We start from the raw sequence: 56,840 nt of genomic DNA on the forward strand, positions 1-56,840 counted from the left end.
CGCCTCACGTTCAGGGGCAGCGTGGAGGCGGACCGCTTCTACAGCCAGGCGCGCACGTATCTGGGCAGCGGCGTGCTGTCGACGGGCGAGGTGAGTTACCGGATCCGCACGCAGTACCCGGATTACACGCTGCGCGCGCTCATTACGCACGGCGGCTACGGCGCGAGCGGCCAGGCCGACGCGCTGATCACGCGGCTGTTGCCCGTCGCCTTGCAACCGGCGACGCCGCGCGACTTCATGCCCGATACCTACACGCAATACGGCTTCTTCCTCGGCGCGGGCAACGATCTGCTCGAACAGTACACGCACCGCTGGCGGCCTTTCTTCGACGTCGGCCTGCTGCACGACTCGATACAGGGCTGGGGGCCGCAGTTCAACGTGGGTATCGCGGGCACCGTGTTCGGCGGCGATCACCTGGCCGTGTTCCTGCAACACCAGCGCGTGTCGAAGATCGGCACGCCGGTCACGGTGCTGGGCGCGCGCTATAGCTGGTACTACTGATTCCGTTCGATTTTCCGTTCTATTGGCGACGCAGGCGGACCGCGCCTGCGATGAATAACGACGTTACTGAGGAGTGGTTCGATGAACAACATGAAAAGATGGCGCGGCCTCGTCAAGTGGTCCGCGGTGGTGGCGGCGTCCGCGCTCGTGCTCGGCGCGTGCGGTTCGATTCGTCAAACGGGTTCGCCGGCGCTCGGCGTGAAGGACTCGGTGGCGATCGTGTCGATGGCGAACTTCACCGAAACGCCGGCCGCGGGCAGCAGCGCCGCCGCGATCGCGGCGAACACGCTGCGCGCGAACGGCTTGACGGACGTGCGGATCGCGCCCGTCGATGCGTCGGCGAACGCGATGTTCGACACCGCGCAGCGCGAGCTCGGCGAGAAGAAACTCGCCTGGGCGCGCGAGCAGCACGTCAAATACGTGCTGACCGGCGCGGTGGAAGAGTGGCGCTACAAGGTCGGCGTGGACGGCGAGCCGGTGGCGGGCGTCACCTTCGAACTGATCGACGTCGCCTCGGGCCAGGTCGTGTGGAGCGCCACGGGCTCGAAGAGCGGCTGGACGCGTTCGAGTCTCGCGAGCGTCGCTTCGTCGCTGATCGGCAGCCTGTTGTCGCCGCTGCGCTCGCGCGGTTGATGCGCGGGTTGCTTCAGATTTTGCTTCACATCTTGCGTCACGTCCCGCGTCGCGCAAGCACGCTGTCATCCGTATCTCGACACGTCATGAGGAGTCGGCTGTGAATACCGTCACCGCGCAATCCGCCGCCAGTGCGGCAAAGCCGCGCCATTCGAATCCGCTCGGCAATCTGAGCGCGTTGCGGCGTTTCGTTGCGCCCGCGGTGGCGCGGCCGTTTTCCATCGTCGAGACGATCGCGTTCGTCGCGGTCATCGGCGTGTTGAGCTGGGCGCTCGACCGCAACGATCCGTTCCTGCTGCACGCGGGTTTTCCGTGGCTGTGGTTCGCGCCGCTGATCGTCGCGCTGCGCTACGGCACGCTGCTCGGTCTGCTGGCGTGCGCGATGCTGATCGGCGCATGGCAGGTGCTGATGCGCGGCAGCGCCGACGCATGGCCGACGCTGTTCTTCACCGGCGGCCTGTTGCAGACCATCGTCGCGGGGCATTTCGGCGATACGTGGGGCAACCGCGCGCAGCGCGCGAACGCGTTGAACGATTACCTGAACGACCGGCTCGTCGCGATCACGAACAGCCATTACCTGATGCGCCTGTCGCATGAGCGGCTCGAAAAGGATCTGTTGTCGAAGCCGACCACGCTGCGCGATTCGATCACCGAGTTGCGCCGCCTGTCGGTCGCGCACGGGCTCGACACCGTGCCGATGACGCCGGCGCGGACCCTGCCGGGCGCGCAGGCGTTGCTCGAATTCGTCGCCCAGGCGTGTCAGATCGAAGTAGCCGCGCTGTATGCGGTGCACGAGGGCAAGCTCGCGCATGAAGCGCTCGCGCGCATCGGCGATGCGTTCGAACTGGAACCGCGCGACGAACTCGTCGCCCGCGCGCTCGAAACGCAAGCGGTCGCGCATATCAGGAGCGGCGGGCATCCGGCCACGCACACGAGCCTGCTGGTGTGCGCGCCGGTGATCTCGGCGGACGGGCGCCTGCTCGCCGTGCTGGCGATCAGGCGCATGCCGTTCCTGTCGCTGAACTTCGACAACCTGCAATTGCTGCTGGTCCTGCTCGGCTACTACGCCGACGGCGTCGAACACTCGCGGCAGGTGCGCACGATCCTGCATGCGGTGCCCGACTGCCCGTATGAATTCGCGCTCGACGTAAGCCGCCTCACGCGTCTCGAAGGCACGGCGGGCATTACCTCGTCGCTGGTCGCGCTGGTGTTTCCGCACGACGACGAAGGCGATTCGTTCTTCGAGCATGTGATGCGTCGCCGCCGCGCGCTCGATCTGATGTGGCCGGTGAAGGCGGCGGGGCGCTCGGTGCTGATCAACCTGATGCCCGCCACCGATGCGACCGGCGTGGACGGCTATCTCGCGCGGATCGAAGCGAGCCTGCGCGCGCAGTTCAATCTCGATCTGGAAGGCGCGCGCATCGGCGTGCATACGCTGCATCTCGGCGGCGGCGAGCCGGGCGCGGCGCTGAAGCGCCTTCTCGTGCGCAGCGGTCTCGAGGTCTGACGCCATGCGCTCCGAATCCGTCCGCCGCGCGTCGAGCGTGCTCCGCGCCAGCGCCGCTTTCGCCGGCATCGTGCTCATCGCGCTCGTGCAGTTTGCGCTGATCTGGCGCATCGCGAACCGGCACACCGCGTTCGATCCGCTGCTGCCCGTCGTCGCGATCGACGTGCTCGGCGGCGCGCTCCAGGCGCTGCTGGTGCGTGCGCTGCTGCCGGTGCGCTATCGTGAGCCGCGCGGCTGGAGCGTGCTGCTGCTGTGGCTCGGCTGCGCGTTCGTGCCGCTGTTCGGCGGGCTCGTGGTGCTCGCGAGCTGCGTGTGGGCCGCCTGCTATCCGCGCTCGCACAGCGGCGAGGAACTGGACGACGTGCCGGCGCCCGAGTTCGTCACGCATCTGATGTCGCGCGTCTCGCACGGCGGCGGCGCCCGCTTGCAGGCGCGCATCGTGAATACGCAGGTGAATGCGTCGGATCGTCTGTCGGCGCTCGTCGCGATTCAAACCATGCCGACGCGCACCACCGGCACGTTGCTGCGCGAATTGCTTGCCGACCCGGTCGAGGACGTGCGCCTGATCGCCTACGGCACGCTGGATCAGGCGGAAAACGAGGTGACGCAGCGCATCTTCCAGACCGCGCAAAGCCTGGAAACGGCGAGCACCGATGCGCGGCGTCACGCGATCAATCGTCAGCTTGCCGAGTTGTATTTCGAGCTGATCTATCAGAACCTGGTGCAAGGCGCGGTCTACCGGCACACGCTGGAGCAGGCCGATCGCCACGCCCGCGCGGCGCTCGATATCGACGACGCCGACGCCGCGCTGTGGATGATCCGCGGCCGCCTCGCGCTCGCGAACGGCGCCGCCGACGAAGCCGCCACCTACATGGCGCGTGCCCAGGCGCTCGGCTTTCCGCGCGAGCGCCTCGTGCCCTGGCTGGCCGAAGTCGAATTCCTGCGCGGCGATTTTCCGCGCGTGTCCGAACTGCTGGCGTCGCTCGGCAATGCCGCGACGCTGCCGATGCTCAAACCTGTCGCGCGTTACTGGTCAACATGAAACCATCACTGCTGCGCCGCGCCGCGGACGCCGATGTCTGCCTGCTGCTCGAAGGCACGTTCCCCTATGTGCGCGGCGGCGTGTCGAGCTGGGTCAACGACATGATCCGCTCGTATCCCGAACTGCGCTTTTCGATCGTGTTCGTCGGCAGCCGCCAGGAGGACTACGAAGGCGCCGCTTATGCGCTGCCGGATAACGTCGTGCATTTCGAGGCGCACTACCTGTACGAAGCGGCGCTCGCCGACAAGGAGGCTTCGCGTGAAATTCCCGGCGATGCGCAAGCGTTTGCACGCTCGGCCGCCTTGCACGACGCGTGGCGCAACGGCGGCTCGAATCCAGCCTCAAGCCCCGGCGCGCTGATGGCCGACATGGTGCAACTGATCGGCGACCACGGCCCGCTCAACGAGGAACAGTTTCTCTCCAGCCGCGCGGCATGGGATTTCATCGTCGACCAGTACCATCGCTATTGCACGGACCCTTCGTTTACCGACTACTTCTGGACCGTGCGCATCATGCACAAACCGCTGTGGCAGCTTGCGCGCGTGGCCGAACAGTTGCCGCCGGCGAAGATGTATCACACGGTGTCGACGGGCTATGCGGGCTTTCTCGGCGCGCTGCTGCACTATCGGAGCGGTCGGCCGCTGCTCGTCTCCGAGCACGGCATCTACACGAAGGAACGCAAGATCGACCTGCTGCAAAGCCAGTGGATCCGCGACAACCGCGGCGCGTTCGAGCGCGACATCTCCAGGATCAGCTATTTCCGCGAACTGTGGGTGCGTTTCTTCGAAGCGCTCGGCAAGCTCGCCTACGACGCCGCCGACGACATCGTCGCGCTCTACGAGACCAATCGCCAGCGGCAGATCGCCGACGGCGCGCAGGCCTCGCGCACGCGCAACATTCCGAACGGCGTGGACGTGGACGCGCTCGCGCCGCTCGTCGCGCAACGCGTGGCGCGTGCGCGCAAGGTGGTCGCGCTGATCGGCCGCGTGGTGCCGATCAAGGACATCAAGACCTTCATTCGCGCGCTCTTCATCGCGTCGCGGACGATGCCCGATATCGAAGGCTGGATCGTCGGCCCGCAAGAAGAAGACCCGGCCTATGCGCTGGAGTGCCGCGCGCTGGTGCAAAGTCTCGGGCTCGCGGCGAACGTGAAGTTCCTCGGCTTTCAGCGCATCGACGAGATCCTGCCGCAAGTGGACGTGATCGCGCTGACCTCGATCAGCGAGGCCTTGCCGCTCGTCGTGCTGGAAGGCTTCGCGGCCGGCGTGCCGGCGATCACGACCGACGTGGGCTCATGCCGCCAGTTGATCGAAGGCTACGGCGACGACGATCGCGCGTTGGGTTCGGCCGGCAGCGTCGTGCCGATCGCGAATCCGGCCGCGTTCGCCCAAGCCGTGCTCGACCTGCTCGGCGACGAACCGCGCTGGCTCGCGGCGCAACAGGCCGGCCTCGCGCGCGTGCGGCGTTTCTATACGAAGAAGCAGATGATCGATCAATACCGTGTGCTGTATGAACGTTTGACGGCCGCGCCCACGCGGGCCGATCGCGCGAGCGGCCAGGCCGCCGCCGCGCGCGGCGGCTGTCCGATGCATCATGGCGCGCCGGACGGCGGCGCACGGCTTCAACCGCAAGAGGTGCGCTGATGGCCGGCATCGGTTTCGAACTCCGCAAGATACTCAAGCACCAGACGCTGTTCGGCGTCGCGCGCGCCTACGCCTATGCGGGGCTGATCAGCTCCGGGCCGCTGATTCTGTCGATCTTCGGCATTCTGATCATCGGCCTGTTGAGCCTCGCGTTCGTGATACCGAAGTACGCGATCGTGCAGTTCCAGGTGTCGGTGACGTATCTGATCGCCTGCAGCCTGATCCTGACCGGGCCGCTGCAACTGTCGTTTACGCGCTTCATTTCCGACCGCCTGTTCGAGAAGCGCGACGACCTGGTGCTGTCCAACTACAACGGCGTCGTGCTGATCTCGACGGCGGCCTCGGGCGTACTCGGCGTGCTCGCGGTGGCGTTCGGCTTTCGCGGCGAGCCGCTCGTCTATCGGCTGCTGATGGTGGCGGGCTTCGTCGTCGTCAGCAATATCTGGATCGCGGTGATCTTTCTGTCGAGCGTCAAACAATATCGGCAGATTCTCTATGTATTCGCGCTCGGCTACGGCTGCACCGTCGCGTTCGCATTGATGCTGAATCGTCATGGATTGCCGGGCCTGCTCGGCGGCTTCGTGGCGGGCCATATCGTGCTGCTCGCGGGCCTCTCGGGGCTGATCTACCGCAACTACCAAAGCGAGCGCTTCATCTCGTTCGAGGTGCTGGAAAAGCGCTTCGCGTATCCGAGCCTCGCGCTCGTCGGGCTGCTGTTCAACCTCGGCGTGTGGATCGACAAGTTCATGTTCTGGTACGCGCCGCAAACGGGCGCGCGCGTGATCGGACCGCTGCATGCATCGGTGATCTACGACCTTCCCGTGTTCATCGCCTACGTGTGCGTGATGCCCGGCATGGCGACCTTCCTCGTGCGGATCGAGGCGGATTTCGTCGAGTATTACGACCGCTTCTACGACGCCGTGCGCAGCGGCGCGACGCTGCGCCACATCAACGACATGCGCGACATGATGGTCGGCAGCGTGCGCGCGGGGCTCTTCGAGATCGTGAAAATTCAGGCTGTCGTGCTGCTGCTGATTCTCGCGTTCGGCCACCTCGTGCTCGAAGCGCTGGGCATTTCCACCTTGTATTTGCCGCTGCTCATCGTGGATGTGATCTCGGCCAGTCTGCAAGTGTTGCTGCTCGGTTTGCTGAACGTGTTCTTCTATCTCGACGGACGCCGCGCCGTGCTCAGGCTCACGGCGGCCTTCGTCGTGCTGAACGGGCTGTTCACCGGCATGACGCTGTGGCTCGGGCCGGACTGGTACGGCTATGGTTTCGCGCTCGCGCTGCTCGTCGTCGTGATGGCCGCGGTGATGATGCTAGACCGCAAATTCGCGTCGCTCGAGTACGAGACTTACATGCTGCGCAACTAGGCGGGAGAATTTCAGATGAGCAATGCGCTGCGCGGGCGTGCTTCGATGCGCGGGTTTTATCGGCGTGTCGTGTGCGCGGCGCGTCTCGTGATCGTCGGTTTGCTGTCGTCGGTCGCGCATGAACGCGCGTCGGCCGACGCGGGCGTCGCGCCGTCCATTGCGCTCTTTTACGGCGCGCAGCCGCCGGTCAGTCGGCTGCGCGAATTCGATGTCGCGGTGATCGAACCGGACAGCGGCTTCGAGCCGCTCAGGCACAAAAGCGCGCGTACCGCGTGGTTCGCCTATGTGAGCGTGGGGGAGGTGACGCCGCAGCGTTCGTATTACGCGGCGATTCCAAAGGCGTGGCTAGTCGGCGACAACGCGGTGTGGGGCGCGACGGTGATCGATCAGGACGCGGCGGACTGGCCCGCGTTCTACGTCGAGCATGTGATCGCGCCGCTGTGGAAGAAGGGCTATCGCGGTTTCTTTCTCGACACGCTCGATTCCTACCAGCTCGTCGCCAAAACGGATGCAACGAGGGCGCGGCAGGAACGCGGTCTGGTCGCGGTCGTTCGCGCGATCAAGGCGCGCTTTCCGCGTGCGCGGCTGATTTTCAATCGCGGCTTCGAGATCCTGCCGCAGGTTCATTCGCTGGTGTCCGCAGTGGCATTCGAATCGCTGTATCGCGGCTGGGACCAGGCGGGGCAGCGCTACACGGAGATCGCGCCGGCCGATCGCGAATGGCTGCTGGGGCAGGCGAAAACGATTCGCGAGCAATACCGGCTGCCGGTACTCGCAATCGACTATTGCGCGCCCGCGGACGACGCCTGCGCGACCCAGACCGCGAGCCGGATCAGCGCGGCGGGCATCGTTCCGTATGTCACGGATGGCGGTCTGCAAACGGTCGGCACGGGGCCGGCTCGCGCGATGAAGCAGTAGCCGTGGCGCAGGCACGCGACGAACGCAGACCCGGCCCGTCGCGGGCCGTAGCGGGTCATGGCGGGCCGAAGCGGCGGCGCGACTCGCACCTTGCCGCGTCGAGCGGCCTTGAATACGGCCTCGAAAGACACAATTCCAAACACGGACCTGAGCGCCTATGAGCGAACCGGCCTTGCCCGCGAGGCGTCCGGTTCACTCACCTGGAGCGTACAATCGTGCGGCCGTACCGGGCGCCACGTCCATTTCTGGCAGAGTCGTCAATGGCGGCTGGCGACGATACACGCTCTGTCGAAACCGCCGCCCACAGGCCCGATTGCCCGATTGTTCCGGGCCGGCAGCGCAGCGGAGAACGAGCCACATGCCCGCTCATATAACGCCCAATCAACTGATTCAACTCATCATCCCAGGCATTACCGCCGTCTTTGCGCTCAGCTTCGCCTGGGCGTGGGTCTACGACAAACGGCTGCGCTATCTGCGCTTTCTGGCCGCTTCCTTTGGTGCTTTCGCACTCGGCTCGGCGGTGCAGATATGTCACTTGCCGGATGAATGGCGAGCGAACGCGCTGCTATCGGCCGCGTTTTACGTGCCCAGTATTCAACTGCTGGCCGAAGGCGTCTTGCGCAGGGCCGGGCTTCGGTTGCGGTTCGCCGCGCATGCGTCGATGTTCACGCTGGTGATGGGCGGCATGTACTACTTCTCCTACGTCGCCTCGAACCTGCTGGTGCGGATCTACATTCTGAATCTCAGCGCCGGGCTGTTGATGGTGTTCACCGCGCTCCGTTTCAGGAAACGCTGCCGTGGCCGCACCATCAATCACATTCTTCTCTGGGTGCTGCTGATTTTCGGCGCAAGTTTTTTCATCAGGACGCCGCTCACCGTCATTCAACCCTTGCCGCATAGCACCGCGCCCTTCGCGCAGAGCATGTTCTGGGTTCTGCTGCAACTGTCGCTCGCATTGATGGGCGCCGTGTTGGGACTCGTGCTGCTGGCCGCGGCGATGTCGGACGTGATCGACCGGCTCGTTCTCGAACGCGATCTCGACTCGCTCACCGAGACCCTGAACCGGCGCGCGTTCGAACGCCTCGCGGGCCGCCGCGTCGCGGACAAGCGAAGCCAGTCGCTCGCGCTGATCGCGTTCGATATCGACAACTTCAAGTCCATCAACGACCGTTACGGCCATGCGGCCGGCGATGCGGTGCTGCGCCAGTTCGGCGCGATCCTGCGCGGCGCGGTGCGCGAGAAAGACGTGGTGGGGCGGATCGGCGGCGAGGAGTTCGTGCTTCTGCTGCCGGGCGCCGACGGCAAGTTCGCGTACCGGATCGCCGAGCGCTTGCGCACCGTGCTGGAGTCGTCGCGCTTCGACGAAATCGACGCAACGCTGCGCGTCACGACGAGTGCCGGCATTGCCCGCTATCGCCCTGGCGAGGCGGTCGCGGCGTTGCTGGCGCGCGCCGATCAATTGCTCTACGCCGCGAAACGTGCCGGACGCAATCGGGTTCTCACCGAGTTGTCGGATCAGACGCTGGACGCGTCGACGCTCGACATGGCCTGAGCGCGCGCGAAGCTGGCAGCGGTGTCCAGCCGGAATTAAAGGTCGGCGCATCCCGGTCGTTAACGAGTCATACGATAACCAACGGACTCTGGCTCGATGCGCAATTTGACAATAAGACATAGCCTCCTCGCGGTGCTGGTGGTTTTTGCAGGGATGATCCTGTTCGGCGGCGTAGTGGGCGTGCTCACGCTCGGCCGGTCCAATGACAACGCCCGGCTTCTGCACGAGATCGCGAGCCAGGAAGTGCTCGTCAACGACGCCTATAAAGACACGACCCGCACCCGCGCGGCGCTCACGCGCGCCTACTCGGCATTGAAGGAGCGCAATGACGAACAGACGCGCGACTCCGCGCTCAAAAGCGCGCAGACCACGCTGGACCGAGCGGATCGCGAAACCAGGGCGTTCCGCGCGGCAGCGCTCTTTCCCGGCCAGGACGAAGCGTTGAAGCAACAGCTTCTCGATTCGTCGACCTCGTTGGCCGCGCTCCTGAACACCGCATTCGACGCGCTGCGGCGCGGCGACACCAACGCCTACGTCGCGATCAACGACAAGGACATCACGGCCTCGGGCGCGGCGTATTCGGCCAACGTCGAGAAGTTTCAGAAGCTCGCCGATGCGCTCTCCACGGAATCCGCCGCCCAGGGCGACCGCGAATACGCGTGGGTCGTCGGCATGGTGGTGACGGGCGTGGCGCTCGCGCTCGCCTTGATCGTGGCGACGCATTTCGCGCTGCGCGGGATCGTGATCCGTCCGTTGCAGCAGGCCTCCGCGCTGCTCGACCGGATAGCGGGTAACGATCTGACCACGTCGATCCCGGAAGGCGGGAAGAACGAGGTCGGCCAGCTATTCAACGCCATGTCGAGGATGCAGTCGGGACTCGCGCGGACCGTCTCGAACGTGCGCGTGAATTGCGAGGCGATCCACGGCGGCGCGCGCGAGATCGCCGCCGGCAACGTCGATCTGTCGAGCCGGACCGAGCAGCAGTCGGCTTCGCTGGAGGAAACCGCGGCAAGCATGGAAGAACTCACCTCGACGGTGAAGCAGAACGCCGACAACGCGCGTCAGGCCAGCACGCTGGCCGCCAACGCGGCCGACGTCGCGCAGCGCGGCGGCGACGTGGTGCAGCGCGCGGTGCAGACGATGACGGCCATCACGGCCAGTTCGCACAAGATCGCCGAGATCACCGGCATGATCAACAGCATCGCGTTTCAGACCAACATCCTCGCGTTGAACGCGGCCGTGGAGTCGGCGCGGGCGGGCGAGCAGGGCCGCGGCTTCGCGGTGGTGGCGGGCGAAGTGCGCACGCTCGCGCAGCGCAGCGCGAACGCCGCCGAGGAAATCAAGGCGCTGATCGCCGCGTCGGTCGACGATATCCGCAGCGGCAACGAACTCGTCGTGCAGGCGGGGCAGACCATGAACGAGATCGTCGGCGCGGTGCAGGGCGTCGCGACGATCATGGCCGAGATCACCTCGGCGACCGTCGAGCAGAGCGCCGGCATCGAGCAGGTGGGGCAGGCGGTCAGCCAGATGGACCAGGTGACCCAGCAGAACGCCGCGCTGGTCGAACAGGCGGCCGCCGCCGCGAGCGCGCTCGAACAGCAGGCGCAGTCGATGACGCATGCCGTGTCCGCATTCCGACTCGCCGCGAACTAGCCACGAATTAACCGCGCGTTAGCCGTGCATTAATCGCGACGCGCGGCCGTGCCGGATCAGGCACGCGCCGCACGATGAGATAAGCTGCGAGCCGGGTCGGTTGTCCGGTGAGTCTTCACCCGCCGGCGCGGGTCGTTCCGATCATTCCAACGATTCCAATCTTTCCAACGGGAGTATGAGCATGAGCGTTAAACGCGCCCTGGGTGTAGCCGCCCTCGTGCTGGGCACCGCTGTCGTGTCCGGCGTCTCGCAGGCCGCGACCTATGCGTATGTATCGAATGCCGACAGCCAGGATATCTCGGTGTTCAGCCTCGACGAATCGAACGGCGCGCTCGCGCCGGTACAGACCGTCGCGGTCGCGGGCACGGTCATGCCCCTCGCGTTGTCGCCCGATCATCTGCGGCTGTACGCGGGGCTGCGTTCCAAGCCGTATCGCGTGGTGAGCTTCGCGGTCAATCCGCTCGACGGCCGGCTGATCGAACTCGCGCGAGCGCCGCTCGCGGACAGCATGGCCTACGTCTCGACGGACGCGACGGGCCGCTACCTGCTGTCGGCCTCCTACGGCGGCAACCTGCTGGCGGTGAACCCGATCGGCCGCGACGGCGTGGCCGGCGACGTGCAGCAGACCGTCAAGACCGGACCGATGGCGCACGCGATCCGCACCACGTCCGACAACCGCTTCGCGTTCGCCTCGGTGCTCGGCGCGGATGCGTGGCTGCGTCTGAAGTTCGACGCCGCCAACGGCCGCCTCGCCGACGACGCCGCGCCCGCCTATTCGCTGCCGCCGAAATCGGGCCCGCGCCACTTCGTGTTTTCGCCGGATCAGCGCTTCACGTATCTGATCGATGAACTCGACGGCAAACTGCACGTGCTCGCGTTCAATCGCGCCGGCGACAACGTCAAGCCGATTCAGACCATCTCGATCCTGCCGCCCGACTTTTCGGGCGACAAGCCGTGGGGCGCCGATATCCACCTGACGCCCGACGGACGCTTTCTGTATGCGTCGGAGCGCACCTCCAGCACGCTGGCGGCCTACAAGGTGGACACGGCCTCGGGCAAGCTGACGCGCATCGGCACGTATCCGACCGAGAAGCAGCCGCGCGGATTCAACATCGATCCGTCGGGCCGTTACCTGCTGGCGGCCGGGCAGTTGTCGACGAGCCTGAGCGCTTACCGCATCGACCGTAAGAGCGGCGCGTTGAGCGCAATCGGTCAGTATCCGGTCGGCAAGGGCGCGAACTGGATCGAGATCGTCCGGTTCGACGGCACGAATGGCAATTGAGTGCTGGCGCGGCGCCCGCGGGCGCCGCGCATGAAGCTGCCAACGTGCGTGCCGTGACACGCGGCACGCACACCGTCTCGCTTCGATTCATTCACGACATCGACGACATCAACGACATCGACGACATCAAGGATCGAGCAGCGCCGCGTTACGGCGCGACGCGAATCACCACCTTGCCGAAGTGCTGGCCCGACTCGAGATGCCGATACGCGGCCGGCGCATCCTCGAAACCGAACACGCGATCCACGACCGGCCTGATTCGATGCGCGTCGACGAGCTTGACGACGTCGTCGAGCATCGAGCGGCTGCCCACCATGATGCCGTGCAGCCGCTTGATGCCGCCGATCACGGCGAGCAGTCCGAGCTCCGGTCCCGCGAAGCCGCTCACGCCGCCGATGATCGACACGAGCCCGCCCATTTTGGTCGCGGCCACCGAGCGCGGCAGCGTGTCGCGGCCGCCCACCTCCACGACGATGTCGGCGCCCACGCCATCGGTCAGCCTCGACACTTCGTCCTGCCATTCGGGCGTGCGCCGGTAGTTGATGGTTTCATTCGCGCCGAGCTTGCGCGCGCGCTCCAGTTTCTCGTCGCTCGACGACGTGATGATCGTGCGCAGCCCCGCCGCGTGCGCCAGTTGCAACGCGCAGATCGACATGCCGCCCGTGCCGAGCAGCACGACCGTCGCGCCGGGTTTGGCGTCGCCGTCCGCGAACAGCGCGTTCCATGCGGTCACGCCGACACACGACAGCGTCGCGGCCTCCTCATAGCCGAGATGCGCCGGGATCGGCGCGAGGCTCGTTTCCCCGGCGACGTGCTCGCGGCCGTTCGATCCAGCGAGGCGGCCTGTTCCTCGGTCCGCCGCGAGAGGTCCAGATCGCCTTGGGCGAGTTCGCCTGCGGCCACCGGGATCGATTCGGCAAAGCTCCTGAGATCATGTCGACATGCTGAAGTCGTGATTCGACGCCGCCATGCGGCTGCCGCATGGCGAGCTTCATTGCGGCGTGCCGGCCTGATAGCAGGCCTGCGTGCCCGTGGTCTGATAGACGAGCCGGTAGCCGCTGGCGGCCGTCGCGTTGGCCTGTTTCGACGCGAGCGTGAGCCAGCCCTTGCGCGTCGGCGGCAGCGGCCGGATCACGAGCGCGGCGAGTTGCGGATCGGCCGCGGCCGCGTCCGCGCCGATGATGCGCCGCACGTGCGAGAGGCTGCCCGCGTACCAGCCGAGGAACGGACGGTAGGCGGGGCCGGCATAGTGGCTGTCGATGATCATCCACGGATCGTGTCCGGGCTGGCCGAGATTCGCGAGCGTATCGGTCGGACCGAGCAGCGCCTGAAAGTCGCCGCCCAGCCGCGAGTCCGGCTGGCCGATGCGGTTCACGTCGTATTTCGCGCGATCGGCGCCGGCCTGCAAATCGCTGAAGCGCTTGCCGGTCCACGTAATCACGTGCGCGAGCTTGTAGTCGTCGGCGAAGGTGCCGCTGCCGACCTTGTCTTTCTGCGTGATGTACAGCAGGTCGCCGGGCAACAGGTATTGCTCCATCGCGCCGATGTTGCCGCGGTTGATGTCGAGCAGCACGCCCGTCAACGGATCGACTCCGCTGGCGGGCGTCGCGCAGGCCTGCGCGCCGATGGCGCCCGACAACTGATTGCTGGCGAGCCCCGCGAAGTTATAGACCCACGACGTGAAATTCGAGCAGTCCGCGCCGTTCCACATCAGCGCTTGCGACGTGATCGGAGCGGGCGTTTGCGACGCCGAGGTCTGAATGGTCTGCGCGCCGTCGGCGCCGCGCTGCGCGGTGCAGGTCATGCTGGCCGAATGCGCGTCGGCCGAACCGCCGCTGGTGCTGCCGGCCGACGAATCGCGATAGTCGATCGACCCGGTGTTCTCGGGCGGCGTCCAGCCCGGAATGTGATGGTGGCAGTAGTTCAGGTTCTGATCGACCCAGTAGTTCTCGATCGCCATCACGAGTTCGCGCCTGAACGTGTCGACGTCGGCGCACGACGCGGGCGGCGCGATCCTGCCGTAGCTCGCGGCGTGCGGGCCCCACGTGCTGGCGGTCGGATAGGTCGACCAGTTGCTGCTCGTCATGCCCGGCGCGAGCGACGCCTGCACGTCGTTCTTGCGGCCCTGGAACAGCCACAGGTTTTCAGCGAGCAAGGCCACGCGGTCGCCGCACGCGGCGGCCGACGCCGTGGCGGTCTGATTCTCCGATGCCTGGGTGGCGTTCAGCATCGCCAACGACGTGATGCCCGAGCGGTTCAGCGGATTCACGCTGAAGTTCGCCGCGCCGGTCGTGACCGGGCAGGCCTCGTCGGCGGGCGCGGCGAGCGTGCCGTCCGCGGCGAGGTTGCCCGCGCCCGCGTGGCAAGCGGCCAGCGTGTCGCCCCTGGCCGACTGCGCGACGATGTTTTGCACGCTGGCCGCGAGCGTCGCGCCGGTGTCGCCGCGGCTTTGCGATTCCGCGCCGAGCGCGAGCGCCATGCGGTTGCCGTCCGTGATCGTGCCGGTCGGCGTGTGCGCGGCGACGAACGCGGGCGGTGTTTGCTGCGGGTCGATGCCGCCGAGAAACGCGGCGACGCGCGCGGCGGCCGCCGTGATATTCGCGGGCGTCAAGCCGCCCGCGGCCTGCGCATCGGCGACCACCGCGCTCGAAAACGCGGACACCAGCATCGCCGAGGGCCGCGCCACATACACCGCGGACAACGTGCCGCCGTCGACCGACGCGCTCGTGCCGGTGGCTTCCTCCAGATACGACCCGCCGCTCGCGCGCAGCAGCAGCGGCCAATGCAGATCGCCGGGCAAGGCGAAGCGGCCGTTTTCATCGCTGACGGTGCGCGCGACCGGGGTCGCGCCGATCTTGCCGTCGCTGTCGATCGCATACGCGCTGACGGTCGCGCCCGCGACCGGGCCGAGATACACGCTGCCGTCCACCATGCGCGGCGACGCGGCGCTGCCGCCGCAAGCGGCGAGCAACACGGACATGAAGGGGAGGCAGGCGAGCAGGGCGGTGGAGACGATCAATCGGCGCATGGGTAATTCCAGGTCGAGGAGGAATGGCATTGACGCGATTAACGGCACCTTACTGTACAACTTGATTGGAAGTTTTACGTAAGCCTCGTCGCCGTGGGCTTGCCACTATGCGCGATGAATCGAGGTCTTGCGTGATGGTGTTTTCGAGCGCTCAAAAGCGAACCGGCCCGCGACATGCGGGCCGGCTGTTTTACGGCATCGGCGTTCGATCAAGCCATCACCACGTTCGCGAGCCGGAACTGATACGGCACCGCCGTCGTGCCGCCGCCGCCGCCCGTCATCACGATGTCGCAGCGCGCGATGCCGAGCAGCGAGAGTTCGGTGTTGATATCGGAGAGCACCGCCGAATTCATCACCGCGCCTTGCTCGATCTGCGACGCCGTGCCGATCCACAGCGTCGGCTTGAATTCGAACACGGCCTTCTGTCCCGGCACGATGCCCGTCTTGTGCGCGAGCAGCCGGTTGTCCTTGAACACGCCGGCGGTGATCGCGCCGCTGCGCAAGTCGTTGCGCAACTGGATCTCGCGCGAGCTCGACGCTGCGCCCGCCACGCCCAGCACATTGCCGGAAGCCGCGCGCGTGACGCTGAACATCTGGCCGTTTTGCGCGGGCCGCTGCGGCATGTAGTTGCCGTCGGCGTCGCTGGCGGTGAGGGTGGTTTGCATCGGAAACACGAACGGATGATTGTCTCCCCGCCCGCAGTTGCTGATCACCTTCCACGCAATCGCGAGTTCGTCGAAATCCGTCGAGACGTTCTTCTGGAAAATCACGACCTGACTGTTGTTGACGTCGTTGGAGAGGTTGATGAAGTTGAGCTGGATGTCCATGACTGACCTTTTCCGAATGGAGTGAGACGGCGCTGGACCATGCGAGGTCCGGCGCCGTCTGGGTATTGCCTGGGTGTTGCCGCGTGTGGGACGCCGCGACCTCGTCAGGCCATGACGACGTGTTCGAGCCGGAACGTGAACGGCAGCGAACGCGGGCCGGGACCGCCGCCCGTCATGACGATGTCGGCGCTGGCAATGCCGAGCAGCGAGAGCTCGGTATTGATGTCGGAGATCACCGCCGAATTGAGCAACGCGCCCTGTTCGATCTGCGACGCCACGCCGATCCACAGCGTCGGCTTGAACTGGAACACGGCTTTTTGCCCCGGCGCGATCGACGTCTTGGTCGCGAGCGGACTGCCGTCCTTGTAGATGGTCGCGTTCGCCGCGCCGTTCGGCAGATCGTTGCGGACCTGCACCTCGGAGCTGTTGCCCGGCTCGGTGCCGAGCGTGAGCACGTCGCCCGAGGTGGAGCGCACGATCTGGAACACCTGGCCGTTGCTCGCGGGCTGCTGCGGCATGTAATTGCCGTAGCTGTCGCTCGCGCTCACGTTCATCGTCATCGGAAACTTGAACGGATGATTGTCGCCCTGGCCGCAGTTGCGGATGACCTTCCACGCGATCGCCAGTTCGTCGAAGTCGGTCGCGACGTTTTTCTGGAAGATCACGATGCTCGAATTGTTAGCGTCATTCGAACGGTTGACGAAGTTAAGCTGAATGTCCACTTGCCTGCTCCTTGAAGTTTGAAATACGGCAATCGGTTTGCCGCGCACCTTCCCACCGGCCGGCCCGGCGGGCCGGCCGTCAAACGAAACCGGAGGGGAGCCCGCCGGGCGGCGGGCGTCGTCGCGTGAAAGGCGCTACACGTGCACGACGTTTTCGAGCGCGAAGCCGAAGGGCTGCGCGTCGGCGCCGCCGCCGCCGCCCGTCATCACGATGTCGGCCGCGGCGATGCCCGCGAGCGGCAGCATGGTGTTGTCGCTCGACAGCACGGCGGAACTCAGCGCGCGGCCTTCCTGCACTTGCGACGCGGCGCCGATCCACAGCACGGGCGTGAAGCGGAACACGGCCTTCTGGGCCGGCGCGACGGCCCATTTGGCGGCGATCAGCTTGCCCGCGCTGAACGCGTTGACGTTGACCGCGCCGCGCGTCATGCGGTTGACCACCTCGATTTCCGCGCCGCCGCCGACGCCGCCCGCCGGCGCCGGCTCGGCGACGAGCCGGGCGCGGCCGGTCGGATGGACGCCGACCATGAATCGTTCGCCATCCTGCGCGGTGGCGCGCGGCGAGTAGTTGCCGTGCTCGTCGCCCAGCGCGATTTCGATCGCGGTCGAGTAGACGAACGGATGGATACAGTCGCGGCCGCAAAAGCGGATCACTTTCCACGCGATCGCCAGCTCGTCGAAATCGGGCACCACGTTGCGCTGGAACAGCACCACTTCGCTGTTGCCGCGATCGTTGGACCGGTTGATGAAGCGCAGTTGGATGTTCATTGCGCTGGCTCCGCGGTGTTGGTTGTGTCCGTGGTGCCGTCCGCGAGGTGCTTTTCGACCCACTGCGTGAGCGCCGGCGACACGCTGCCGGCAACCGACGCGGCATGCAGCGCTTGCGCGCGGCTCTGCGCCTGCAGATCGGTCGCGAAGCGGCCGAAGGCCATCGCGGCGTCGGTGGCATTGCGGCTGCGCGAGAGGTCGTCGAGGTATTGCGCGGCGGCGTCGCTGAGCGCGCCGCTGTGTTGCGCGTGGCCTTGCGCGATGCGCGTCGCGAGGTCGGCGTGAATCGCGGCCAGTTCCTTGATCGCGGCCGCCGCGCCGGTCAGCGCGAAGCGCTCGCGCCGCTCGCGCCAGCCGGCGTCCAATGCCGACTGCGATGCGGCGCTGTACTGCTGGGCGCTTTGCAACGCGGTGCGCGTGAGCGCGCGCCACGCGCCGGGATCGGTGGCGGCGCCCGCGAGTCCAGCGGGATGAGCCGACTGCGCGACGAGCTGGCTGAACAAACGGAAGGCGGCGAGATTGGCGGTTTCCCACTGCGTGATAAAGGTCGAGAGCATGACGGCTCCTGGTTCGGATCGGGTTCGGGTTGAGTTCGGGTTGAGTTCAGAGCGAGTGCGAGCAAGCAAGGACGCTGTTCACTGACGCGCGCCGCCGAGGCGCTCGATCATCTTCATCACCGCGGCCATTTGCGGCGCCTCGCGGGAATAGAAGTTGGGATGGATCGGATCGGGACTCGTGTAGCCCCAGAAATCCCAGCAGCCGAGCGGATTGACCGCCGATTTTTCGGTTTGCGGATAGAGCACGATCAGGCGGTTCGTATCGGCGATTTCGTTGTAGCCGGCGCCGCGCACGAAGCGTTGACCGACCGCGGCGGCGTTTTGCACGCAGCCGTGAAACGCGACGTGCACGCCGCACGCGACGCGTTGGCAATCGGCCGGTACATAGACGTAGGCGAGATCGGCCAATGACGCGCGGCGCTCGGGATCGAACGCGCGCTGGTCGAAGCTTTGCAACTGGCCGCCGGCCTGGGCGGCGGGCGCGTTCAACGGCGCATTCGGCCGTGCGTAAATCCAGCGCAGAATCTCGTGCGCTTGCTCGAAGCCGCAGTTGTTGATGTAAGGGCCTTGATTCGCGCTGCACGGCGAGTCTTCGGGATTGTTCGTGATCAACGCGTGGCCCGCTTCGGGGTGGCGCTGATACTGGATGTTCGGCTTCGGCACCTGAGCCAGTTCATAGAAGCGTTCGGCCTGATCGACCACGCGCGTGGCGACCACCGTGTCCTTCGCGCCGCTGAACAGGTAGAAGCGCTGCTCGCGCAAGTTGGCCGGGTCGTCGATCTGTTTTGCCTTGGCGTAACGCTGCGCGGCGCGCCATGCGCCTTCCGCCGACGGCGCAGCGCCGGCCGGCTGCATGCACAACGTCACGGCCGCCACGGCGGGCGCGATGAAGTCGGACTCGCCGGCGCAATCGAACGCGCCCCCGGCGACGATCCCCGCGCCGACCAGGCGGCTCGACCACGCCACGTCGAATTGCGCGGCCATGAAGGCGCCCGACGACAGCCCGGAGACGGACGTCTGTTGCAGATTCGCGCCGAGCGCGGGCAGCGCGGCGAGGTCCGCGGCGTTCGCGCTCGTGAGCGTCGCGGCCAGCACGAGTGCGCCGAGCCGCAAACGCAGGGCGAGGCGCTGACGCATGCCGCGTTGCCTGAAAGTTCTGAATAACGAATCATCGATGACGGCTGCCGCATTCATACCGTTGCTCCTGTAGGTTCTGGTGTTCGCCGGATGCACGGCGAGCGCATGGGTGTTCGCGTTTCTGTTCGCGTTTCGGCCGGGTAGGGCTTGCGTTGCGTGAATCTCACTACGCTTGCAGAGTACGTGGGCCGCGCATCGGCATGAATGGGGCGGAAGGCCGGTATGCGACATAGAACGGATGGCCCATGAACCGATAGCGCACGCAATGGGCCGCGCTGCTTGCGGTCAGCGCGCGGCCTCGCGTGTGCAGAACGACACCGGTATCGACACGCCGCGGTCCACCGTCGTGACGGCGATGGGGCGGTTCGCCTGCGTGTAGCGCAAACGGTGGATGCCGCGCGGCCCGAAACCGCTGTCGATGTCCGCGGCGAGGTCCGTGCCGTCGGGTAGTCGCGCGAGGCTCCGGCCGCTCATCATCGCGGGGCGGCGCTGCGGGTCGTCCCAGTCGGCGTTGTCCGCCGACGTATAGAAGTTCGGCAGGACGCCGCGGGTGTAGAGACTGTCGAGCGTTTGCGCGAGCCGCTCGGCACACCTCGCGCACAGCGCCGGCTCATGCGCGAGCTGCAACGCCTGGTTGATGCGCGCGGCTTCGGCGTCGCAGGTGAGCGGCGGCGTCGGCTGCTGCGCGTGAGCAAAACTCGCGAAGCCCGCGAGGCAAACCGCGATGGCGGCCGTGACGATGCCGGCTGCGGCACGATGGTTCGAGATCATCGGAAAGACCCCTTTGAATGCGCTAGGAGAGAAACAGCTTGCGTTCGGCCTGGCGGCGGCGCGTGAGTCCGGCAAGCGGCTTGCCGCCCGCCTTGTTCCACACGAGGAATTGATCGGCGGCATGAGCGGGCGAGCCGGCGTTCAGATAGCGCAACAGGGTCGACGAACGCAGCCGTCCCGCGCCGAGGTTGAAGACGAACGACATCAGCGCGTCGAACTGTTGCTGCGTGATGGGCACGCGCACCAGCTTGCACAGTTGCAATTCGGCGCCGCGCAGGTCGCGCCTGAGCAGCGCTTGCGCTTCCGCTTCGCTGAGCGGGCGATCGAAATGCTCGTGCGGCAGGATCAGATGTCCATAGCCGATGGTCGGCTTGCCGACCGCGTCGAGATAGCGCTGAAGGCGCAGGCCCTCGAAGTGTTTGATCAGGTCGATGCCTTGCGCGCCGGTGCGCGTGGGTTGGTCAGTCATGAGGTTTCTCCGGTTCGTCGTGACGTTTGCGCGGTACGAGTCGATGGGTGTACTCGTCGATCACGCGCATGATCGCCTCGGGCGGCGCGAGCGCCGTGAACTGCATTTCGATGTCGATGTGCTGGGTGTCGCGTTGCGCCTGCCGGCCCTCGGCATCCTTGCGCGCCGATGGCGGAGCGAGCGTGACGAAGAAGCGCCCGCGTTGATCGCCGCCGGCCAGTCCGCCCGCGGGCAGCGCTTCGGTGAAGTCGGCGCGCACGGTCAGATGCACGACCATCCTGTCGAGCGCGAGTCCGCGCGGCGTGGCGAGCGCGACGAGCGGCACCGGCATGGTGTGCTCCGCGTCGAGCGCGAGTTCGACGACGCGCGGCGACAGCAAACCGTCCTCGTCCTGATCGAAGAACTGATCGAGCACGGCGGTGTACTGATGCGCGAGCAACTGGTTCGCGGCGGCCGCGGCGTGCTGCATGCCGCGGGTGATTTCGTCGAGCGCGAGGCCGCGCGGTGGGGGTGGGTTGGCGTTGGGCGGCGGTGGGGTGTCGCCGGGTGGGGGAGCGCCGGGCGGCGCGCCGCCGTCGTCGTGCGCGACGGCCGCCTCGCCGTCGACGGCATCGGCCGGAACCGCGTTCGCGGCGTCGTCATGCGAAGGGGGATGGGCCGGCGAACGTTGCGCGCCGCGCCGCCTGAAAAAATTGAACATGGTGTCCGTCCGCCGTCAGTGGCCGTCGCGCTTACTGATGAGCGGGCTGCGGCTGGCCGCCCGCCGCCTGCGTCGCGCCGCCGGCCGCGGTTTCGCCGATCAGCTTGCCGTCGGTCGGCGTCGCGGGCAGCGCCTTCACGTCCTTCGACTTGTCCTCCGTCACGACCGGCTTGGTGGCCGCATCCGTCAGAAAGTCGATGACGCGCATCAGCGCTTCGGGCGGCGGCTGCCGCTTGACCTGCGTGTGGATCGAGTACTTGGCGCGCGTATCGGTGCTGCGGGTCTGCTCGGCCTTGTGCGATACGCGGCCCGACATGCTCACGCTGACCGGTCCCCAGCCGAGCTTGACCTGCAACTCGCCGCCCGCTTCGGTCGACGACGACGACTTCTCCGACTGCGTGATTTCCAGTTCGAAGTCGATCGTGCCTTCCTCGATCGCGATGATCGGATGGACGATCGCGGCCAGCAGCGGAATGCGCATGGTCTTCTGCACCACGCCTTTCGATACGCCGCTTTCGTCGACGAGGGTTTCGTCGTAGTCGAACTGGACGGCCACCGCCTTGCCATCCTGAATGCAAACCTGCATCAGAAAGTCGGCGTAACTTTTTGCCGCCTGGGTTTGCGCGGTAATCATTGCTTTCAATGGGCCTGCGATCATTTGATCCATTGGCAACGCGTTAATGACGGAACCGATGAAATTAGCATCCATACAAACCTCCAGTGGTGAAAACCGGGCAGTGCGAATACACTGCCTTTATTCAAGTTACATAATCTGAAGGCCCATTTGGAGAGGCCGGCCGTCATGGATGTAGACAGGGGTGACGGTCATGGAAAATCGTAAAGAATTAATGTGCCTTTTGCATTAGAACGTTTGTCACGGATCAACGGACCTAGTGCGTCGTTTTGAAAAGAGCGGTAAAAGCGAGCCGAAGAGACGCGAATAACGTGAACCCGAGCGTCTCGCTACCGAGGGGAACCGCGCAAAATGAACGTTCTAATGATCGATAGTCCGCCGTTGTTCGTGGCGGGAGTGGCCGATGTCTTATGGCGGCGCGATAGCACTTGCCAGGTGTGGTCGGCTCAGTGCGCTGACGACATTTACCGCATCCGTGAGGAATTTCCGCCGGGCACGGTCGGCGCGGTGACGCTCGAATGGGACGAGCGGGCGGCGCGCATGGGCTGGCCCAAGCTGCTGCAGGACACGCTCGGCACGGTGCCGTGGCTGTTCGTCGTGCGCACGGTGTACCGCCAGGCGATTGCCGACGCGCTGATGGCGGGCGCCGCGGGCATCGTCGAGCGTCATGCGAGCGCGGACGAGTTCGCCGATGCGCTATGCCGCGTCGCCTCGGGCGCGATTTACGTGCCGCCGAGTTATGGTCTCGCCGCCGGCGTCGCGTCCGGGGAATCGCCTTCGGGCGACCGCGCGTTCGAGCGCCTCACGCCGCGGCAGCGCCAGGTGCTGCGGCTGCTCGCCGAAGGCAAGTCGAACAAGCAGATCTGCCGCGTGCTGAACGTCGCCGAGGGAACCATCAAGAACCACCTGTATGCGCTATTCCGGCAGATCGGCGTGAGCAACCGCACCGAGGCCGCGTTGTGGCTGTCGCGTCATATCACGCCGGAAAGCGCGTACCTGCAAGCGACGGTATGCGCGGTACATGAATAAAAGCCGCGCCCGTTCGCGGCCCGGATGAATGACCGCACGCGTGCGCGCGCGGCGGAAGGGGGACTCGATCGGGCGGCGGCGCGTCGGCTGTAGCGGCACTCTATCGGCGTGAAGCGCGCCGCCCTCGCCGGCGGCGTCGCGCTCAGGCCGGCGCGCCCGGACGCCCCTCGTCCTCGGCCGCAAGCGTTTCGATCGCGTGCCGCAACGGCGCGGGACTCACGCTGACCTCGCCGGCGAACGGCCGGTCCACGGCCAGGACGAAAAAGAACGCGAGCCCGAGCGTGGTCGCCCAGATGGTGACGAGGCCGAAGTGAAAGCGCGTCGCGGGCAACACGTACAGCAGCACGAGCGAGAGCGCGCTCGCGATCAGCATCACACCCCATAGCGTCGCGGGCATCGCGACGTCGAGCGCTTGCAGGCGATGCTCGCGGAGCTTGGTCATTTCATTCACGCGGGCGAGCACTTCGGTGAGCAGCGCCCGTTCGCGGTCGCCCGTCGGCGTGATGCGGTTGGTGGTCGCGAACATGCGGCTGAACGCGGCTTCGGTGGCGGCATCCGCGCGGGCGTGCTGCTGCATTTGCGGCCATTCATCGCGCACGACGTGCTCCATGTAGACGATGAGTTCGCGCCGCGCCGCTCGCGCGTCGGGCTTGCCGAACGACGCGAGATCGCGCGCCAGTTCGGTCGCGCATGCGGCTTCGGCGGCGACCGTGCCGGCTGCCGCGTCGTAGGTGCCCCATACGGTGACGGCGGCGAACGCGACCAGCAGCGAGTTGATGGTGGTGACCGCGGACATCATCGCGACCGTCATGCCGCGCTGCTCGGCGTCGAGCCGGATCGGAAAGCAGCGGCGAAACAGCAGGTAGCCGGCGAGCGCCGCAACGAGCGTGGCGCCGACGACCAGCATGCCCATCACGGCGGCTGGCAGGTTGTAGAGGAAGAGCATGGTTACTCCGTGTCGTTTGAGAATGTCGTGGAGGAGGGGCGGAATGAAGGGCTGAACGGATCGCCGGCGAGCATCGCGCGCGTGAGTTCGGCGAGGCGCCGGCGAGCGGTGTCGGCGGAATCGGGCTTGTCGAACGACTGCTGCAGATCGAGCAGACTGGCGGCGAGTTCGCTCTGCCATTGCGTGCGTTCGCTGGCGGCTTGCGCGCGGCGCGTATGCAGCGCGGCGTCGACATCGGCGGAACGATCGCCGCGCACGAGCGTGTCGAGCGTATCGACGAGGCGTTGCAGCAGCCGATGCACGGCGGTCGCCGAGAAACCGCCGAGCATCGCGAGCGCGGGTTTGCCGAAGCTGTGCATGCCGCCTTGATCGAAGAGCCGCGGCGGCAGCAGCTCGACCAGAATCAGCCCCGCGATCACGCCGAGGATCAGCCGCGCGCCGTAAGACGCGTCGTACTTCGGGTCGTAGGTCGACGCCGCGATATAGCGATGCGCCTGAAACAGCGTGGCGAACGACGCGCCGAGTCCCGCGCAGAACAGCAGGAAGAGCGCGTTCCACAGCAACTGCGTGCCGTGCGAATCGAGAAAGCCGCGCTCGACGTTGTCCGCGGACACCTCGGGCGAGAGTCCGGTTGCGATGACGGCGATCAGAAACGAAATCGCCGCGACCGTCAGCAGGCGGATCAACGGAACCGGACCGAGCCACGCGAGCGGGCGGGCGAGGCGATGCTGTTCATCCAGCAACGTGACGGCTTGCGGCGTGGCGGGCGCGATCAGCGCCGCGAGCTTGCGGTGGATCGACGCGAGCGCGTGTTGTGCCGAGGTGGAGTGACGCGGTGTGGCATTCGCGGTTTCGTTGGACGGTGCCGTGGACGGTGCGGTGGACGATGAAGCGCCCGACAAGACAGCCGGTCGCGTATCGGACGGCATGCCGTCGATCAGCGCGCTCAACAGCGCAATCGTTTCGGGCGCGACCGGCAGGCCGTGGTGCAACGCATAACGCGCCATCGCCTCGCATTCGTCGCGCAGTTGCGCGAGCAGCGCGCCGGGCGACGCGCCATCGTATGATGCGTGACGCTGTGAGGCGCGCGATGCGTCACGAAAGCGAAGACGCTTCGCAAAGCGATAGATGTCCATTCGAATGACCTGTCCGGTGTCGGGTGGCGTCGTGCGCGAGATGCGCTCAACGGCAGCGACCACTTTGCGTGGCTAACGGGTCGCGGACAATCGGGCAGAAGTCATGGACGAAGGCATGACGAAGCGCCCATGAAGGGCGTTGGGCCGACTGCTTATATATAAGAGGAAGCGGGGTGAAGCATGCGTGATGCAGCGTTTCGCGCGACACGTGTGCCGCTTTTCGTGCTGATCGGTCCGTCCTCATAGGGCGCGACTGCCGCGCTGCACAACGAGATCGCGGTCGATTTCGCGAGCGGGTCGGGCGCGCGTGATGTGCTGGCCGGCTTTGATTCGCACGGCAGCGGGCGCGTGAATGTCATGTATGCGGGGCGTGCCTGGGTGCTTGCTCGCGTCGGCCGCTCGGCAGATTTCTGTTGCGGTGTGGCGACAGATGAGGCAAAATCACGGGCTCTTGTAGAGCAGTATCAGGAGTGGTAGTTCAGTCGGTTAGAATACCGGCCTGTCACGCCGGGGGTCGCGGGTTCGAGTCCCGTCCACTCCGCCAGTATCCTCGAAAGGCGAACTCCGGTTCGCCTTTTTTATTGCCCGCTGTTGTAATATCGGGCGTTCTGTTTTTGGCACTCACGCATGCTCGATTTTTTCCGCAATCACAAACGCCTGATGATGTTCATGCTCATCCTCGTCATTGTGCCGGGGTTGGGTTTTGTGGGCATTCAAGGCTTCCGCGGCTTTTTTGACGAAAGTGCAAACGTTGCGAGCGTCAACGGTCACAAGATCACGCGCGCGGAATACGACAGCGCGATGCGTCAGCAACTCGACCGCGCGCGGCAGATGCTCGGCGCGCAGTTCGACATGAAGTCGTTCGATACGCCGGAGCGCCGCAGTCAGATGCTCGACGGCCTGATCGAGCAGCGCGTGCTGGTCGACGAAACGCAGCGCCTGCACCTCACCGCGTCCGACGACGCCGTGCGCCGCGTATTGCTCAACGATCCGGTGATCTCGTCGCTGAAGAAACCCGACGGCACGATCGACGTGGACCGTTACAAGCAGTTGCTCGCCATGCAGGGCATGACGCCCGACCAGTACGACGAACGCGTGCGCTACGACATCTCCACGCAGCAGTTGCCGGCCAGCATCCAGAGCAGCGCCTTCACGTCGAAAACCCTCGCACAGCATCTGACCGAACTCGCCGAACAGCAGCGCGAAGTGCAGGGCATCGCGTTCCATCCGCGCGACTACGCGGCGAAGGTGCAGCCCACCGACGCGCAACTGCAAGCCTATTACGACGCGCATCGCAACGACTTCGCCACGCCGGCCACCGCCACGATCCAGTACCTCGTGATGTCGCCGGCAAATCTCGCGGCCTCGGTGCAGCCGAGCGACGCCGATCTGAAGAAGTACTACGAGGACAACATCGCGCATTACCGCACGGAAGGCCAGGTGCGCGCGAGCCACATCCTGATCGCCGCGCCGAAGGATGCGAGCGCGGCCGACAAGGCTAAGGCGAAACAGAAAGCCGAGGCGTTGCTCGCGCAGATCAAGGCGCACCCGGATCAATTCGCGCAGATCGCACAGCAGGATTCGCAGGATCCGGGTTCGGCCTCGAAGGGCGGCGACCTGGGTTACTTCAGCCGCGGCATGATCGCGGGCGGCCAGGCATTCGACGACGCCGTGTTCGCGCTGAAGAAAGACGAAGTCAGCGGCATCGTGCAGACCGACTTCGGCTATCACATCGTCAAGGCGACGGACGTGAAGCCGGCCGTCACGAAGCCGTTCGACGAAGTGAAAGAACAGATCGCGAAAGAGCTCAAGACGCAGCAGGCGGCCAAGGCGTTCAGCGACGACTCGGAAGGCTTCACGTCGATCGTCTATGAAAAAGCGAAGAGCCTGCAACCGGCCGCGGACAAATACAAGCTGCCATTGCAGACGGCCACCGTCACGCCGCAGCCGAACCCGAAGCTGCCGCCTGACAGTCCGCTGAACAACGCGAAGTTTCTCGCCGCGGTGTTCGCGAACGACGCGGTGACCGCGCGCAACAACACGCAGGCCATCGACGTCGGCGGCAACACGCTGATCGCGGCGCGCGTCACCGACTACAAGGCCGCAGCCGTGCCCGCGCTCGACGCGGTCAAGGACACCGTGCGTCAGAAGGTGATCGCGGCTCAATCGAACGAGGCCGCTCATAAGGACGGCATCGCGAAGCTCGCTGAGTTCGAAAAGTCGAAGGCCACCACGGGCTTCTCGTCGCCGCTGAAGGTTTCGCGCAATGACGCGCAGGGCATGCCGCCGGTCGCATTGAGTGCAATCTACAAGGCGGATGCGCAAAAGTTGCCGGCCTACGTGGGCGTCGATCTCGGCGACGACGGTTATGCGATCTATCGCGTGAACTCGGTCGTCGCGGGCGCACCGATCGATCCGCAACGCCTCGCCGCCGCACAGCAGCAGATCGCGCAAGTCGACGCGCAGTCTGAAGCAGAGGCTTATCTGGAAGCGTTGCGCGCGCGCTCGAAGGTGAAGTTCTACGGTTCGCTGGAGAGCGGCAACGCGCAGGCGAGCAGCGAATGAGCCGGCCGCAACGCGTGAAATAAGAAAAGCCCCGCAAATGCGGGGCTTTCTTTTTGCCGAGCATGAAAGCTCATCAAATGGTTTGCTTCAAACGCCTCGACGCGCGATGCGTTACAGGCAGGCGCTGATCGCGCTGGTGGCATCGCTGCCGGCCGCGCCACTCGCGCGGAAGCCGACCCACGAACCCTTGCCGGAATACGAAGGACGCACCACCGCGGCTGCGCCATTCGGCGGCTGTTGACCGGGGACATAGACGTCGACGGCTTGATCGTTGGCGAGCGTGTCTTGCGACACGACCTGCTGTTGCGAGCCGTCAGCCCATTTCTGCGCGATGCAGGTGGCGACGGCCTTCGGTGCCTGCTGGCTTTGGCCCACTGACTGGACGCCCGCCGGCGGTTGAGCGGCGCAGGCGGAAATTGCCACGGTCAAAGCGATTAACGGTAAGTATTTCACGTTATCTCCTCAGGAATTCGCTCAAAAAACGAGCCGGGTTACATGGAGTTGAAGGTGTCAGATAGACCTTACCGATCCATGTTCCCGAAGTTCTGGAAACAAGTTGTTAGCGGACTGTTCAGTGCGGCGAACTTGTGCGAAGGAGTGGCTTGACGGCGGGCCACACGTTATCGAGTAGCACTGGTTGTGCCTGCACGGTGGGATGCAGTTGATCCGCCTGGAACATCTCGGGCTTGTCGGCGATGCCCGCGAGCATGAACGGCACGAGCGGCACCCGAAGTTGTTTCGATAACTGCCCGTAGAGGCCGTGGAACTTCTGCGTGTAGTCGGGGCCGTAATTGGGCGGCACATACATGCCGACCAGCACGACCTTCGCGTGACCTTGTTGAGCCTGCTCGATGATCGTGCGCAGGTTGTCTTCGGTGGTGGCGAGCGGTACGCCGCGCAAGGCGTCGTTCGCGCCGAGTTCGACGATCACGATGCTCGGCTTCAGGCGCTGCATGAGCGCCGGCAAGCGGGCCCTGCCGCCGCTGGTGGTGTCGCCGCTGATGCTTGCATTGGCGACGCTATAATCGATTCGCTCCTCGCTCAGGCGTTTGCGCATCAACGCGACCCAGCCGGTGTCGCGGGGCAAGCCGTATTCGGCGGAGATGCTGTCGCCGAGCACGACGATCACCGGCCTGGCGGGCTCGGGCGTGTTGGCGCCGTGAGCCGCGAAGGGCAGCGAACACAGGGCGGCGGCCATGACGGCCGAGCCGAATGCCGTAGTCAGCGCTATGGCGCGCACTTTCAACCTACGCTTCACCATGCTAAACAAAACTGATCCAGTCATTGAAGTGCGGGGTTTGTGCAAGAAGGTTAAGGATGCAACAGGCGAACTGACGATTCTCGACAACATCGATCTTGCTATCGATGCCGGCAGCAGTGTGGCGATCGTCGGTGCATCCGGGTCGGGCAAGTCTACGCTGCTCGGCTTGCTCGCAGGATTGGACAGCGCAAGCTCGGGCTCGGTTCGGCTGCTCGGGCGCGAGCTCGCCGAATTGAACGAAGACCAGCGCGCGGCGCTGCGCAGCGGCTCGGTCGGTTTCGTCTTTCAATCGTTTCAATTGATGCCGCATCTGACCGCGCTCGAAAACGTCACGTTGCCGCTCGAACTGCAAGGCGGCATCAGCACGCGCGAGGCCGCGGCGCGTGCGCGCGGCTTGCTGGAGCAGGTCGGGCTCGGGCAGCGCACGGGCCATTATCCGAAGCTGCTCTCGGGCGGCGAACAGCAACGCGTCGCGCTGGCGCGCGCGTTCGTCACGCATCCGGCGATCCTGTTCGCGGACGAGCCCACCGGCAGTCTCGACGCGGCCACCGGCCATGCGGTGATCGACCTGATGTTCGAGATGAACCGCGCGAACGGCGCCACGCTGATTCTCGTCACGCACGACGTCGAACTGGCGCGCCGCTGCGATACCACGGTGACGATCGAGGCGGGGCGGCTCGCCTGACAGGGCGGCGCGTCGTTGAAGATCTAAAACGTTCGATACAGCAAAGCGAGCAAAGCGCAAAAAAAGCGGGCCGCGAAAGCCCGCTTTGTCATTCTGGCTTGCTCGACCGCGGCAACGCGCAAACGAACAAGCCGCACGCATCGGCGGCGCCACGCAAGCGCGCCGCCCGCGCTCATTGCTTCGATGTCACCGCTTCAACGCGGCGCGCGCCCGCGCGATCAACGCCGAGGTCGACGAGTCGTGCTTCTTCTCATCGACGCTTGCCGCGGTCAGATCGGCCTCGACCACCTTGCCGAGAATCTTGCCCAACTCGACGCCCCATTGATCGAACGGATTGATGTTCCAGACCGACGCCTGCACCAGCACCTTATGTTCATACAATGCGATCAACGCGCCGAGCGAACGCGCGGTGAGCGCCTCGACGAGCAGCGTGCTGGTCGGCCGGTTGCCCGGAAACACCAGGTGCGGCGCGAGTTCCGGCTGATCGGCGCCGGCCACTTTTGTCGCTTCCTCGAGCGTGCGGCCGAGCATCAATGCCTCGCTTTGCGCGAAGCAGTTTGCCAGCAGCTTCGGATGATGGCTCGCGAGCGGATGCTCCGGCGTCAGCACCGCGATGAAGTCGATCGGCACGATCGTCGGACCTTGATGCAGCATCTGGAAGAACGCATGCTGGCCGTTCGTGCCGGGCTCGCCCCACGTCACCGCGGAGGTCGGATAGTCGACGGTTGCGCCATCGAGACGCGCCGACTTGCCGTTGCTCTCCATTTCGAGCTGTTGCAGATACGAGGGCAGGTAATGCAGCGCTTCCGAATACGGCGCGACCAGATAGCTTTGCGAGCCGAAGAAGTTGCGATACCAGATGCCGAGCATGCCGAGCAGCACCGGCAGGTTTTTTTCGAGCGGCGCGTCGCGGAAATGCTGGTCCATTTCATTAGCGCCGGCGAGCAGTTCGCCGAACTGTTGCGGGCCGACCGCGATCATGATCGACAAACCCACCGCCGACCACAGCGAATAACGGCCGCCGACCCAGTCCCACATCTCGAACACGTTTTCTTTCGCGATGCCGAACTTGACCACTTCCGCGGGATTGGCCGACACGCCGACGAAGTGCTTCGCCAGCGCATTTTCCGGGCAACCCTTCTGGACGAACCAGTCGCGCAGCGAGCGCGCGTTGGTCATGGTTTCGAGCGTGGTGAACGTCTTGGAGACGATGATCGCGAGCGTTTCCTCGGGATCGATCTTCTGCATCACGTTGTAGAGATCCGCGCCGTCGACGTTCGATACGAAGTGCGTGGTGATGTCGGGCGTGGCCAGATGCTGCAGCGCGTGCACGACCATCTTCGGCCCGAGGTCCGAGCCGCCGATGCCGATGTTCACCACGTAGCGGATCTGCTTGCCGGTATAGCCGGTCCATGCGCCGCTGCGCACCTGGTCGGCGAACGCGGCCATCTTCGCGCGCTCCGCTTGTACCTGCGCGTGGAACGGCGCGTTCGGGTCGCTGGCGCGCAAGGCCGTGTGCAGCGCGGCGCGGCCTTCGGTGGGATTGACGACTTCACCCGCGAACATCGCGTCGCGGCGCTTCTCGACGCCCGCTTCGCGCGCGAGCTGCACGAGTAGGTTCAGGGTTTCGTCGGTGATGCGGTTCTTCGAGAAATCGGCTGCGAGACCGCCGCCCGCGAACGCGAAGCGCTCGGCGCGAGTGGGGGCGGGGTCGTTCTCGGGGGCGAACCAGTCGCGCAGGTGCGCATCGCGAATGCTTTCGTAATGCGTTTGCAGCGAGGACCAGGAGGGGAGCGAGTTCTGCGTCATAGCGTCCGTCTAACGAAGGGGCACGAAGAAAGGCGTGCGCGTGAAGCGCTGCCGAGGATGATGCAACGATGCTGTTAGAGCGATGCCGCGCGGCCGGTTCGCCGCGGCTTGCGCTGAAACTTCGGGCCGGCAGCCTCGCGATGAAGCCGCCCGTTGAAGTTTCGCCGCAACCCGCGAAGGATCCAACCCGCGGCGCAGTCGGTCAGTATAACGGCGTTGCGTGACAGGTGGCAGCGGGGTGGCAGCGGGGCGGCAGCGGTTTGGCCGGGCCGCGCAAGCGACGGGATCCACGTGGTCAGCTCGTAGCCGGATAGAACAGCCGGTTCAGCAAGGTCCGCACCATCGGCGCCAGTTCGCCCGCCGTCAAACCGGCCGGGCCGTGGCCTTGCGCGCTCAGCGTATCGGCGGCGAGGCCGTGCAGATAGACGCCCGCGAGGGCCGCTTCGTAGCGCGGCAGATGCTGCGCGAGCAGCGCGCCGATGATGCCGCCCAGCACGTCGCCGGTGCCGCCCGTCGCCAGCGCCGCGTTGCCGGTGGGATTGATCGTGAGGCGGCCGTCCGGCGCCGCGATCACGGTGCCGCTGCCCTTCAGCACGACAACGCTGGCGAAGCGCGCGGCCAGCGCGCGCGCTGCGGCGAGGCGGTCGCGCTGCACGCCCGGCGCGTCGGTGCCGAGCAGGCGCGCGGCTTCGAGCGGATGCGGCGTGAGGATGCACGGATCGCCTTGCACGCCGCGCGCGGTGAGTTCGGCGGCGAGCGAGGGGTCTTTGGCGAGCAGATTCAGCGCGTCGGCATCGAACAGCTTGGGCACGTCGAGCGGCAGCACGTCGTGCATGACGCGCGTGGCGCGCTCGCCGTGCCCCATGCCGCAACCGACGGCGAGCGCGTCCATCTTGTCGAGCGGCAGCGCGTCGACGGCATGCAGCATCAGTTCGGGATGCGGCGGATCGTAGGGCGGGGCGCCTTCGCCCAGGATGGCGACGTGCACTTTTCCCGCGCCGGTGTAGAGCGCCGCGCGCGCGGCGAGGATCGGCGCGCCGCACATGCCGGTGTCGCCGCCGACCACCGCGAGGCTGCCGAAGCTGCCCTTGTTGGTCGCGAAGTCGCGCGGCGGCAGAAAGGCGGCGAAGAGTTCCGGCGCGTTCAATTGCACGGCCGTGCGGGCGCTGCAATCGACGCCGATCGGCGCCACGGTCACCGCGCCGGCGAGGTCGCGCCCTTGCGCGGTGAAGAGGCCGGGTTTCGCGCCGATGAACGTGATGGTGTGCGTGGCGTGGACCGCGGCGCCGTCGCCATTGCCGACGATCGTGCCGGTGTCGCTGTCGAGGCCGCTCGGCACGTCGAGCGCGAGCACGCCGCCTCTTCTCGGCCTGGCCTTCGCGCGTTGCGAGAGTTGCCGCGCGAGGCTCGCGAACACGCCTTCGAGTTCACGCGTGAGGCCGATGCCGAACATGCCGTCCACAAGCCAGGTGTAGCTGTCGAGCGAGGCGGGCGGCGCCGCGCTGATCGGCACGCCCGCGGCGCGGGCCGTGTCGAGCGCCCAGCGGGCGTCGGCCGGCTTGACCTCGACCGGCATGCACAGATCGACGGCGATGCCGGCCTGGTGCAGCTCGGTCGCGAGAACGAGGGCGTCGCCGCCGTTGTTGCCCGGCCCCGCGACGAGCCAGACCTTCTGCTTCGATTTGCCGATCGACGTGTCGCGGGTGATCTGCTCCTTCAGAAAGCTCGCGGCGGATTTGCCCGCGCGCGACATCAGCGTATGAGGCGGCAGGGACGCCGACGCCTGGGCCTCGGCGATCCGCAGATCGGTCAGCGTGAGGAGAGGAAGCGCCCGGTTGTGCGGACTGGTGAGCGTGGGCGGCGCGAGGTCGGCTTCTGTCATGGCGGAGGCGGGCGGGCACCTGTTGCGAGGTGAGGAGGCTGCGGGAATCACTATGGTAGTGCCTATGGGGTGCCGATGCGTGATGGGGTTGCCTGGCGTTGTGCCGCCTCGTGCACGCTCCCGATGCCCGGTGTCCGATGCCCGATGCCCGGTGTCCGATGCCCGATGCCCGGTGTCCGATGCCCGGTGTCCGATGCGCGACGCCCGATGCCCGCCGCCTCACCGCACCCAGGCGCCCCTCTTTCCGCCGCGCGTGAACACAGCGGCGCCCACCGTCTCCTACTTGAACCGATCCGCGCGCAGCGCGGCGAGGGTGTCGACGGGCAGATCCGGCGTCCCGCCCGTGATCAGGTCGGCGATCAGCTTGCCCGACCCGCACGCGAGGCCCCAGCCGGCGGGGCCGTGGCCGGCGTTCACATAGAGCCGCGGATGCAGCGCGTTGCCGATCACCGGCAAGCCGTCCGGCGACAGCAGCTTGACGCCTTCCCACGGCAAGGCCGCCGAGATGCGGGCGGCGCCCGGAATCCAGTCGTGGGTCGCCTGGCCGAGCAGCGCCAGCGCTTCCTTCGTCACCGCTTCGCCGAGCGGCTTGTCGAGCAGGGCGGGGCTCTGCAAGACCGCGCCGCCCGCGATCCGCAGGCGGTGATTCATGCGGCTGATCACGATCCGCTTGACCGCGTCCACGATCGTCACGTGCGGCGCGCATTCCTCATGCGCGATCGGCGCGACCAGCGTGTGCAGGCGCAGCGGATAGAGCGGCAGCCGCAGCCCCAGGCGTTCGAGCAGCGGCAAGCTGCCATGCCCGGCGGCGACGACGACCGCATCGGCGTTGATCACGTCGACTTCGCGTGAACGCGACGCCACCCCGGGACCCGGCGCCAGTTCCACGCCGGCGCGCTGGCCTTCCAGACGGATCGCCGAGACTTCGCAGCCCAGCATGAATTGCACGCCGCCCTGGGTGTCGAGGACCTGCTTGACGAGCTTCGTGAAAAGCGGGCAGTTCGCCGTGCGCTCATGCTCGAACAGCACGCCGCCGGCGAATTCCGGCTCGGTTCGCACGGAATGCTCGAAGGTCGCGCATTCGGCGGGCGTGAGTTCGTGGTACGGCATTTCGTGCAGGCGCAGCAGACCGAGCGCAGGCCGCAATTGCTCCCACTCCTGCGCCGAACGCACCAGATGAAGCAGGCCGCTCGCCTGCTCGAACTCGAGCCCGAAGCGCGCTTCCATGTCGGCCAGCGTCTCACGCGACATCTCGATCAGCGGGCGCAGCAATCCGTATTGATGGCCGTACGGGTTCGGATCCTGGAGCCTCGCGAGCTGCTTGACGAACTGGCGCGCCGGTCCGTTGAAGCCGGCCTTGTTGACCACGCCGTTCCTGGCGTTCTGACGGCTCGCCATGAAGGTCGGGCCGAACCATACGTCGAGCGGAGTGGGCAGCACGATGCCGCTGTGCCCATAGGTGGCGCCCTGCGCGACGGTGGCGTGGCGCTCCACGACGCAGACCCGATGACCGGCCGCGCGCAGTTGGTAAGCGGTGGCGACGCCTGCTATCCCGCCGCCAATGACGATGACATCCATGTTCTGATTCGAGTTGCCGGCGGGACGCCAAACTGCGCGTGCCGCTCGAGCGTGGCATGCGGCGCGCGGCCCGGCATGACTCACGCCGCTCGCGCCGATCTGATGAAAGGGCGAATGATAGCAGCCAAACGCGCCGACCGGCCACGCCGCCGGCCGCGCCGCCATGCCGTCAGGCCCGCTGGAAGCGCGTTCCCGGGGTATAATCCCGGACTTCCTTTCCGCCTCACGTCGCCTGCACGCGCGACTCATCGGCATCACTCATCGGCATCATTAGCGACGCAACGTCAAGTCCATGGCCCACTTCTCGTGTTTCCCCGGCGCTTCGGCCCTTTCCGATTTCCGTCAAACCCGCCTGCTCGAAACGCTCACGCGCATCGACGCCAACATTACCGGCGTGCGCGGGCAATATCTGCACTTCGTCAACGCGCAAACGCCGCTGTCCGCCGAAGACCACGCGAAGATCGAGGCGCTGATGCACTACGGCGATCCGTTCGAGGAAGGCAAGGAGCGCGGCACGGTCGAAACCTTTCTCGTGGTGCCGCGCTTCGGCACGGTGTCGCCGTGGGCCAGCAAGGCAACGGACATCGCGCATCTGTGCGGTCTCACGCAGGTGCGCCGCATCGAGCGCGGCGTCGAGTACACGGTCACGCTGAAAAGCGGCCTGCTGGGCAAGAAAACGCTCTCCGACGAAGCCCGCGCGGCAGTCGCCGCGGCGCTGCACGACCGCATGACCGAAAGCGTGTCGCCTTCGCGCGACCACGCGCTGCATCTGTTCGACGAACTGCCGGCCAAGCCGTTGCAAACCGTCGACGTGCTGGGCCACGGCCGCGGCGCGCTGGAAGCGGCGAACACGGAACTGGGCCTCGCGCTCGCCGACGACGAAATCGATTACCTGGTGGACGCGTTCACGAGGCTCGGCCGCAACCCGACCGACGTCGAACTGATGATGTTCGCGCAGGCCAACAGCGAGCACTGCCGCCACAAGATTTTCAACGCGGAATGGACGATCGACGGCGAGAAGCAGGACATCTCGCTGTTCAACATGATCCGCAACACCGAGAAGCTCAATCCGCAAGGCACGATCGTCGCGTATTCGGACAACTCGGCGATCATGGCGGGCGGCATGGCCGAACGCTGGTTCCCGCGCACGCCGGCTGAGCTGGGCGAGCACGAGTTGCCGGAGCACTATCGCCGCAACGTCGAACTCACGCACACGCTGATGAAGGTGGAAACGCACAACCACCCGACCGCGATCTCGCCGTTCCCCGGCGCCGCGACGGGCGCGGGCGGCGAAATCCGCGACGAAGGCGCGACCGGCCGCGGCGCGCGTCCGAAGGCGGGCCTCGCGGGCTTTACCGTGTCGAACCTCGAATTGCCGGACGGCGTCGAGGCGTGGGAAAACGCGCGTGACGTCGCCCAGCCGCTCGCGCACCGCAATCCGCACGACAGGTACGAAGCGTATGGCCGTCCCGACCGCATCGCCTCGCCGCTGCAAATCATGATCGACGGGCCGCTCGGCGGCGCCGCGTTCAACAACGAATTCGGCCGGCCGAATCTGGGCGGTTATTTCCGCGCTTACGAACAGAACGTGGCGGGTCTCGTGCGCGGTTATCACAAGCCGATCATGATCGCGGGCGGCATCGGCAATATCTCCGATCAGCACACGCACAAGCACGATCTGCCGGAAGGCTCGTTGCTGATCCAGATCGGCGGGCCGGGCATGCGCATCGGCATGGGCGGCGGCGCGGCCAGTTCGATGGCGACCGGCACCAACACCGCGGAACTCGACTTCGACTCGGTCCAGCGCGGCAATCCGGAGATTGAGCGGCGCGCGCAGGAAGTCATCAATGCGTGCTGGCAGCTCGGCGAGAAGAACCCCATTCTGAGCATTCACGACGTGGGCGCGGGCGGTTTGTCGAACGCGTTTCCGGAAGTCGTGGACGGCGCGGGCAAGGGCGCGGTGTTCAATCTGCGCAATATCCAGTTGGAAGAGAGCGGCTTGTCGCCGCGCGAAATCTGGTCGAACGAAGCCCAGGAGCGCTATGTGCTGGCGATCGCGCCGGCCGATCTGCCGGCCTTCGAGGCGATGTGCGAGCGCGAGCGCTGCCCGTTCGCGGTGGTCGGCACGGCCACGGCCGAGCGTCAGTTGAAGGTGATCGACTCCGAACTCAAGGACGACGCCGCGCATCAGCCGGTCGACATGCCCATGGAAGTGCTGCTCGGCAAGGCGCCGCGCATGCATCGCGACGTCAGGCGCGTCGAGCGGAAACTCGAACCGGTGGACGTGACGGGCATCGCGTTGCCGGAGGTCGCGACGAGCGTGTTGCGTCACCCCACGGTGGCGAGCAAGTCGTTTCTCATCACGATCGGCGACCGCTCGGTGGGCGGCACGACCGCGCGCGATCAGATGGTCGGCCCGTGGCAAGTCCCGGTCGCCGACGTCGCGATCACCACGATGGACTACGCGGGCTTCCGCGGCGAAGCGATGACCATGGCCGAGCGCACGCCGCTCGCCGTGATCGACGCGCCGGCCTCGGGCCGCATGGCGGTGGGCGAGGCGGTGACCAACATCGCGGCGGCGCCGATCGCGTCGCTCGACAAGCTCAAGCTGTCGGCGAACTGGATGGCCGCGTGCGGCGCGCCGGGCGAAGACGCCGCGTTGTACGAGACGGTCAAGGCAATCGGCATGGAACTGTGCCCGGCCTTGGGCATCAGCATTCCGGTGGGCAAGGATTCGCTCTCCATGCGCACCAAGTGGGAAGACCGGGGCGTGGCGAAGGAAGTGGTCGCGCCGGTCTCGCTGATCATCTCGGCGTTCGCGCCGGTCGAGGACGTGCGTCGCCACCTCACGCCGCAACTGCGCCGCGCGAGCGATGCTGGCGATTCCGTGCTGATCGCGATCGATCTCGGCCGCGGCAAGCATCGTCTGGGCGGCAGTATCCTCGCGCAAGTCACGCAGCAGGTTGGCGACACGGTGCCGGACGTCGACGATCCCGAGGACCTGAAGCGCTTTTTCAACGCGATCCAATCGCTCAACAGCGACGGCAAGCTGCTCGCGTATCACGACCGCTCGGACGGCGGCCTGTGGGCGACGGTCTGCGAAATGGCGTTCGCGGGGCATGTCGGCGTGTCGCTGAACGTGGACATGCTGGTGCTCGATCCGCACCACGAATCCGATTACGGCGACGCCAAAGACTGGGCGAAGCAGACGAGCGGCCGCCGTGAAGACCGCACGATCCGCGCGCTCTTCAACGAGGAACTGGGCGCCGTCATTCAGGTGCGCGCGGCCGACCGCGACGCGGTGCTGGTCGCGTTGCGCGAACACGGGCTGTCGGCCTGCTCGCACGTGATCGGCAAGATCAACGAGCGCGACACGATCGAAATCTATCGCGACGCGAAGAAGATTTACGAAGCGCCGCGCACCGAACTGCATCGCACGTGGAGTGAAGTGAGCTGGCGTATTGCGCGTCTGCGCGACAACCCGGCTTGCGCCGATGCCGAATACGACGCGCTTCTGGATGCCGCCGATCCGGGCATTACGCCGGTTCTCACGTTCGATCCGGCTGAAGACGTCGCCGCGCCGTTCCTTGGCAAGGGCGCGCGTCCGCGCGTCGCGATCCTGCGCGAGCAGGGCGTGAACTCGCACCTGGAGACGGCGTATGCATTCGACCGCGCCAGCTTCGACGCGCACGACGTGCACATGAGCGATCTGCTATCGGGCCGCGCGAACCTGGCGGATTTCGCCGGTGCGGTGGCATGCGGCGGCTTCTCATACGGCGACACGCTCGGCGCCGGCGAGGGCTGGGCGAAAGCGATCCGCTTTAACTCGCAACTGGCCGACATGTTCGCCGCATTCTTCGGCCGCGAGGACACCTTCGCGCTGGGCATCTGCAACGGCTGCCAGATGATGAGCAGTCTCGCGTCGATGATTCCGGGCGCCGAAACCTGGCCGAAGTTCACGCGCAACAAGTCGGAGAAATTCGAAGCGCGCTTCTCGCTGGTCGAGGTCGAGGCTTCGCCGTCGATCTTCTTCGCCGGCATGGAAGGCTCGCGCATTCCGGTGGCGATCGCGCATGGCGAAGGCTATGCGGACTTCTCGCAGCAAGGCGATGTGTCGAAGGTGGCGGTGGCGATGCGTTATGTCGATCACCGCGGTCAGGCGACCGAGCAGTATCCGTTCAACCCGAATGGTTCGCCGAACGGCATCACGTCGGTCACCACGCCGGATGGCCGCTTCACGGTGCTGATGCCGCACACCGAGCGCGTGCATCGCGCGGTGCAGATGAGCTGGCATCCCGAAGGCTGGGGCGAGGGCGGCACGGACGCGAGTCCGTGGATGCGCGTATTCCAGAACGCGCGCCGCTGGCTGGGTTAATCATGTAGCGAAGGCCGTCGCCGCTGTGCGCGCGACGGCCTTGCCGGCAGCGCGCACCAGACGGCGTTGATGCCGCGGCGCAGATTGGGGCCGCGCGGGCTTGATCTGTGGTGTTTCTTGCCGCTAATGAGCAAAATTGCCGCCGGTCCGATCCGTACCTGCTCGGGTACATAACGCGACGCACGCACCCTCGCAGGTTCTCTTCGTATCCGTTCGGGTACGAAACGGCTCGATGAATCACCCAATATCTCATTTCGTACCCGATCGGATACGAAGCTGAGCCGACGCGCATTCCCCGTGGCATAATGTTACCGAGCGGGTACGAACATACACAGGAGAGCGGAGTGCGCGCATCCGACGTTTTGATCGGCAGCATGTCGGCGTTAGGCGATCTCGTGCGCGCTTCGCGGCTTGCGCAAGGGCTCACGCGCGATGACGTCGCCAATGCCACCGGCCTGTCCCCCAAGTTCATCACGCATATCGAGGCGGGCAAGCCGACAGCCCAGATAGGCAAGGTGCTGCATCTTCTCGGCGAATTGGGCATCACTCTCCACGCGGAGGTCTCCGTGGACATTCCCCCTGTGTTAGCCACCAAGGCGCTCCATCGCCGACGGACTTCTCATGGCAGCTAGAACGCTCGCGGCATTCGCGAATGGCCAGCGCGTGGGTGTCGTCAGCGACGAAGGCGGAATCTGGTCATTCGCCTACGACAAGGACTGGCTGGGCGACCGAACATGAAAAAGCCCCGATCAGTCACTGACTAACCGGGGCCTGGGCACAATCGAGGAGCGCTGCCGAACGGAAGAACCAACAGCCTTATTCCAGGCTAACGCTGCTCAGTTCTTCACCGTCACCCGACGCGCTTACTGAATCTTCGCGTTCTTACGCAAACCTTCTTCAAACGCCTGCAGCTTTTCCTGCTGGATCTGCTGCACGATCTGCGGACGCACCTGTTCGAGCGGCGGCGGCGTGATGTCGCGCGTGTCGTCGACACGAATGATGTGCCAGCCGAATTGCGTATGCACCGGCGTGTCGGTCGTCTGGCCTTTCTGCAGATGCGTGGCCGCGTCTGCGAATTCAGGCACGTAAGCCTTCGGATCCGACCAGTCGAGGTCGCCGCCGTTCTTGCCCGATCCCGGATCTTTCGAGAATTGTTTTGCGAGGTCTTCGAAGCTCGCGCCGCCCTTGATCTTCGCAATCAGATCCTTCGCCTGCTGCTCGTTCTCCACGAGGATGTGGTGCAGGTGATATTCCTTGCCGCCCGCGTCCTTGATCAGCGTGTTGTAACGCGCGGTGACTTCGGCGTCCGTCGGCGTGTTCTTCTTCACGAAGTCTTCGATCAGCGAGCGCAGCACAACGGTTTGTTGCGCGACGGCGATTTGCGCCTTGATGTCCGGCCGATTCGGCAGGCCGCGGCGCAGCGCTTCCTGCATCAGGATTTCGCGGTTCACCAGCTCTTCGCGCACGGCCATTTGCAGTTGCGGCGTGTCTTGCTGGCCTTGATGAACCAGTTGAGCGATCAGCGCGTCGGCGCGTGCTTTGGGAATCGGTGTGCCGTTCACCACGGCGATGTTCTGTGCGAATGCAGGTGCGGCCGCACATGCGGCCAGCAATACCCAAAGGCGGGTTTTCTTCAAGGTCATCGGAAGTTTTCCTAGCGGGACAACAAAGCGAATTCTTCGGGCGTATAAGCCGTGATTGCAAGGGCATGAATGCCGCGCTGCATGGCATCGGCCAGCGCATCATACACCATGCGATGCCGCGCCACGCGGGCCTTGCCGGCGAATGCGGCAGCCACGATCGTGACGCTGAAATGACCGCCGGCGGAGGCGCCGGCGTGGCCCGCATGCTGCGCGCTGTCGTCGGTAATCTGGATCGAGGCGACCGGCGCGAGCGCGGCGCTGAGGCGTGCTTCGATCAGCGCGGCGCGCTCGGCGGTGGTGGCGTGCATGAAAACATCGCTGGTCATATCACTCTTCCTTCATGTATTTCGCGAGCCACAAACTCTGCCCGACGATGAACACGACGAGGCAGCCAGTCGCGCCGAACAGCTTGAAATTGACCCATTGGTCGGTGGTGTAGTTGTACGCGACGAACAGGTTCACCAGGCCCAGCAGCATGAAAAAGATGGCCCAGACGATGTTCAGCTTGCCCCAGATCGCGTGCGGCAAGCTGATCTGCTTGCCCATCATCGCTTCGATCAGGTTCTTGTTGAACGCGAGTTGCGACACGATCAGCACGACGGAAAACGCCCAGTACAACACGGTCGGCTTCCATTTGATGAAGGTGTCGTTGTGCAGCACGAGCGTCGCGCCGCCGAATACCGTGACGACGCCGAGACTCACCCACAGCATCGGATCGACCTTGCGGTGACGGAAGGCCACCCACGCGATCTGCACCAGCGTGGCGGCGATCGCCACTGCCGTCGCCGTGAAAATGCCCCATACCTTGAAGGCGACGAAGAACAGGATGATCGGGAACAGGTCGAACAGGAATTTCATGTCTGGCCGGGAATTCGGAGAGTGGGTCGGAGAACGAGGGACGCGGTGCGAAGCGCCCGATGGCAAGTGAGGCAGCGGCCCGCGATAGCCACCCGCCACAGCGGCCGGCGGACGGCGTTCATTGCCGTTCATCGTGGGATGGCCGCGCCGGGTCGACCCGATCGACCGGGTCGCGAGACGCGACGCACGCACGAAGCACACGCGAAGGTCTCGCAACCGGCGCCCGTTCGATCACGGACGCCGTCCGGCCATGCGCCAAACTCCGCGCTGCGTTACTTGGATTCGAATTGTAGCGCAGCCGAATTGATGCAGTAGCGCAGACCGGTGGGCGCGGGCCCGTCTTCGAACACGTGGCCCAGATGCGCGCCGCAGTTCTTGCATTGCACTTCGATACGCAGCATGCCGTGCGAGCGGTCGGTTTTCTCGGCGATCACTTCGCCGTCGATCGGCTTGAAGTAGCTGGGCCAGCCGCAGCCGGCGTCGAACTTGGTGTCGGATTCGAACAGCGGCGTGCCGCAACAGACGCAGTCGTAGATGCCGCGCTCCCAGTGGTCGTGATAGCGGCCCGTGAAGGGGCGCTCGGTGGCGGCGTGGCGCGTCACCTGATATTCGATGTCGGAGAGTTGCTTGCGCCACTCGGCGTCGTCTTTCTGCACGGCCGGGGCGTCGGTCTTGAGGTCGTCGGGATTGTTCATGATCGGGTTCCTGTCTCGGGCTTGTTTTGGGTGCGGCTCGCTTCGCGCATCATGACGAGCAACTGACTTCCAGCGAACTCGCCCAGTCGGGCGGCAAACCCGCATACGCTTCATGCTCGGGCTGTTCGTCGAACGGCCGGCGCAGTACCGCTGCAAGGCGCTCCACTTCGGAAAAGTCCTTCTCTTTCGCGCGGCGGATCGCCGTTTCCGCCAGGTGATTGCGAAGTACGAATTTGGGGTTCACACGGTTCATTGCAATGGCGCGCGCCGCGTCGTCGCGTGTTTCCTCGGACAGCCGCGCGCGGTAGTCGTTCGCCCAGACATCGAAGGCCGCGCGGTCGAGGAACAGATCGCGCGCCGGGGCGTCGCCGCTCGCGTCGTGCTTCGACAGGCGCGCCAGATTGCGGAACGTCAGCGTGAAATCCGCGCGGTTCGCGTGCATGAGTTCGAACAGGCGATTGATCAACGTGTCGTCTCCCTCGCGCTCCACTTCGAGGCCGAGCTTGGCGCGCATACGGTGCTCCAGCGCCGGCGCGAAACGTTCCTTGAAACCGGCGAGCACACGCTGCGCGTCTTCGATCGCCTTGTCGCCGCGCACGCTTTCCTCATGCTGGGCGCCCAGCAGCGGCAACAGGCCCTGGGCGAGACAGAACAGATTCCAGTACGCGATCTGCGGCTGCATCCGGTACGCGTAACGGCCTTGCGAATCCGAGTGATTGCAGATGTAGCCGGCATCGAAGCCGTCCATGAAACCGAACGGACCGTAGTCGATCGTGAGGCCGAGGATCGACATGTTGTCGGTATTCATCACGCCGTGGCAGAAGCCCACGGCCTGCCATTCGACCATCAGGTCGGCGCTCGACAGCACCGCTTCATTGAGCAGCGCGAGATACGGATCGTCGGCTTCGCGGCAAAGCGGATAGAAGCGCTCGATCACGTGATCGGCGAGCGCGCGCAGCGCGTCGGTGCGGTCGTTCGAATAGAAATGCTCGAAGTGGCCGAAGCGCACGAAACTCGGCGACACCCGCGTGAGCACCGCCGCGGTTTCGACTTCCTCGCGCCGCACCGGCTGATCGGAGCCGATCACGCACAGCGCGCGCGCGGTCGGAATGCCGAGGTGATGCATCGCTTCCGAGCACAGAAATTCGCGGATCGACGAACGCAGCACCGCGCGGCCGTCGCCCATGCGCGAATACGGCGTGCGGCCCGCGCCCTTGAGTTGCAGCTCGAAGCGTTGGCCGTCGTGTTCGACTTCGCCCAGACCGAGCGCGCGGCCGTCGCCGAGTTGGCCGGCCCACACGCCGAACTGATGACCCGAATACACCGACGCATACGGCAACGCTTCGGCGGGCCACTCGCGCGTGGCGTTGCCGGAGAACAGTTCCGCGAAGCCGGGGTCGTTCTGGAGCCCCGGTTCCAAACCGAGCAGCGCGGCGGTTTCCTCGGAGAATCCGACCACGTAGGGCGCGCTGAGCGGCGCGGCGGGCAGGCGCGTCAGAAACGTGCTGCCGAGCCGCGCGAAGGCGTTTTCAGCGGTGCTGGTGAGCGCGTCGGAAAGGGCCGACAACGGCCCGGATAACCCTGCAATGCTTGGGGAAAACGACATGTTGAGCGCCTCTGGATTAACCGATATTGTAAGTCCGCGCCCGCGGGGCTGCTGGCTGGCGTGCTATCGGGCCGCTATCGGCCGCATGGCTCTTTAACCTGCATGGCGGATTTCGCCAACGGCGCTTGCCGCATGCGCTCCCCGAGCTGCCATCCCATTGAAGCAAACAAGGCGAGGAGACTTCTCTATATGACGACGCCGCTGCCTGGCCAGATGATGGACGTGCCGCTCACCGTATCCTCGTTGCTCGCGCATGCCGCGCGGCATTTCGGCGGCACGGAAATCGTGTCGCGGCGCATCGAGGGCGACCTGCATCGCTACACCTACCGCGATTGCGAAAAGCGCGCGAAGCAACTGGCGCAGGCGTTGATCGCACTCGGCGTCGAGCCCGGCGAACGAGTCGCGACACTCGCCTGGAACGGCTACCGGCATCTGGAAGCGTATTACGGCACGACCGGCTTCGGCGCCGTGTGCCACACGATCAACCCGCGGCTCTTTCCCGATCAGATCGCCTACATCGTCAATCACGCCGACGACGCCTACGTGCTGTTCGACACCACCTTCGCGCCGCTCGTCGACACGCTCGCGCCGCAGTGTCCGAAAGTGCGCGGCTGGATCGCGCTCGCCGACGAAGCGCATCTGCCGGTCATGCAAACGCCCGCGCTCAGCTATGAAACGCTGGTCACCGCGCAGGACGGCAACTTCGAATGGCCGCTTCTCGACGAGCGTCAGGCGTCGTACCTTTGCTATACGTCCGGCACCACCGGCAATCCGAAGGGCGCGCTGTATTCGCATCGCTCGACGGTGCTGCATGCGTTCGGCGCGTCCTTGCCCGATGCGATGAGCCTGTCCGCGCGCGACGCCGTGCTGCCGGTCGTGCCGATGTTCCATGTGAACGCATGGGGCATTCCGCACGCCGCGCCCTTGACCGGCGCGAAGCTCGTGTTTCCCGGCAAGGATCTCGACGGCAAGTCGCTGTATGAATTGATGGAAAGCGAGCGCGTCACCTATTCGGCCGGCGTGCCGACCGTGTGGCTCGGCTTGCTGAACTACATGCGCGAGGCGGGCGTGCGGTTTTCGTCGCTCAATCGCACGGTGATCGGCGGCTCCGCGTGCCCGCCGGCCATGCTGCGCACGTTCGAGGACGACTACGGCGTGCAGGTGATCCATGCATGGGGCATGACCGAAATGTCGCCGCTCGGCACCTTGTCGAAACTGACGTGGGAGCAGAGCCAGCGGCCGCTCGCCGAGCAGCGCAAATTGCTCGAAAAGCAGGGGCACGTGCTTTACGGCGTCGATATGAAGATCGTCGGCGAAGACGGGCAGGAACTGCCGTGGGACGGCGTCGCGTTCGGCGATCTGTACGTGCGCGGGCCGTGGGTGATCGACCGGTATTTCCGCCGCGACGACTCGCCGCTGGTGGACGGCTGGTTTCCGACCGGCGACGTCGCCACCATCGACCGCGATAGCTTCCTGAACATCACGGACCGCTCGAAGGACGTCATCAAGTCCGGCGGCGAGTGGATCAGTTCGATCGATGTCGAGAACGTCGCGATCGCGCATCCGGCGGTGGCGGAGGCGGCCTGCATTGCCTGCGCGCATCCGAAGTGGACTGAGCGGCCGTTGCTCGTGGTGGTCAAGCGGCCGGGCTTCGACGTGACACGCGAGGAACTGATCGCGTTCTACGAGGGCAAGGTCGCGAAGTGGTGGATACCGGACGACGTCGTGTTCGTCGACGAACTGCCGCATACGGCCACCGGCAAATTGCAGAAGCTGAAGCTGCGCGACCTCTTCCGCGACCACGTGCTGCCGTCCGCGCTGGCGGACGAGAAGGATTGTCCGCTCGCCAGGGAAACCCCTTCCAATTGAACGGGCGTGCTTTTCTGTGTACTCTGCGTGCTGACGCCGGGAGACTTGCACACTGGGTTTGACCGCTGGTTCGACAATGAGCGTCGAGCAACGGCTCAGTGAACCGGACGGGCGGCGCCCCATGCGTCGCTCATCGAATGGATCGCATGGAGGCAGGCAGATGGCAGTGGACTACACAACCCGTGACGGCGTGGCCGTCATCACGCTGAACAATCCGCCGGTGAACGGCCTCGGTCTTTCGACGCGAGCCGGCATTGTCGAGGGAATCGAGCGCGCGCAGAACGATCCGGCCATCACGGCGATCGTGCTGACGGGCGCGGGCAAGGCCTTTTCGGGCGGCGCCGACATCACCGAATTCAATACGCCGAAAGCGACCCGGGAGCCGACGCTCGCCACGGTCATCAAGGCCGTCGAGGGCAGCGCGAAGCCGGTGGTCGCGGCGATTCACAGCGTCGCGATGGGCGGCGGCCTGGAACTGGCGCTCGGCGCGCATTACCGCATCGCCGCGCGCGGCGCGCAGATCGCGCTGCCCGAGGTGAAACTCGGCATCCTGCCGGGCGCGGGCGGCACGCAGCGTCTGCCGCGCGCCATCGGCCTGGAGGCCGCGCTCAACATGATCGTCTCCGGCGCAACGGTGATGTCGGAGACACTGGCCGGCTCGGGCCTGTTCGACGAACTCGTTGAAGGCGATCTGGCCGAGGCGGCGTGCGCGTTTGCCCGCAAGGTCGGCGCGAAGGAAGGTCCGCATCCGAAGGTGCGCGAACGCGAGATCACCCATCCGAACGCAGCCGGTTTCATCCAGTTCGCGCGCAATAGCGTCGCGGCGGTGGCCAAGCCCTTCCCGGCGCCGCACAAGTGCATCGACGCGATCGAGGCCGGCGTGCTGAACGGCTTCGACAAGGGCCTCGCGTTCGAGCGTGAATGCTTTGTCGCACTCGTGCAGACGCCGGAAAGCCGCGCGTTGCGGCATGCGTTCTTCGGCGAACGCGCGGCGAGCAAGATTCCCGATGTGCCAGCGGATACGCCGGTGCGTGACATCGAACAGGTGGCCGTGATCGGCGCCGGCACGATGGGCGGCGGCATCGCGATGAACTTCGTCAACGCGGGCTTTCCGGTCACGCTGCTGGAAACGCGGCAGGAAGCGCTCGACCGCGGACTCGCGACGATCCGCAAGAACTACGAAGCCAGCGTCAGCAAGGGCAAGCTCGAACCGGAGGCGCTCGAGGCGCGCATGGCGTTGATCACGCCCACGCTGTCCTACGACGACCTGAAACACGCCGACCTGATTGTCGAAGCCGTGTTCGAGGAACTCGACGTGAAGGAACAGGTGTTCAGTCGGCTCGATGAAGTCGCCAAGGCCGGCGCGATCCTCGCGTCGAATACGTCCACGCTGGACCTCGACAAGATCGCGGCCTTTACGAAGCGTCCGCAAGACGTGGTCGGCATGCACTTCTTCAGCCCGGCCAGCGTGATGAAGCTGCTCGAAGTCGTGCGCGGCAGGCAGACGGCGAAGGACGTGCTCGCCACCGTCATGAAGCTCGCCAAAAAAATCAAAAAGACCGCGGTGGTCTCGGGCGTGTGCGACGGCTTCATCGGCAACCGGATGATCGAGCAGTACATCCGCCAGGCGCTCTTCATGCTCGAGGAAGGCGCGCTGCCCGCACAGGTGGACAAGGCCATCGAGAAGTTCGGCTTCGCGATGGGCCCGTTCCGCATGAGCGACCTGGCCGGCAACGACATCGGCTGGGCGATCCGCAAGCGCCGCTATCAGGAACATCCCGGCATGCATTACTCGCGAATCGCCGATCGTCTGTGCGAGACCGGGCGCTTCGGGCAGAAGACCGGCGGCGGCTGGTACGACTACAAGGCGGGCGAGCGCACCGCGTATCCGTCGAAGGTGGTCGACGAGATGATCGTCGCGTATTCGAAGGAAACCGGCGTCGCGCGCCGCAAGATCGGCGACGAGGAAATCGTCGAGCGCCTCGTGCTCGCGCTCGTGAACGAAGGCGCGAAGATTCTCGATGAAGGCATTGCGTCGAAGGCGTCGGATATCGACATGGTCTATCTGACCGGCTACGGCTTTCCGATCTATCGCGGCGGCCCGATGCTCCATGCGGATACGCTCGGCCTCTACAACGTCGAGCGCGCGATTCGCCGCTATGCGGCGCAGCCGAACGGCGATGCCTGGCAACTGGCACCGGGCATTGCCAGGCTCGCGGCCGAGGGCCGTGGGTTTAATGGCTGAAAAGCGTGGCTGAAAGACGCGGCTGAAACGCGGCCGAACAAGCCGCTTGAGCGAATGAATGAGGTGGGGCGTTTCAGCGTTTCAGCGATGCGCGAGCGCGCCACCCTCGACACCAGAAAGCAGGAGACTTGTATGACTGACGCCGTAATCGTATCGACCGCCCGCACGGGTCTCGCCAAATCATGGCGCGGCGGTTTCAACATGACGCACGGCGCGACGCTCGGCGGCCACGTCACGCGGGCCGCCGTCGAGCGCGCGAAGCTGGACCCGGCGCGCGTCGAGGACGTGATCATGGGCTGCGCGAACCCCGAGGGCGCGACGGGCATGAACATCGCGCGGCAGATCGCCTTGCGCGCGGGCTTGCCGGTCAGCGTGCCGGGCATGACGGTGAACCGTTTCTGCTCGTCCGGTTTGCAAACGATCGCGCTGGCCGCGCAACGCGTGATCGCCGGTGAAGGCGAGGTGTTCGTGGCGGGCGGCGTGGAGTCGATCTCCTGCGTGCAGAACGAGATGAACCAGCACATGCTCACCGACGGCTGGCTCAGCGAGAACAAGCCGGAAATCTACTGGTCGATGTTGCAGACCGCCGAGAACGTCGCGAAGCGCTATTCGATTTCGAAGGAGCGCCAGGACGAGTACGGCGTGCGCTCGCAACAGCGCGCCGCGGCCGCGCTCGAAGCCGGCCGGTTCAACGAGGAGATCGTGCCGTTGACGGTGCTCGCCGGCGTCGCGGACAAGGCAACGGGCCGTCTTTACACGAAGGAAGTGACCGTCAGCGGCGACGAAGGCATTCGTGCCGACACCACGCTCGAAGGCGTCTCGAAGATTCGCACCGCGCTGCCGGGCGGCGTGATCACCGCGGGCAATGCGAGCCAGTTCTCGGATGGCGCGTCGGCTTGCGTCGTGATGAACGCGAAGGTCGCGGAACGCGAGGGCTTGCAGCCGCTCGGCATTTTCCGCGGCTTCGCGGTGGCCGGTTGCGAGCCGGACGAGATGGGCATCGGCCCGGTGTTCGCGGTGCCGAAGCTGCTCCGGCAAGCGGGCTTGAAGGTCGAGGATATCGATCTGTGGGAACTGAACGAAGCGTTCGCGGTGCAAGTGCTGTATTGCGCCGACAAGCTCGGCATTCCGCATGAGCGTCTGAACGTGAACGGCGGCGCGATCGCGGTCGGGCATCCGTATGGCGTGTCGGGCGCGCGGCTGACCGGTCATGCGCTGATCGAAGGCAAGCGGCGCGGTGCGAAGCTCGTTGTCGTGACGATGTGTATCGGCGGCGGGCAGGGCGCGGCGGGTTTGTTCGAAGTGGTTTGATGCGGCGCGCGTGGCGGCAGGCGGACGCCGCGTTGTCGTTGTCCGGCATTCGCCGCTTGCGCGGCTTGCCGGCAATCAGGGCAACGCCATTCCCGTAGTCGGCAGACTCAGCGTTCCTCGATCGACGAAGCGCGTCGTGCCCGTCAAGCCGCCCGCCAGCTTGCCGCGCAGAACGTACGGAAACTGCCCCGACTGCGCGGCCCCGGCGAACGCGAAGGCCTGGCGAACCGCGGCGAAAGCGGGCACCGTGAGCGGCACGTCGACGACGGTTTCGCCGAAGCGCGGCACGGTGCCGATCTGATCGCTGACGCCGCTCGCGAACGGCTTGCCGTTCAGTTCGAGATCGAGCGACACGCCGTTGAAGCTCACCGCGGATTCGTTCGGATTCTGCACCCGCAGCTTGACGTTGAAGCGCATCTCGAAGCCTTGGCCGTCGAGCGGCTCGATGCCGGCGACGTTCACGCGCAACGGGTCGCCGAACAGGCTCGCGCAACCGTTGAGCGTCAGCGTGATGAAAACCGCGAGCATGGCCAGCAGAACAGGACGGCCGCGCAGCAGCGCGCGAAAGAAGGACATGACCGGCACCTCGAAGCAAGCGGGTTAGGCATGCATTGTACCGGGCGGTATTGCTCGCCACGAGGCGTTTCAGGCCGCGCGCCGCAGCCTTGTTTCGACGAGGCTCGCCAGATGCCGCACGGCTTGACGCATCGAACCGTGACGTGGGTTTTCAGCGTGCCAAGGCTCACGAAGAACGCGTCGGTACGCGCATGCGTTGCGCTGATCGACACGACGCCGCGCGGCGGCGTGACATGGCGTTCTCCAACGCCGGACGCTTCGATCATTTCATTCGACTGAGTTCACCGAGCACGTACCTCGATCTGGCCGACGAAGCACTGCGCAGAATAGGGCGCCTCGCGGCGCGGATGGCGACGCATGCGCCGTGATCCGGGCTATATACCCACACGCGACAATGGTGCTCGCGCGTCGGCAACGCCATCGCGGTTATCATTTCTCACTGCCGCGCGCCTGTCGGCGCATGCAAAATTCAAACACTTCGCAGCCCAACGCAGCGAATCGAACAAGGTGATGCCGTGATCCGTCATATCGTGATGTGGAAGCTCAAAGAACACGCAGAGGGCGCCTCGCGCGCTGAAAACGCACTGAAGCTGAAGGAAAAGCTGGAAAGCTGCCGCGACATCGTCCCTGGCATTCTGAAGCTGGAGGTCGGCATCGCGGCGCCGGGCCTCGAATCGAGCTACGACATCGTGCTGGTTTCCGATTTCGCCGACAAAACCGCGCTCGACGCCTATCAGGTCCACCCCACGCACGAAGCGATCAAGGGCTTCGTCGGCGCGGTGCGCGAAGCGCGTCAAGCTGTCGATTACGAAATCTGAACGCGGCGATGTCCGATTCGCCCTCATCCAAAGCGAGCAGCGCGTCCTTGCCCGAGAGCCCGTTCGTCGACCGGCTCGGGGTGCGGTTGTTGTCGGCGGCCGACGGCGTCAGCGAACTCGCGCTGCCGTTGCAGCCGGATCATATGAATACGTGGGACGTCGCGCACGGCGGCGTCACGATGACGCTGGCCGACGTCGCGCTCGCCATGGCCGCGCGCAGCCTGGCCGGCGACGGCGTCGGCGTGGTCACGGTCGAGATGAAGGTCAACTTCATGCAGCCGGGCCGCGGTGAACTGCGTGCCACCGGCCGCGTGCTGCACCGCTCGACCACGATGGCCTATTGCGAAGGCGAGATCCGCGACAGCGAAGGCCACTTCGTCGCCAAGGCGCTCGGCACCTTCAAATACATGCGGCGCCTCGCCGTGGGCCGCGACGTGACGCGGCAGCGTCTGCGCAGCGACCCGTCGGCGAAACCCGGTCCAAGCGACGGCTGACCGGCGGATGCCGGGCGTGCGCGTGCCGGCATCGAGCCCCGCGCTTGCTCGCCGCCGCGCTTGTCCGTCGCGGTCCGTCGCCGGGTCCGTCGCGGGTCCGCCGCAAGTCCGCCGCGGTCCGTCGTCTAGCGTTCCGGGTCCGCGCTTCGGCGGACGCCGTTCGAATCATTCGCCGATCACATCGGCAACTTAGGAGACGATCGTCATGCCACAGATCAACCGTCAATTCGTACTGGCTTCGCGTCCGCAAGGCGCCGTCACGCCCGATAACTTCAAGCTCGTCGAAACGCCGCTCGCTCCGCTCGCCGATGGCGAGATTCGCGTGCGCAATCATTTCCTGTCGCTCGATCCGTACATGCGCGGCCGCATGAACGACAGCAAGTCGTACGCGCCGCCGCAGCCGTTGAACGAAGTGATGATCGGCGGCACGGTGGGCGAGGTGGTGGAATCGAAGAATCCGAAGTTCGCGGTCGGCGACAAGGTCGTCGCGATGTTCGGCTGGCAGGAATACGGCACCTCGAACGGCGAAGGCGTGCAAAAGGTCGACGACACGCATGTGCCGCTGTCCGCGTATCTCGGCCCGGTCGGCATGCCGGGCGTCACCGCGTGGTACGGCCTGAACCGCATCCTCGCGCCGCAAGCGGGGCAGACGGTGGTGGTCAGCGCGGCGAGCGGGGCGGTCGGCAGCGTGGTCGGCCAACTGGCGAAGCTGGCCGGCGCGCGCGCGGTCGGCATCGCGGGCGGCGCGGACAAATGCCGCTATGTGGTCGAGACGCTCGGCTTCGATGCGTGCGTCGACTACAAGGCCGGCAATCTGTATCAGGACCTGAAGGCCGCGACGCCCGGCGGCGTGGATGGCTGCTTCGAGAACGTCGGCGGCGAAGTGCTCGACGCGACGATCGCGCGCATGAACCCGTCCGGCCGCATCGCGCTGTGCGGTTATATCGCGGGCTACGACGGCCAGCCGGTACCGCTCAGGCATCCGTCGCTGATCCTCACGCAGCGGCTGCTGGTGCAAGGCTTCATCGTCACCGAGCATCTGGATGTGTGGCCCGAGGCGCTCAAGCAACTCGGCACGCTGGTCGCGCAGAAGAAGCTGCAATACCGCGAGACCATCGCGCAAGGGCTCGACGCCGCGCCCGAGGCGTTCATCGGTCTGCTGAAGGGCAAGAACTTCGGCAAGCAGTTGGTCAAGCTGATCTGATCGCGGCTCATGGCTCACCGCTCACCGCTTACGCTGCGGATGCAAGCACCGCCGATCACACCAGGAGTCTCATGATGTTCGAATTCGCAGGCAAGGTGGCGGTGATCACCGGCGCGGCAAGCGGTTTCGGCCGCGCGTTCGCGCAGAAGGGCGCGGCGCTCGGCATGAAGCTGGTGCTCGCCGACGTGAACCCCGAAGCACTTCGGCAAACCGTCGATGCACTGCATGCCGCCGGCGCGCAGGCGCTCGGCGTGCCGACCGACGTCTCCAGCGCGGCACAGGTCGAAGCGCTTGCGCAAGCTGCGCTCGACGCCTTCGGCAAGGTCCATCTGCTGTTCAATAACGCCGGGGTCGGCTCCGGCGGTTTTGTGTGGGAAAGCTCGGCGAACGACTGGGCCTGGGTGTTCGGCGTCAACGTGATGGGTGTCGCGCACGGCGTGCGGGTCTTCACGCCGATCATGCTCGCGCAGAACGAGCCCGCGCATATCGTCAACACGGCGTCCGTCGCGGGCTTGCTGTCGCCGCCCGCGATGGGCGCCTACAACGCGTCGAAGCACGCTGTCGTGTCGTTGACGGAGACGCTCTATCACGATCTGCAACTGGTGCAAGGGGCGCAAGGGGTGCAAGGGGTGCAGGCGTCGAACGGTCTGGTCGGCTGTTCGCTGCTGTGCCCGGCCTTCGTGCCGACCGGCATCGCCGATGCCGAACGCGCGCGGCCCGCGGATCTGCGCAACGACAGCCGCCCGACGCGCTCGCAGATCGCCGCCGGCAAGCAACTGCATCGCGCGGTGCAGGCGGGCAAACTGAGCGCGGCCGACGTCGCCGACATCACGTTCGACGCGATCGCCGCGCGGCGTTTCTACATCGTCACGCACCCCGGCATCATGGCGACGGTGAAGCTGCGTCACGAGGACATCGAGCAATTACGCGCTCCCACCGATCCGATGTCGTTGAAGCCGGAAGTGAAGAGCGCGGGCTAGGCGTTCATGGCATCATCGGCGCTCTTTTCAACCCTCGGCGTTCACGCGCCAGTTAACGCACCATGCCGTTGAATCCAACGATCGAGCGGGTGCTCGACATGATCGTGCGCGCGAAGCGCCCGCAACTGCACGAACTGACCGCGCAACAGGCGCGCGCCTCGTATGAGAAAAGCGCGTCGATTCTGGACATCGCGAGCGCGCCGATGTTCTCCGTGGAAGACCTGCACGTGCCGACGCGCGACGGCGCCGCGATTCGCGCGCGTCTCTATCACGCGGACGAGCCGAGCTGGGCCGAGCCCGCGCCGGCGCTGGTGTATTACCACGGCGGCGGCTTCACGATCGGCAGCGTCGATACGCACGACGCGCTGTGCCGGATGTTCGCGCGCGACGGCCGGTGCGCGGTGCTGTCGGTGGATTACCGGCTCGCGCCGGAGCACAAGTTTCCGACCGCCGTCGAGGACGCTTTCGACGCCTTGACGTGGCTGCACGCGCATGCCGCGGAACATGGCGTGGATGCGAAGCGCCTCGCGGTGGGCGGCGATAGCGCGGGCGGCACGCTCGCGACGGTCTGCGCGGTGCTCGCGCGCGACGCCGGCATCGCGCTCGCGCTGCAATTGCTGATCTACCCCGGCGTGACCGGCTATCAGCAAACCGATTCGCACTCGCGGCTCGCCAGCGGCTTTCTGCTGTCGGGCGAGACGATTCAATGGTTCTTCAACCAGTACGTGCGCGACACGAGCGATCGCGACGACTGGCGTTTCGCGCCGCTCGACGGCACGCGCGGCGCGCCCGCTTTCGGCGGCCTCGCGCCGGCCTGGATCGCGACCGCCGAATACGATCCGCTCAGCGATGAAGGCGATGAGTACGCGGAAAAATTGCTGGCGGCGGGCAACCGCGTCACGCTGCGGCGCTACGCGGGCATGATCCACGAGTTCTTCAAGATGGGCGGCTTCGTGCCCGAAGTCGCGCACGCGCATGCGGATGCCGCGGCGGCATTGCGCGGGGCGTTCGGGGACGAGTAATCGCTGCCGCGCCTAGACCGTCTCGTCGGCGCGAATCTCGCGTTCCACGTTGAACGCGAAACTGCGCTCGAAGTCGCCGGGGCGCACGATCCGGTGCGAGCCGTTGTCGTCGCTGCGCTCGGCGACGGCGACGCCGATCACGTCGCCATGCGCGACCACGCGCAACGCGGTGGTGCCGCGCGTGCCGTATTCCGGCGTCTCGATGAACGCCGCCGACAACGCCCGTTCACGTTCGAGCGGAATGCCGGTGGACGGCAATTCGTCGTCGCGGGCAAGGCGCGGATCGCGCATCAGATCGATCAGACGTTCGAGCAGCGGCATCGAGTCGCGGGCGAGCAGCGCGCCCAGTTCGGCGCGCTTGTTGACCAGCTTCGGCCACGGCGTATCGAGCACCGCGTTAGAAATGCCGTGCGTGCCGGGCGCAAGCAAGGTGGGCGCGATGTTCGAGCGGTTGCAATACCAGCCGAGTTCGCGGCGCGTCCAGTCGCCGACCAGCAGGTTGAAGCCGTTGTAAATGTCGCCCGTGCGGGCGACGTGGTGCAGATACTCGAGCGGCGTTGCGTGGGTCGAGTTGACGGAGCCAGGCGGCGAGCCGTTGAGCCAATCGCTAACCAGCGTGCCGCGCGTGGGCGCGTCGGCGCGCATTTCATGCGGCGCGCGGTAATTGGTCAGCGCGGCGAAACGGCCGTCGCGCGACATGCCGAGCCACGTGCCGCCGCCCAGCAGATCGCGGCCGGCCAGCACGCCTGGCGCGTCGCGCCACCAGCCGATCGGCTCAGCCGTGCGGCGAAAGAATTCGTCGCGATTCGCGGCGAGCGTGAGGAGCGGGCCGTCGAGCGCGTCGGGCCGCCAGTCGAAAACGATCAGGCACATCGGGGGACGTCTCCCGGTGGGGCGATGGCGTTGAAGAGGCCAGAAAAAAGCGGCGCCTGACCGCGCCGCTCACTCTCGTTCCTCTGCTTTAAACCTCGGTTGGAAATCCATATGGCAGCGCCAGGAACCGGAGCGCGGGGCCCTGGGCCGCGCCCAGATGCACCGAGCCGCTTGCCAGCGCCGCGAGCTTGATCTCGACCAGCAGATCGACTCCGCCGTCCTGCGCCGACGCCGCATTCACGACCATGCCGCACGGCTGGCCCGGATCGTCCGAGTGAAACAGTTCGGCGCCGGCCTGCACCGTTTCCAGTTCGCCGGCCACGTTGGCGAGCGACGTGCGCCGCTTGATCGTGCCGCGATACTGGCTGCGCGCGACCACTTCCTGGCCGGGATAGCAGCCCTTGCGGAAATTCACCGCGCCGAGCACGTCGAAGTTGACCATTTGCGGCACGAACTGCTCGACCACCGGCTGCGTGATGCGCGGTTCGCCCGCGCGAATGTCGAGCCAGTCCCAGACGGCCGGCGACACGCGCTTGAGCTTGTCGTCGAGCGAGGGCAGGTGCGCCTCGACTTGCGCCTTCGGCCCGACCCACAGATAACGCAGGCGGCCGAGCGCGTCCGGCACGCGGATCAGCGAACCGGCGGCGCCGTCCACCTTGACGTGCACGCCGTCGGGCAGCGCGTCGAAGACGCCGGAGAGCGCGCGGCGCACGTCGCCCGCGAGGCCGATCACCGCCAGTTCGCCGCTTGCGTCCACGAGTTTGGCCTTCGCGCGCAGCACGAACATCGACAGCCGTTTCTGCGCCGCGGCCTGCACGTCTTTCGATACCAGCAGGCGGATCGTGTCGCCGCTGCGCCACGTGAGGAACGACGCCAGCAGACGCCCCTTGGCCGAGCAGTAGCCGGCGAGCCGCGCATTGGCGGCATCGAGATGCTGGGTGTCGTTGGTCAACTGGCCGTGCAGGAAGCTCGCCGCGTCGTCGCCGGTGGCGTCGATCACGCCGAACTGCGTGAGCGGCATGTAGGCGCCGTGCTCGACCACGGCCTCGAATTCATCGGACGCCGGGCGCGGCAGCGTGGGAAGTCCGGCAGACGCGGCCGAAGGGGCCGCGGCGGCGGGAGCCGAAGTCGCGCCTGAAGCAGTCGTGCCTGAAGCGCCTGAAGCAGCATTAGCGAGCGGTGTGTTCATGGATTCCCGGAACAGTCAATTCTGACTTTGGCTAAGGCAAACAAGTATTATATGAGGTCCAACCCAGCCATGTTTCGCATGTCCCTCCTGAAGAAATGTCTCGTCGCCGGCTCGATCGTCGTCGTGCTGGCCGGCGCCGCCGTTGCCGGCGGGTATTACTGGGCCAACCGCCCGCTCGAGTTGACCCCCGCGCAGCTCGACGTCACCGTCAAACCGCACAGCAGCCTGCGCAGCGTCACGTTGCAGCTCAATCGCGGCGGCGTGCCGGTCGAGCCCGAGCTGTTCATCGTCATGACGCGGCTGCTCGGGTTGCAAAGCGCGCTGAAATCGGGCAACTACGAGTTCAAGACGGGTGTGACGCCGTATGAGGTGCTGCAGAAAATCGCGCGCGGCGACGTCAACGAATACGTGGCGACCATTATCGAAGGCTGGACCTTCAAGCGCATGCGCGCCGAGCTGGACGCCAATCCGGCG

Annotated in this window: 50 protein-coding genes, 1 tRNA gene and 1 pseudogene (2 of these 52 running past the window's edge); 26 read left to right on the forward strand and 26 right to left on the reverse strand. The window is 65.9% G+C overall.

All coding sequences use genetic code 11. The annotated features are described in order from the left end of the window. The 10 genes from ACOCG7_RS20080 to ACOCG7_RS20125 all read left to right on the forward strand — a co-directional run. A protein-coding gene (locus ACOCG7_RS20080) for a tetratricopeptide repeat protein (protein WP_421379656.1) crosses the window boundary here: on the forward strand, positions 1-501 show its end. Its footprint begins 3,702 nt before the window's first position; 501 of the gene's 4,203 nt are visible here — the last part of the coding sequence; the start codon falls outside the window, past its left edge; it ends in the stop codon at positions 499-501. An 81-nt stretch (positions 502-582) separates the two neighbouring features. Then, positions 583-1,134, forward strand: a complete 552-nt coding sequence (locus ACOCG7_RS20085; protein WP_083083663.1) for a penicillin-binding protein activator LpoB — start codon at positions 583-585, stop codon at positions 1,132-1,134. A gap of 100 nt (positions 1,135-1,234) precedes the next feature. Beyond that, a complete protein-coding gene (locus ACOCG7_RS20090; protein WP_083083664.1) occupies positions 1,235-2,641 on the forward strand; it encodes a PelD GGDEF domain-containing protein in 1,407 nt (468 codons plus the stop codon). Between the two features lie 4 nt (positions 2,642-2,645). Next, positions 2,646-3,683: a hypothetical protein gene (locus ACOCG7_RS20095; RefSeq protein WP_421379660.1), complete on the forward strand. Its 1,038-nt coding sequence runs from the start codon at positions 2,646-2,648 to the stop codon at positions 3,681-3,683. Then, entirely contained in the window at positions 3,680-5,326 is a 1,647-nt protein-coding gene (gene pelF, locus ACOCG7_RS20100; protein ID WP_421379663.1) for a GT4 family glycosyltransferase PelF, read from the forward strand. The genes ACOCG7_RS20095 and pelF overlap by 4 nt, the downstream gene beginning before the upstream one ends. Next, positions 5,326-6,699, forward strand: a complete 1,374-nt coding sequence (gene pelG, locus ACOCG7_RS20105) for an exopolysaccharide Pel transporter PelG (RefSeq protein WP_114162390.1) — start codon at positions 5,326-5,328, stop codon at positions 6,697-6,699. Before pelF ends, pelG begins: the two co-directional genes overlap by 1 nt. Positions 6,700-6,714: 15 nt before the next feature. Beyond that, positions 6,715-7,617: an endo alpha-1,4 polygalactosaminidase gene (locus ACOCG7_RS20110; protein ID WP_421379667.1), complete on the forward strand. Its 903-nt coding sequence runs from the start codon at positions 6,715-6,717 to the stop codon at positions 7,615-7,617. 358 nt (positions 7,618-7,975) lie between these two features. Then, complete coding sequence (locus ACOCG7_RS20115) at positions 7,976-9,169, forward strand: GGDEF domain-containing protein (protein WP_421379670.1); 1,194 nt, start codon at positions 7,976-7,978, stop codon at positions 9,167-9,169. A gap of 96 nt (positions 9,170-9,265) precedes the next feature. Further along, positions 9,266-10,822: a methyl-accepting chemotaxis protein gene (locus ACOCG7_RS20120; protein ID WP_421379673.1), complete on the forward strand. Its 1,557-nt coding sequence runs from the start codon at positions 9,266-9,268 to the stop codon at positions 10,820-10,822. A 181-nt stretch (positions 10,823-11,003) separates the two neighbouring features. Continuing rightward, entirely contained in the window at positions 11,004-12,104 is a 1,101-nt protein-coding gene (locus tag ACOCG7_RS20125; RefSeq protein ID WP_374709877.1) for a lactonase family protein, read from the forward strand. A 148-nt stretch (positions 12,105-12,252) separates the two neighbouring features. Here the strand turns inward: ACOCG7_RS20125 and ACOCG7_RS20130 are convergent. From ACOCG7_RS20130 to ACOCG7_RS20180, 11 genes and pseudogenes are all read right to left on the reverse strand, one after another. Next, positions 12,253-12,906 (reverse strand): annotated as a pseudogene (locus ACOCG7_RS20130) (zinc-dependent alcohol dehydrogenase family protein); the annotation flags it as partial. A gap of 189 nt (positions 12,907-13,095) precedes the next feature. Further along, complete coding sequence (locus ACOCG7_RS20135; RefSeq protein WP_421380503.1) at positions 13,096-15,123, reverse strand: hypothetical protein; 2,028 nt, start codon at positions 15,121-15,123, stop codon at positions 13,096-13,098. Positions 15,124-15,341: 218 nt separating this feature from the next. Beyond that, positions 15,342-15,959 (reverse strand): hypothetical protein, encoded by a 618-nt coding sequence (locus ACOCG7_RS20140; protein ID WP_073426693.1) that lies wholly within the window; start codon positions 15,957-15,959, stop codon positions 15,342-15,344. A gap of 104 nt (positions 15,960-16,063) precedes the next feature. Further along, complete coding sequence (locus ACOCG7_RS20145) at positions 16,064-16,681, reverse strand: hypothetical protein (RefSeq protein WP_073426692.1); 618 nt, start codon at positions 16,679-16,681, stop codon at positions 16,064-16,066. A 135-nt stretch (positions 16,682-16,816) separates the two neighbouring features. Continuing rightward, on the reverse strand, positions 16,817-17,449 hold the full coding sequence (locus ACOCG7_RS20150) for a hypothetical protein (RefSeq protein WP_421379678.1): 633 nt from the start codon (positions 17,447-17,449) through the stop codon (positions 16,817-16,819). Further along, positions 17,446-18,006, reverse strand: a complete 561-nt coding sequence (locus tag ACOCG7_RS20155) for a hypothetical protein (RefSeq protein WP_421379681.1) — start codon at positions 18,004-18,006, stop codon at positions 17,446-17,448. Before ACOCG7_RS20155 ends, ACOCG7_RS20150 begins: the two co-directional genes overlap by 4 nt. A gap of 78 nt (positions 18,007-18,084) precedes the next feature. Beyond that, complete coding sequence (locus tag ACOCG7_RS20160) at positions 18,085-19,143, reverse strand: PHB depolymerase family esterase (protein WP_073426935.1); 1,059 nt, start codon at positions 19,141-19,143, stop codon at positions 18,085-18,087. 285 nt (positions 19,144-19,428) lie between these two features. Then, positions 19,429-19,914: a hypothetical protein gene (locus ACOCG7_RS20165; protein ID WP_421379684.1), complete on the reverse strand. Its 486-nt coding sequence runs from the start codon at positions 19,912-19,914 to the stop codon at positions 19,429-19,431. A gap of 22 nt (positions 19,915-19,936) precedes the next feature. Continuing rightward, positions 19,937-20,383 carry a lysozyme gene (locus tag ACOCG7_RS20170; RefSeq protein ID WP_083083680.1) on the reverse strand — a complete coding sequence of 149 codons (447 nt, stop codon included), beginning with the start codon at positions 20,381-20,383 and terminating at the stop codon, positions 19,937-19,939. Next, on the reverse strand, positions 20,376-21,083 hold the full coding sequence (locus ACOCG7_RS20175; RefSeq protein ID WP_421379688.1) for a DUF2589 domain-containing protein: 708 nt from the start codon (positions 21,081-21,083) through the stop codon (positions 20,376-20,378). Before ACOCG7_RS20175 ends, ACOCG7_RS20170 begins: the two co-directional genes overlap by 8 nt. 31 nt (positions 21,084-21,114) lie before the next feature. Next, positions 21,115-21,792: a DUF2589 domain-containing protein gene (locus ACOCG7_RS20180; protein WP_083083682.1), complete on the reverse strand. Its 678-nt coding sequence runs from the start codon at positions 21,790-21,792 to the stop codon at positions 21,115-21,117. A gap of 276 nt (positions 21,793-22,068) precedes the next feature. Here ACOCG7_RS20180 and ACOCG7_RS20185 point away from each other — a divergent pair, with 276 nt between their 5' ends. Beyond that, positions 22,069-22,746 (forward strand): LuxR C-terminal-related transcriptional regulator, encoded by a 678-nt coding sequence (locus ACOCG7_RS20185; RefSeq protein WP_083083683.1) that lies wholly within the window; start codon positions 22,069-22,071, stop codon positions 22,744-22,746. A 142-nt stretch (positions 22,747-22,888) separates the two neighbouring features. On the opposite strand, the gene ACOCG7_RS20190 is transcribed toward ACOCG7_RS20185, so the two are convergent. Further along, positions 22,889-23,692, reverse strand: coding sequence for a DUF4239 domain-containing protein (locus ACOCG7_RS20190; RefSeq protein WP_114162401.1), 804 nt, complete (start codon positions 23,690-23,692; stop codon positions 22,889-22,891). Positions 23,693-23,694: 2 nt separating this feature from the next. Beyond that, positions 23,695-24,699, reverse strand: coding sequence for a hypothetical protein (locus ACOCG7_RS20195; RefSeq protein ID WP_412534833.1), 1,005 nt, complete (start codon positions 24,697-24,699; stop codon positions 23,695-23,697). A 596-nt stretch (positions 24,700-25,295) separates the two neighbouring features. Between ACOCG7_RS20195 and ACOCG7_RS20200 the strand changes: the two genes are divergently transcribed. Together ACOCG7_RS20200 and ACOCG7_RS20205 are read left to right on the forward strand one after the other, a co-directional pair. Beyond that, positions 25,296-25,372, forward strand: a tRNA-Asp gene (locus tag ACOCG7_RS20200). Positions 25,373-25,455: 83 nt separating this feature from the next. Continuing rightward, positions 25,456-27,393: a SurA N-terminal domain-containing protein gene (locus tag ACOCG7_RS20205; protein ID WP_073426683.1), complete on the forward strand. Its 1,938-nt coding sequence runs from the start codon at positions 25,456-25,458 to the stop codon at positions 27,391-27,393. Positions 27,394-27,504: 111 nt separating this feature from the next. On the opposite strand, the gene ACOCG7_RS20210 is transcribed toward ACOCG7_RS20205, so the two are convergent. Both ACOCG7_RS20210 and ACOCG7_RS20215 read right to left on the reverse strand, forming a co-directional pair. Then, positions 27,505-27,846, reverse strand: a complete 342-nt coding sequence (locus ACOCG7_RS20210; protein ID WP_073426682.1) for a hypothetical protein — start codon at positions 27,844-27,846, stop codon at positions 27,505-27,507. A gap of 118 nt (positions 27,847-27,964) precedes the next feature. Continuing rightward, on the reverse strand, positions 27,965-28,654 hold the full coding sequence (locus ACOCG7_RS20215; protein ID WP_073426681.1) for an arylesterase: 690 nt from the start codon (positions 28,652-28,654) through the stop codon (positions 27,965-27,967). Here ACOCG7_RS20215 and ACOCG7_RS20220 point away from each other — a divergent pair. Further along, positions 28,653-29,339 carry an ABC transporter ATP-binding protein gene (locus ACOCG7_RS20220; protein WP_073426680.1) on the forward strand — a complete coding sequence of 229 codons (687 nt, stop codon included), beginning with the start codon at positions 28,653-28,655 and terminating at the stop codon, positions 29,337-29,339. The genes ACOCG7_RS20215 and ACOCG7_RS20220 overlap by 2 nt on opposite strands. Before the next feature lie 186 nt (positions 29,340-29,525). Here the strand turns inward: ACOCG7_RS20220 and pgi are convergent, their stop codons facing one another. From pgi to ACOCG7_RS20235, 3 genes are all read right to left on the reverse strand, one after another. Further along, positions 29,526-31,148, reverse strand: coding sequence for a glucose-6-phosphate isomerase (gene pgi, locus ACOCG7_RS20225; protein WP_421379696.1), 1,623 nt, complete (start codon positions 31,146-31,148; stop codon positions 29,526-29,528). A gap of 295 nt (positions 31,149-31,443) precedes the next feature. Then, on the reverse strand, positions 31,444-33,030 hold the full coding sequence (locus ACOCG7_RS20230) for a bifunctional ADP-dependent NAD(P)H-hydrate dehydratase/NAD(P)H-hydrate epimerase (RefSeq protein WP_073426678.1): 1,587 nt from the start codon (positions 33,028-33,030) through the stop codon (positions 31,444-31,446). Positions 33,031-33,309: 279 nt separating this feature from the next. Further along, a complete protein-coding gene (locus tag ACOCG7_RS20235) occupies positions 33,310-34,608 on the reverse strand; it encodes an FAD-dependent oxidoreductase (protein ID WP_421379700.1) in 1,299 nt (432 codons plus the stop codon). 292 nt (positions 34,609-34,900) lie between these two features. Here ACOCG7_RS20235 and purL point away from each other — a divergent pair, with 292 nt between their 5' ends. Beyond that, a complete protein-coding gene (gene purL / locus ACOCG7_RS20240) occupies positions 34,901-38,983 on the forward strand; it encodes a phosphoribosylformylglycinamidine synthase (protein WP_347143455.1) in 4,083 nt (1,360 codons plus the stop codon). Positions 38,984-39,357: 374 nt separating this feature from the next. Further along, positions 39,358-39,615, forward strand: coding sequence for a helix-turn-helix domain-containing protein (locus tag ACOCG7_RS20245; protein WP_227470809.1), 258 nt, complete (start codon positions 39,358-39,360; stop codon positions 39,613-39,615). Positions 39,616-39,846: 231 nt separating this feature from the next. Here the strand turns inward: ACOCG7_RS20245 and ACOCG7_RS20250 are convergent, their stop codons facing one another. From ACOCG7_RS20250 to ACOCG7_RS20270, 5 genes are all read right to left on the reverse strand, one after another. Beyond that, the gene (locus tag ACOCG7_RS20250; RefSeq protein ID WP_421379705.1) at positions 39,847-40,626 is read right to left on the reverse strand and encodes a peptidylprolyl isomerase; all 780 of its coding nucleotides are present in this window, start codon (positions 40,624-40,626) and stop codon (positions 39,847-39,849) included. 11 nt (positions 40,627-40,637) lie between these two features. Then, positions 40,638-40,952, reverse strand: coding sequence for a BolA family protein (locus tag ACOCG7_RS20255; RefSeq protein ID WP_073426674.1), 315 nt, complete (start codon positions 40,950-40,952; stop codon positions 40,638-40,640). A 1-nt stretch (position 40,953) separates the two neighbouring features. Continuing rightward, positions 40,954-41,484 (reverse strand): septation protein A, encoded by a 531-nt coding sequence (locus ACOCG7_RS20260; RefSeq protein WP_421379709.1) that lies wholly within the window; start codon positions 41,482-41,484, stop codon positions 40,954-40,956. Between the two features lie 272 nt (positions 41,485-41,756). Continuing rightward, positions 41,757-42,179 (reverse strand): peptide-methionine (R)-S-oxide reductase MsrB, encoded by a 423-nt coding sequence (gene msrB, locus ACOCG7_RS20265; protein WP_421379712.1) that lies wholly within the window; start codon positions 42,177-42,179, stop codon positions 41,757-41,759. 49 nt (positions 42,180-42,228) lie between these two features. Then, on the reverse strand, positions 42,229-43,785 hold the full coding sequence (locus ACOCG7_RS20270; protein WP_421379715.1) for a protein adenylyltransferase SelO: 1,557 nt from the start codon (positions 43,783-43,785) through the stop codon (positions 42,229-42,231). A gap of 189 nt (positions 43,786-43,974) precedes the next feature. Here ACOCG7_RS20270 and ACOCG7_RS20275 point away from each other — a divergent pair, with 189 nt between their 5' ends. The 3 genes from ACOCG7_RS20275 (at position 43,975) to ACOCG7_RS20285 (ending at position 49,210) form a co-directional block, all read left to right on the forward strand. Beyond that, the gene (locus tag ACOCG7_RS20275; RefSeq protein WP_310119526.1) at positions 43,975-45,654 is read left to right on the forward strand and encodes a 3-(methylthio)propionyl-CoA ligase; all 1,680 of its coding nucleotides are present in this window, start codon (positions 43,975-43,977) and stop codon (positions 45,652-45,654) included. A 160-nt stretch (positions 45,655-45,814) separates the two neighbouring features. Then, positions 45,815-47,899, forward strand: a complete 2,085-nt coding sequence (locus ACOCG7_RS20280) for a 3-hydroxyacyl-CoA dehydrogenase NAD-binding domain-containing protein (protein WP_347143457.1) — start codon at positions 45,815-45,817, stop codon at positions 47,897-47,899. Between the two features lie 132 nt (positions 47,900-48,031). After that, on the forward strand, positions 48,032-49,210 hold the full coding sequence (locus ACOCG7_RS20285) for an acetyl-CoA C-acyltransferase (RefSeq protein ID WP_310317868.1): 1,179 nt from the start codon (positions 48,032-48,034) through the stop codon (positions 49,208-49,210). A gap of 75 nt (positions 49,211-49,285) precedes the next feature. Here ACOCG7_RS20285 and ACOCG7_RS20290 read toward each other — a convergent pair whose 3' ends face one another. Next, a complete protein-coding gene (locus tag ACOCG7_RS20290; protein ID WP_347143458.1) occupies positions 49,286-49,786 on the reverse strand; it encodes an LEA type 2 family protein in 501 nt (166 codons plus the stop codon). A gap of 233 nt (positions 49,787-50,019) precedes the next feature. Between ACOCG7_RS20290 and ACOCG7_RS20295 the strand changes: the two genes are divergently transcribed. The 6 genes from ACOCG7_RS20295 (at position 50,020) to ACOCG7_RS20320 (ending at position 54,304) form a co-directional block, all read left to right on the forward strand. Beyond that, the gene (locus ACOCG7_RS20295) at positions 50,020-50,154 is read left to right on the forward strand and encodes a hypothetical protein (RefSeq protein ID WP_347143483.1); all 135 of its coding nucleotides are present in this window, start codon (positions 50,020-50,022) and stop codon (positions 50,152-50,154) included. 147 nt (positions 50,155-50,301) lie between these two features. Beyond that, positions 50,302-50,604 (forward strand): Dabb family protein, encoded by a 303-nt coding sequence (locus tag ACOCG7_RS20300; RefSeq protein ID WP_073426665.1) that lies wholly within the window; start codon positions 50,302-50,304, stop codon positions 50,602-50,604. An 8-nt stretch (positions 50,605-50,612) separates the two neighbouring features. After that, positions 50,613-51,098, forward strand: a complete 486-nt coding sequence (locus tag ACOCG7_RS20305) for a PaaI family thioesterase (protein ID WP_114162413.1) — start codon at positions 50,613-50,615, stop codon at positions 51,096-51,098. A gap of 205 nt (positions 51,099-51,303) precedes the next feature. Continuing rightward, a complete protein-coding gene (locus ACOCG7_RS20310; RefSeq protein ID WP_310317875.1) occupies positions 51,304-52,302 on the forward strand; it encodes an NADP-dependent oxidoreductase in 999 nt (332 codons plus the stop codon). Positions 52,303-52,376: 74 nt separating this feature from the next. Next, positions 52,377-53,282, forward strand: coding sequence for an SDR family oxidoreductase (locus tag ACOCG7_RS20315; protein ID WP_347143481.1), 906 nt, complete (start codon positions 52,377-52,379; stop codon positions 53,280-53,282). Positions 53,283-53,344: 62 nt separating this feature from the next. Then, the gene (locus ACOCG7_RS20320; RefSeq protein ID WP_114162414.1) at positions 53,345-54,304 is read left to right on the forward strand and encodes an alpha/beta hydrolase; all 960 of its coding nucleotides are present in this window, start codon (positions 53,345-53,347) and stop codon (positions 54,302-54,304) included. Positions 54,305-54,316: 12 nt separating this feature from the next. Here ACOCG7_RS20320 and ACOCG7_RS20325 read toward each other — a convergent pair whose 3' ends face one another. Both ACOCG7_RS20325 and ACOCG7_RS20330 read right to left on the reverse strand, forming a co-directional pair. Then, a complete protein-coding gene (locus ACOCG7_RS20325) occupies positions 54,317-55,177 on the reverse strand; it encodes an NRDE family protein (protein WP_073426661.1) in 861 nt (286 codons plus the stop codon). 88 nt (positions 55,178-55,265) lie between these two features. After that, positions 55,266-56,366 carry a folate-binding protein gene (locus tag ACOCG7_RS20330; protein WP_347143459.1) on the reverse strand — a complete coding sequence of 367 codons (1,101 nt, stop codon included), beginning with the start codon at positions 56,364-56,366 and terminating at the stop codon, positions 55,266-55,268. A gap of 78 nt (positions 56,367-56,444) precedes the next feature. Here ACOCG7_RS20330 and mltG point away from each other — a divergent pair, with 78 nt between their 5' ends. After that, positions 56,445-56,840 carry the 5' portion of an endolytic transglycosylase MltG gene (gene mltG / locus ACOCG7_RS20335; RefSeq protein WP_347143460.1) on the forward strand. 615 nt of this gene lie beyond the right edge of the window, so 396 of the gene's 1,011 nt are visible here — the first part of the coding sequence; its start codon is at positions 56,445-56,447; its stop codon lies beyond the right edge, outside the window.

The organism is Paraburkholderia sp. DD10 (genome assembly GCF_049177125.1).
Taxonomy (GTDB): Bacteria; Pseudomonadota; Gammaproteobacteria; order Burkholderiales; family Burkholderiaceae; genus Paraburkholderia; species Paraburkholderia terricola.

Excerpts from the sequence above, each read along its gene's own strand:
- ACOCG7_RS20290 (WP_347143458.1), bottom strand. The coding sequence starts at position 49,786 with ATGTCCTTCTTTCGCGCGCTGCTGCGCGGCCGTCCTGTTCTGCTGGCC.
- pgi (WP_421379696.1), bottom strand. The coding sequence starts at position 31,148 with ATGACGCAGAACTCGCTCCCCTCCTGGTCCTCGCTGCAAACGCATTAC.
- ACOCG7_RS20205 (WP_073426683.1), top strand. The coding sequence starts at position 25,456 with ATGCTCGATTTTTTCCGCAATCACAAACGCCTGATGATGTTCATGCTC.
- ACOCG7_RS20195 (WP_412534833.1), bottom strand. The coding sequence starts at position 24,699 with ATGGCGCGTTATGCGTTGCACCACGGCCTGCCGGTCGCGCCCGAAACG.
- ACOCG7_RS20180 (WP_083083682.1), bottom strand. The coding sequence starts at position 21,792 with ATGGATGCTAATTTCATCGGTTCCGTCATTAACGCGTTGCCAATGGAT.
- ACOCG7_RS20220 (WP_073426680.1), top strand. The coding sequence starts at position 28,653 with ATGCTAAACAAAACTGATCCAGTCATTGAAGTGCGGGGTTTGTGCAAG.
- ACOCG7_RS20320 (WP_114162414.1), top strand. The coding sequence starts at position 53,345 with ATGCCGTTGAATCCAACGATCGAGCGGGTGCTCGACATGATCGTGCGC.
- pelF (WP_421379663.1), top strand. The coding sequence starts at position 3,680 with ATGAAACCATCACTGCTGCGCCGCGCCGCGGACGCCGATGTCTGCCTG.
- ACOCG7_RS20305 (WP_114162413.1), top strand. The coding sequence starts at position 50,613 with ATGTCCGATTCGCCCTCATCCAAAGCGAGCAGCGCGTCCTTGCCCGAG.
- ACOCG7_RS20255 (WP_073426674.1), bottom strand. The coding sequence starts at position 40,952 with ATGACCAGCGATGTTTTCATGCACGCCACCACCGCCGAGCGCGCCGCG.
- ACOCG7_RS20285 (WP_310317868.1), top strand. The coding sequence starts at position 48,032 with ATGACTGACGCCGTAATCGTATCGACCGCCCGCACGGGTCTCGCCAAA.
- ACOCG7_RS20150 (WP_421379678.1), bottom strand. The coding sequence starts at position 17,449 with ATGAACATCCAACTGCGCTTCATCAACCGGTCCAACGATCGCGGCAAC.
- ACOCG7_RS20250 (WP_421379705.1), bottom strand. The coding sequence starts at position 40,626 with ATGACCTTGAAGAAAACCCGCCTTTGGGTATTGCTGGCCGCATGTGCG.
- ACOCG7_RS20120 (WP_421379673.1), top strand. The coding sequence starts at position 9,266 with ATGCGCAATTTGACAATAAGACATAGCCTCCTCGCGGTGCTGGTGGTT.
- ACOCG7_RS20280 (WP_347143457.1), top strand. The coding sequence starts at position 45,815 with ATGGCAGTGGACTACACAACCCGTGACGGCGTGGCCGTCATCACGCTG.
- ACOCG7_RS20215 (WP_073426681.1), bottom strand. The coding sequence starts at position 28,654 with ATGGTGAAGCGTAGGTTGAAAGTGCGCGCCATAGCGCTGACTACGGCA.
- purL (WP_347143455.1), top strand. The coding sequence starts at position 34,901 with ATGGCCCACTTCTCGTGTTTCCCCGGCGCTTCGGCCCTTTCCGATTTC.
- ACOCG7_RS20295 (WP_347143483.1), top strand. The coding sequence starts at position 50,020 with ATGGCGTTCTCCAACGCCGGACGCTTCGATCATTTCATTCGACTGAGT.
- ACOCG7_RS20325 (WP_073426661.1), bottom strand. The coding sequence starts at position 55,177 with ATGTGCCTGATCGTTTTCGACTGGCGGCCCGACGCGCTCGACGGCCCG.
- ACOCG7_RS20115 (WP_421379670.1), top strand. The coding sequence starts at position 7,976 with ATGCCCGCTCATATAACGCCCAATCAACTGATTCAACTCATCATCCCA.
- ACOCG7_RS20110 (WP_421379667.1), top strand. The coding sequence starts at position 6,715 with ATGAGCAATGCGCTGCGCGGGCGTGCTTCGATGCGCGGGTTTTATCGG.
- ACOCG7_RS20140 (WP_073426693.1), bottom strand. The coding sequence starts at position 15,959 with ATGGACATCCAGCTCAACTTCATCAACCTCTCCAACGACGTCAACAAC.
- ACOCG7_RS20095 (WP_421379660.1), top strand. The coding sequence starts at position 2,646 with ATGCGCTCCGAATCCGTCCGCCGCGCGTCGAGCGTGCTCCGCGCCAGC.
- ACOCG7_RS20230 (WP_073426678.1), bottom strand. The coding sequence starts at position 33,030 with ATGACAGAAGCCGACCTCGCGCCGCCCACGCTCACCAGTCCGCACAAC.
- ACOCG7_RS20125 (WP_374709877.1), top strand. The coding sequence starts at position 11,004 with ATGAGCGTTAAACGCGCCCTGGGTGTAGCCGCCCTCGTGCTGGGCACC.
- ACOCG7_RS20275 (WP_310119526.1), top strand. The coding sequence starts at position 43,975 with ATGACGACGCCGCTGCCTGGCCAGATGATGGACGTGCCGCTCACCGTA.
- ACOCG7_RS20165 (WP_421379684.1), bottom strand. The coding sequence starts at position 19,914 with ATGATCTCGAACCATCGTGCCGCAGCCGGCATCGTCACGGCCGCCATC.
- ACOCG7_RS20190 (WP_114162401.1), bottom strand. The coding sequence starts at position 23,692 with ATGCTCTTCCTCTACAACCTGCCAGCCGCCGTGATGGGCATGCTGGTC.
- ACOCG7_RS20155 (WP_421379681.1), bottom strand. The coding sequence starts at position 18,006 with ATGCTCTCGACCTTTATCACGCAGTGGGAAACCGCCAATCTCGCCGCC.
- ACOCG7_RS20270 (WP_421379715.1), bottom strand. The coding sequence starts at position 43,785 with ATGTCGTTTTCCCCAAGCATTGCAGGGTTATCCGGGCCGTTGTCGGCC.
- ACOCG7_RS20170 (WP_083083680.1), bottom strand. The coding sequence starts at position 20,383 with ATGACTGACCAACCCACGCGCACCGGCGCGCAAGGCATCGACCTGATC.
- ACOCG7_RS20185 (WP_083083683.1), top strand. The coding sequence starts at position 22,069 with ATGAACGTTCTAATGATCGATAGTCCGCCGTTGTTCGTGGCGGGAGTG.
- msrB (WP_421379712.1), bottom strand. The coding sequence starts at position 42,179 with ATGAACAATCCCGACGACCTCAAGACCGACGCCCCGGCCGTGCAGAAA.
- ACOCG7_RS20160 (WP_073426935.1), bottom strand. The coding sequence starts at position 19,143 with ATGCGTCAGCGCCTCGCCCTGCGTTTGCGGCTCGGCGCACTCGTGCTG.
- ACOCG7_RS20235 (WP_421379700.1), bottom strand. The coding sequence starts at position 34,608 with ATGGATGTCATCGTCATTGGCGGCGGGATAGCAGGCGTCGCCACCGCT.
- ACOCG7_RS20175 (WP_421379688.1), bottom strand. The coding sequence starts at position 21,083 with ATGTTCAATTTTTTCAGGCGGCGCGGCGCGCAACGTTCGCCGGCCCAT.
- ACOCG7_RS20310 (WP_310317875.1), top strand. The coding sequence starts at position 51,304 with ATGCCACAGATCAACCGTCAATTCGTACTGGCTTCGCGTCCGCAAGGC.
- ACOCG7_RS20315 (WP_347143481.1), top strand. The coding sequence starts at position 52,377 with ATGTTCGAATTCGCAGGCAAGGTGGCGGTGATCACCGGCGCGGCAAGC.
- ACOCG7_RS20260 (WP_421379709.1), bottom strand. The coding sequence starts at position 41,484 with ATGAAATTCCTGTTCGACCTGTTCCCGATCATCCTGTTCTTCGTCGCC.
- ACOCG7_RS20245 (WP_227470809.1), top strand. The coding sequence starts at position 39,358 with ATGTCGGCGTTAGGCGATCTCGTGCGCGCTTCGCGGCTTGCGCAAGGG.
- ACOCG7_RS20330 (WP_347143459.1), bottom strand. The coding sequence starts at position 56,366 with ATGAACACACCGCTCGCTAATGCTGCTTCAGGCGCTTCAGGCACGACT.
- pelG (WP_114162390.1), top strand. The coding sequence starts at position 5,326 with ATGGCCGGCATCGGTTTCGAACTCCGCAAGATACTCAAGCACCAGACG.
- ACOCG7_RS20085 (WP_083083663.1), top strand. The coding sequence starts at position 583 with ATGAACAACATGAAAAGATGGCGCGGCCTCGTCAAGTGGTCCGCGGTG.